Genomic DNA, 57,671 nt, shown 5'->3' with positions numbered 1-57,671 from the left:
CCAGTTATAGGGTTACATCGTTATAGTTTTGCACCACTAAAAGAGTGTAAAAAAGGTAATTAAAATCAGTGACTTATTACAAGAGTAAGGGGTTTTATAATCATTGATTCTATTATGTTTTTTGAGTGTCTATCCCTAACCTTTTTGAAGCTTTTTTATCACTTATTCCTATCTATTTTTTCCAGATATAGAATCAGATATTTCTAACATGGGCTTAACTCTTATTTGTTATTAACCGTATAGCGATAATATACGACAAGGGGCGGTAATGGCAATTGTGAGTTTTAAACATAAGGGCTTAAAATTATTTTGTACAACAGGTTCCACAAAAGCTATTTGACCAGATCATGTAAAAAAATTCGCGTTATCTTAACGGTTTTAACAAGTGCTACTACGCTTGAAATATTGAGAGAGCCTGCCTTTAAAATGCACCATCTTAAAGGTGAACTTATAGAGTACTGTTCTATATGGGTGAATGGAAATTGGCGTGCTACTTTTCGCTTTATAGGAACAGATGTGGAGCTTGTTGATTATCAAGATTACCATTGAAGAAAGGAATGAAAAAAAATGATGCACAACCCCGCACATCCGGGTAAAGTTCTGAAAGTAGCTTTCTTAGAAGAAATGGGGATAACAATACAAAAATTAGCTGATCATGTCCATATGACAAGAGCTTCTTTATCAAGAGTGATTAACGGACATGCTTCTATAAGTACCGAGCTTGCTGTTAAATTAGAATTAGCTGGTTTTAGTAAAGCAAAATTTTGGTTGGATATGCAAACAAACTATAATTTATGGCAAACAATGCAACAGGCACAACCACCTATTTCTCCTCTGGTTTCTGATACATCTCAAACGCCGCTTTGATTTCGTTAATAATTTTGATAGCAATTTAGTTTGTTAAGCGGTGCTTTGTGAGGCTAACTTTTTTGGAGCTTTTTGATTGCTTCAAGGGAAAGTTTTTACGGTCTGCACTCTTTATATCAAGGGATGCCATTTTATCTTCGGTACAACCAAAAAGCGCTTTCATTTGTGAAACCGTAGCACCAGCATTGGCAGTATGTTTTGCTGCTAACTTTTGCAATCCGTGCGCTGATTTTTTAATACCCGCCGCATTACATGCTTCACGAAAGAGGTTGCCAAAACTTTCTTTGATAAGCTTATTTCCACCTTTACCACAAAAGAATGTTTCATCACCTATGGGAGCAATTTTAAGGGTTGCCTCTAGTTCTGGTAAAACAAGCCCGTATAAAGAAGAACGTTAATCCAGACGCGTTCATGTGTACCATGTGACCAACGGTGATAATATTTGTCTATGTCCTATTCTAGCCAAGGCAGTAATCCCTCGTTGTTAAGAGATTTTGGTGCTTTTATATTAAAGGCAGGATTTTTATTTAAAAGGGCATTATCAACCGCCCAATTAAAGAGACCGTTTAAAGAGGTCAAAAAATGTTTTGCTGCTGCGAGAGTATGTCGCCTTCTGTCTACGGCGTCAAGGATATGGTGTCTTTCTATACTTTTATATGCACGATCAGCAATATGTTTAGAAACATTATTCAGAATTCGATATTTAACTTTTTTAGTAGATTCTGATTGATTATGCCATTGCATGCTTTGTAAATACTGATGCAATAACCAATTGAAAGAGCCTTTTGTAAGTCTGGTTATTTTCTTGGAGATGCCATTTTGCACTTATTTAATAGCCAGTGTATATTTGCTCTGATGGAAATCAAAGGACTGTCATAAATTTTAGCATTTCTATAAATTTTAGCTTTTCCACTAATAAATGTAGCACCGGAAACTTGTGCATTGGCAAAAACACATGCGTTTTCATAAATATCAGAAATGTTATCAATATAAGCATCACCAAAAACCTTGGCATAACCATAGACTTTTGCATCATCACCTACCCAGCAATTACCATCATGACTTAGGTTGTCTTTTTTTGTATAAAGCCCGCCAAGATCACCTGCTTTAACAGCATCAAAATCCCTTAAAGCACGAATTCGGTGAAGAGTTTTTCCATCAACCTCAGTTATTTCATCAGTCAGTTCATATTTATTTTCCATGGTTTATTTCCTTGATTTGCGTACAATCCACCCGTAGCGTGAATCATGCATTATTTAAAAGTTGTTAGGAATGGGGAGAGGGCTAGAGGTTGTAAATGCCCCCCATATGTAAAAAGTTTGTAAGTTTATTTTTTAAAATGTGCTTAATTTCATATTTCCAATCAGACAATTGAGTGAGAGCTAATGCGAGTTGTCCTCTATGACACATGTATACATTGGCTTCAAAACAGGTGATTGCAACGCGCTTTTTTAAAAAAATTTGATATAATTTGTTTATTGCACAAGAATTATTCTTGAGAGTTGTATTTTGATAATCTTCAAAAAGGCGGTCATAATCTTTTTGTGTTTTCAAATTTCTTCGTTTTTCAGAAGCAATTCCAAGTTCAGGCATATGCATATATTCAATATCAATGTTGCTTACAGCTTTCTCTAATTGTCTTTTCGAAAATCCGAGGTTTCTACTTATTGAATTTTTACGAACATCACACAAAAGTTTAATATTATTTTTGATCAGTTGATTGAGATAGTCCTCAGAGGATTTTCTTTCATAGCCAATGGTAAAAAAATAAAGCTCTCATCTTTAGCAGGCTGTATGATGATATTTTTGATGTTACACACATTTAATTTCCTTAGTAAATGGGTGGGGGCTCTATGAGCGCCTCTTTCCAAAAGGATAAATCCTCTAGTGATTATCATAGTGTTGTGGAACAATCAGGCATCAAAGCGGGTGATGGCGGCTTTAAGATCAACGTTAAAGATAAAACAACGCTGACCGGAGGCATCATTGCCAGCACCGCGCCGGCAGATAAAAACAGCCTGACCACAGGAAGCATTAGTACCAGTGATATCAGCAACAGTGCGCATGCTCAAGCTAGCAGCCAAGGGTTTAGCATTTCTGGGAATGACACGATAAAAAACATTGCCAAAAATGCTTTAAGTCACGGCAAAGCCCATAATGGAGCGGAAGGATATACAAATCCGCTATCAGCGGTGCACCATCATCCTCACTGATACAACTGGACAGAGGGCGATGGGGCAAGATGCTGGACAAATCATTGGCTCTCTCTCTCAACCACAACACCGCAGCAGTCCACCAGGGCTGTCGCACCGATAGATGCCATATTGCTTGAGGGCATCGTTCATAATCGCTTAGACATGATCAATGATTTATCGGATGAAGGTCTTGGATACTGGGACAAAGTGCGCGAAATGACAAATGTCAAAGAGCATCCAGTAGGTGAGGTTGAGCATGATGAAAATGGCAATGTCCTCTATTTAACTGATGAAAATGGAGAACCTATATAAAGACAGTGATGGAGAATATATTACTCTGTATCACTTTTTAAAAGCTGAAGATGAGCAGCCAGCATTTACAAGTTGGTTCTGATGGCAACAGGCGTATGTTCTAAAATGGCATTTTTAACACATCCGATGATGCTGCGTGTTATGCTGTCCAATTTGCTGACAATGATCATGGTCCCCTTTATTTTACATACTTCCCACAAGCTAAAGACTGGGAAGTGGAAATAGGGATAGCGATTTTTCAGAAGCTTCTGGAAAGTAAACTTTTTTTGATTGACCAATTCAACCAAGAAATTTCAGGATACAATGTATCTTTATGGCAATACAGGATTGCATATTGATGCCCATAGTTGTGGCAGTTTGACAGGCTTTAATATGCTGAATTCTTTCAAACAAGAAGGTATGCACGGGATAGCCGACAACACGAATATCAATTTCTATAGACCAGCCTTTAATGTTTTAGTTGCATCTGGTCTGTTAGGTTATGTGAGTGATGGCAAACAAACTACTATTGGCTTTGATGGGAATAGATATGACTTTGTAAGCAGAATTATTGGTGTATACCTACGAGACAATACCTGCTGGTAGTAACGTTTGGAAAGAATGATTGAGAGTGGCTACAAATCCCATAAGTTCCCATACCTGTCTTGGAGATGCGGGCCAAGCATGTCGGTATATTTACGGCTCATCCAATCGAGTACAAGTCCTTTTAAGGAGGAACAAATGAAACAAACTCTAAAATTATTAAGCGCTGTAACTTTGTTCAGTATAGCCGGATGTCAATTTAACAAACCTCCTCTAGGAGAGGTGACAGCGTGGAAGAAACTAGGAGCAGATTTTACAGAGGTAGGAAAAGCCTTGTTAGAATGTGGAATGCCAACACCTTATTATACCGATCCAGAAAGCAGAAAGCTAAGTAACAATGCATGGGCAACAATTCATGCGTGTATGGTTCAATCAAGTTTCCATTATGAAAATGAACATGAGGGAGGATGGTGTTATACTTTTAGAGACGAAAACCTTCCCATTTGTCGTCCAGGCACTGTCATACCACAGCGAAGTGTCAAGAAGCGCTTAAATAGCCCTTATTGTAAAAAGCATTCAGAACAACTTGAATGCAAACCTTAGGTCTTGCTTCAGCAGAGAAAGCCTTGAATTTACACCAAATAAAGCTCTAGGTTGATGAGCTTGAGAAAGCCTTGTCCGTCCTTACGTGACAAGGTTTTTTTTATGCCGCGTCGTTATAACGTTGCTGCTTTGCTTGCTCGATGACATTGATAAGATCTGATTGCAACCAACGCGATAAAAAACCAAATTTTAAAGGTTTTGGGAGAGAGCCATTGGTTACATGACGGCGGAATGTTGAAACACTCATATGAAGCAATTTTGCACTTTCACGGTCTGTTAAAAGAATATCATTTTCTGTCATAATAATTTCCTTTCACTATAAAAAAATGGTAACAAATCATAAGCATTTATTAACCATATTTTTGTTCATTTTTGAAGGTATTTTATTTATAGAAAACAATATTTTATCATATTTTTTCTGATGTGATAATTGATGTGATAAATTATGACTCTTATTGAGAAAGAATGAGAGACAAGAGAGTTAAAGTTATCCACAGATAATGGGGTTATTCACCCCATATCTTAAGATTGACCGGTGACATAAGCCGCCCATTTATCCATATAAACACGGCGCTGTTCTAGATAATCAGTACGACGATAGGCACGCTCTACTTGCCCTCCTACTGTATGACTTAGAATGGTTTCAGCGACCTCATAAGGGGCATTGGTTGTTTCTGCTAGCCAATCGCGTAAACTAGAGCGAAAACCATGGGGACAAGTTTCAATTTTATTTTTTCTCATATACGCTGCCATCATCGTATGTGAAAGAGGACCACGACCGGTAAGTGAAAAGATGAAATCACTTTTAGAGATACAGCGGGCTTGTTCAATTACTTTTATTGCTTCAGATGATAGGGGCACGCGAAACTCTGTTGTGGCATCATGCTTGCCTTTCATATTTTCAGCAGGGATTGTCCAGATATCATCTTCAATCTGATCTTCACGAATATGACGCAAAGGATTGCTACGAACCCCTGTAAGGATAAGCAGACGCAAAGCTAAATGTTTTATAGTTGTTGTTTTGCAGAGAAATTGGTAAAAAGCCGGCACATCTCTCCAATCCATTGCAGGTAAGTTTTTGATTTTATGGCGTTGTTTACCTAAGAGCGCGCGTGCTTTTTCTGTTACTTATAAATCAACATTCAATCCTAATGCAGCCGCATGTTTGAGACAAAGGTTGAGACGAATAAGAGCTCTATTAGCTGTTCCAGCTTTTGTATGCCAAATAGGGGCAAGAACATTGCGTATCTCTGTTTGTGTAATCTCAGAAACGGGAAGACAGCCTAGTTTAGGGAGAATATGAAGGCGTAATGGTAAAAACCAATCCTCATCTTTACCATCATTTTTTAATTCAGCTTTACGACTTTCAAAAGCATCCAACGCGATATCTTTTAAATAATGGAGATTACTTATTGCCTCACGCTTTTGTTTTTCACGTTCTTTAATAGGGGCACGCCCTTCACGAAGAACAGAACGCCACCCAGTTGCCAATTCACGAGCTTGTTTTAAAGAAACATCTCGCAACGCTCCCAAGCCCATTTCACGACGCCGACCATGAATGGTACAACGGTAAATCCATTGAGCACCTCCATCTTTACGCTTATGAAGTAACAAGCCGGCACCATCATTATATTTACCAGCTCGTGGGTGTTGCGACAGTCCTTGCATTAAGACGGTTCATAAGAGCCATTTTTAGTCCTTTCTTCTATAGTTTTTACCCATACGCCAGCCCCGCTTGTGATGTGCAAGCAAGCGGTTTTGATTGATTCAAGATAAACAGATTTAAAATGAGAGAATCCTACAGTATTAGTTTTTTCATTCAATATGAAAACAAAAAGTTATCCTTATAAATCAATGTGATGTAGCAGGATGAAGATGTTTATGCAAAGAATCTAAAAGTTTTTTTGCGAGTGTTTGAATAAGTCCTTTGTTTTTCTGAATTTTAGATACAAAATACTATTGCTAAAGTACTAAAAGTAGATCATGCTGGTAAATAGATGAGACTTTGATGATGGCGCTTGGTTTTAAAAAAGGCAATATTTGATTTCACTGTTTGCGCTGGCATTGATTTTGCAATAACAGATAATAGTTTATTGTATGCAGAATACTGTTATTTAGATTTTGATAAAAAGAAATTTATAAAGAATATTATCATTAACAGTTATGCGAAACTTTAATGAAAATGAATCCAACTTTAATACACATAATTTTAGTGTGATTTAGTTTACAAATGCTCATTGAATGCAAAATTAAAAGTTTAAGAAGCCTTATTTTCAAAAATTCTTTATTTTTTTGTGAGTGTGTCATTTTTGCTACAGATCTTTCAAAAAAGATGCTCTATATACATTTCATTTTGGATATTTGGAGAGATTTTATGAATACGAAACGTTTAATAACAGCGTCTATTTTTTCTTTAATTTCAGCGTCTACAGCACTAGCTGCTGATGTTATAATTCCTCATCAGCCAGCATCATCGACTTCTTCTACCATTATCGCGCCTACTTTTTCATGGACAGGTCTTTATTTAGGTGTTCAAGCGGGTGGTTTTTCGAGCAAAGCTGATATGGCTCTTGTTGGTCAAGAAAATAGTTTACCACTGGATAAAGAGTTCTCTCCTAAACTTTCAGGTTTTGCAGGTGGTTTTTATGCAGGTTCTAATATTGATCTCGGTGACAACTTTATTTTTGGCATCGATACGGATTTAATGATATCTGGAAAAAAACACACAAAGACCATTACCATAGGTGCAGCTGATAACACTACAGTAGAAAATGCAGTCGTAAGATCTCGCAGATCCGCAGAAGGTGTAACCACAACAGGAGTGTCACCAGTAGCAGGGCCCCTAACGTCAAATACACCAATACAATCAACTGTCCAAGCGCAATCTACGCGGGAAAATTTAAGTCAACAACCAAATCCAGGCGTAAGCCAATCAGGGAAAACAGCAACAACTGGCAATCCTAATTCTACAACAGTACAAGAAACAGTGAAAGTGGAAGGAAAAACATTAGGAGTTTCAAACCCAACATCAGCATCGTTAGCTGGACAACGAGGGCCCTCTAAGCCAGTGACAAAACCACAAACAGGCGCAGAAACAGCAACAATTTCTACATCTAGACAACCCTCCTCCAGCACAGAGACAGGAACACTGGTCCAGTCAGGGCTTTCGTTAGGAAGATCAGATACAGGAGAACAATTATTAAGAGTTGAGACAAAAAGAGCAGATGCGCCTGCAAAATCTGCAGAAACAACATCTATATTAGCCGGATCTTCACAAGTACAATCCATCTCAGCTACACCAGCAGTACAGTCAGCGGTGGCGGTACCTGCAAAATCAGTTGTAACAAAACTAACATTCTCTACCCCATCAACGGGAACAGAAGCAAGTCAGCCAGCGGTAAAAGCACTTGCATCGGAACAAGCATCATTAAAAGAAAGAACAGTACCGAGTTCATCACTTGTCCTCGCGAGATCAGGGTCATCCTCTGAATCAGCAAAAGCTTCTAATGGAACAAGCGGAGCCCAACAGGGAGGTCATCATAGTACTCATCATGGTAGCGGAAATGCTAATCCGCATGGTGCACCTCATGCAGCTGGGCATGGCTCTGGCGCTCATGCGCATGGTGCTAATCCACATGCTTCTAGTTCTCATGGTGGACGGAATATGGCTGGACACGGTGCACAAAGTACACAAGTGGTGGATAAGAACGATTCCAGTGTGTATGGTATAGAACAAATAAAAAAGATGGCTTCTGAACTTGGTCTTGATCAAGAGTATGAAGTTGAAACGTTAAGTCATACTTTCAAACAAAATTGGGGTGGTGCTACACGGGTACGTATTGGTTTTGCTGCTGATCGCTTTATGCCTTATCTTGCTGGTGGTATTGCTTATGGGCAATTCCAAGACACTGTATCAATATCCGTTAAGGATGAGGATGGAAGAGTCGTTTCTTCTAAGAACTTAGCTGATGAAACAAAAACCATGATTGGTTACACACTTGGTGGTGGCGTTGATTTCTCGCTTCTGGATAATGTGATTGTACGTGCAGAATATCGTTACTCTGATTTTGGTAAAAAGAAATTTGCAAAGGAAAAACTTGAAGTTAACTACAAAACCAATGATTTCCGTGTTGGTGTAGCTTATAAATTCTAATTTTTTAAAGAGTAAATTTCTAAGAGGCTCCACTGTCAGTGGAGCCTTTATTTTTTAAAAGATCACTTTTTGGTTTCTTTTCTTGTGAATTTCATGATAAAGCCCATAGAGTGTGATGATATATTTTCCTGATCGCTGCTTAATACGAATGATAAGCTCGGCTTTCCCTATAGATAAAAACCAGAGTTGCAGGGTTCAGGGAAGTTATGCAAAAATGAAATCGTAAAAGTGGACAGGGATATTTCACAATGGCTGTGAAAAATGAAACAATAGATTATTCAAAAACTCTTTATCTCCCACAGACAAATTTTCCTATGCGTGCAGGGCTTCCGCAAAAAGAGCTTGAATTGATGGCGCGTTGGGAAGATATGGGGCTTTATGCGCAATTGCGCCAACAAGCAAAAGATCGTCCATTTTATATTCTTCATGATGGTCCACCTTATGCAAATGGTCATATTCATATCGGGCATGCTTTAAACAAAGTTCTAAAGGATGTGGTTGTCCGGTCATTCCAAATGCGCGGTTTTAATGCAAATTATGTACCTGGTTGGGATTGCCATGGGCTTCCAATTGAATGGAAAATTGAAGAAAAATATCGAGCACAAGGAAAAAATAAGGATGAGGTACCTCTTAACGAGTTTCGTCAAGAATGCCGTGAATTTGCACAGCATTGGGTAACCGTTCAAAGTGAAGAATTTAAACGCCTTGGTGTTGTGGGAGATTTTAACACGCCTTATACTACAATGGCTTTTCATGCAGAAGCGCGCATTGCCAGTGAATTGATAAAATTTGCTATGTCAGATCAGATTTATCGTGGTTCCAAGCCAGTGATGTGGTCTGTTGTGGAGCGTACGGCTTTGGCAGAGGCTGAGATTGAATATCATGATCATGAATCAGAGGTGCTTTGGGTTAAGTTTCCTGTTTTTGAAGCAAATTCTGATGATTTATATGGTGCTCATGTCGTCATTTGGACAACAACACCGTGGACAATTCCAAGCAATCGTGCAGTGAGTTATTCTTCGCAGATTTCTTATAGTATTTACGAAGTTGAAAGTGCTGAAAATGATTTTGGTCCTCAAGTGGGAGAAAAGCTTCTTTTTGCAGACGCTTTAGCGATGAGTTGTGGAGAAAAAGCCAAACTTGTTTTGAAGCGTTTGCGTGTTATTTCTTCTGAAGAGTTGAAAGCTCTTGTTCTTTCTCATCCACTCAAAGGTTTAGCTGGAGGGTATAATTATAAAATTCCATTGCTTGATGGTTCGCACGTAACAGAGAGTGCTGGTACAGGTTTTGTCCATACAGCACCAAGCCATGGGCGTGAGGACTTTGAAATTTGGAATGATTATAAGTCCTTACTGGAGCAAGCGGGGATTGATTCATCTATACCGTTTCCTGTTGATGATGCAGGGTTCTATACGAAAGATGTTCCAGGTTTAGGACCAGATCGTGAAGGAGGACCTGCACGTGTTATTGATGATAATGGAAAAATGGGTGACGCCAATAAAGAGGTCATTAACGCTTTAATTAAAGCAGATCGATTGTTTGCACGGGGGCGTTTAAAGCATTCCTATCCCCATAGTTGGCGTTCAAAAAAACCCGTTATTTTTCGCAATACACCACAATGGTTTATTTCAATGGATAAAGATTTTGGGGATGGTTCAACTTTACGTAGTCGGGCTTTGGAAGCTGTTTCAAAAACGCGTTTTGTGCCATCTTCTGGACAAAACCGCCTAGCTTCTATGATAGAGGATCGTCCTGATTGGGTTCTTTCTCGTCAGCGTTCTTGGGGGGTTCCTATTTGTATTTTTGCGAATGAGGATGGTGTTATTCTAAAAGATGAAGGTGTGAACGAGCGTATTTTACGGGCTTTTGAAGCAGAAGGGGCAGATGCATGGTTTGCTGAAGGAGCACGTGAACGTTTTTTAGGTGAGCGTGCACATGAGCCTTGGGTACAGGTTTATGATATTTTGGATGTTTGGTTTGATTCTGGAGCAAGCCATAGCTTTGTGTTAGAAGATCGGGCTGATTTGAAATGGCCTGCTGATGTTTATTTTGAAGGTTCAGATCAACATCGCGGATGGTTCCAATCTTCTCTTTTGGAAAGCTGTGGTACGCGTGCTTGTTCTCCCTATAAAGCCGTGATCACACACGGTTTTACTTTGGATGAGAATGGTAAGAAAATGTCTAAATCTTTAGGCAATACGGTTGTTCCGCAAGAGATCATTAAAACATCTGGAGCTGATATTTTTCGTCTCTGGGTTATGACAACCGATTATTGGGAAGATCAGCGTTTAGGCAAAAAAATTCTTCAAACAAATGTGGATTCATATCGTAAACTACGCAATGCAATTCGTTGGATGCTAGGAACTCTAGCACATGATGATGGGGAAGAAATATCTTATGGTGCACTGCCGGATCTTGAAAAATTTATATTGCATAGGCTTTTTGAACTTGATCAGTTGATTAATCGCGCTTACGATGAATTTGATTTTAAAAAGATTATGCGTGCATTATTGGATTTTTCAATCATTGAGTTATCGGCATTTTATTTTGATATCCGCAAGGATTCTCTTTATTGTGATGCGCCTTCATCAAAAAAACGCAAGGCCTCCTTGCAGGTTGTCCGTGAGATTTTTGAGCGTATGGTAACATGGCTTTCTCCAATGTTGCCTTTTACTATGGAGGAAGCTTGGTTAGAGCGTTATCCAGAAAGCCAATCGGTGCATTTGGAACAATTTCGCTCTGTACCAGAAGAATGGCAAAACCAATCTTTGGCTGAGCGTTGGAAAAAAATTCGGCAGGTCCGTAAAGTTGTGACAGGTGCTTTAGAGCTTGAACGTGCTAATAAGCGTATTGGATCCTCTTTGGAAGCTGCGCCTATTGTTTTTATTTCCAATCTGGTTTTACGAGAAGCATTAGAAAATGTGGATATGGCGGAGATCTGTATTACCAGTGCACTCACAATTAGGCAGGACACGATACCTTCCGATGCTTTTACTTTGAATGATGTTGAAGGTGTTGGTGTATATCCAGAGAAGGCATTAGGAAAAAAATGTGCTCGATCATGGCGTTATACACAAGATGTTGGGAGTGATCCAGCTTATCCGGATGTATCTGCTCGTGATGCAGCTGCTTTGCGGGAACTACAGATTCTTGGTAAGATTTAAAATTTTAAATCAAGGGAAAGGAGTACAAGTATATTTCTCATATTGATGAATATAGTTTTTTGTGGTACAAAGTAAATTCCGTTGTTTTTTCTGCAGGGGGGAAATTTGTGTATGGACCGTTCTCTCATAAATAACGGGAATATTAATCAGCCATATACTTAGGAAATGGAATAGGCAGTGAGAAAACGTGAAGTAAAAATATTTCCAATAGGAATTTTAGGGATGTGCTTTGTTCTAACGGGATGCAATTTATCCGCTCCTACCTATGGTACCAATAAACCGGTTTCGATACAGTTTTTTGAAGATGTTGCTAATATTACTTCATTAACACCAACAAATAATAGCAGCCAGATTGTTATGAAACCTCATCCAAAACTTGTAATACCAAGCCCTAGTTCACGCAGATTTTTGCCGGTACCACAACAAGATAGATCTGTCAATGAAATGGCAGCATCGAAGAAGAATCAAGGAAATACTCCTTTTCCTCATAAAGGATCGTCAGTTAATGGCGCTGGTTCAGAAAACCCTTCACAGTTGAATGCGAAGCAACGACAGGAATATTTACGTCGTCAGAGAGCACAAGTTGGAAGTTCAAAATACCGTCGCTATCTCACTGAACCACCTTTAAGTTATCGCCAACCGGCAAAAACCGCACCTATTGGTCGATAAGGGAAAGACAAAATATTTAAAGTAAAGTATTTTTCCAATTACTTATGATACTAAGCTCTCATTCACGCACAGTTATAATGCTGTTGGAGGAGGGATGTTATTCTCATGAAATAGCAATATGACAACAGCATCGAGAGAGTCCTTATGCATTTCCTAACAAGAAATATTTCTCAAGTTCATTTTGCAACATCGTTCATGTGGATAGTATAACGTAAAATCTATTGTGCTCCACTATCTTGATGCTTAGGAAGGAGAAAGCTGATACCATCATTTTATTTTCCAGACTCCAGTTGCGACAATTCTTGCATTTGAGGGCCTTCATAAGAGACATTTTTAGTCTTTTGTAAAACGTTCTTTATACAGACGATAATCTCGCTTATGATGTGCAAGAAAGTGATTTTTATTGCTTCAATGTAATTTGAAAGAGAGTATATCTACGATATGTTGGAATTTATATTTTATTATACAAAATAATGAATTATTCTTATGAATGAATGTATCATCTAATAGAAGCAATATGCATGATTAAAAGAGAGAAAAATGCTTCGAAATAGCTTTTACTACATATGTCAGAAGAATTAATAGTTTTTTAAGAGTGAAAGTTATGGAAGAAGAATTGTTTTTAGTATCGCTTTTGTACAAAAAAATCTTTAAGTAATTGAGCAGCTTCTTTTTCTTTAAAACCAGAATAAATCTCAGGTTTGTGATGACAGGTTGGTTGCTGATAAAAACGTGGACCATTTTCTATAGCACCCCCTTTGGGATCATTTGTTGCGTAATAGAGACGACGTATGCGTGCAAATGAAATGGCAGCAGCACACATAGCACAAGGCTCAAGTGTTACATAAAGATCGCAATCAGGAAGCCTTTCGTTTTGCAATGTTTCGCAAGCCATACGGATTGCGCGTATTTCTGCGTGTCCTGTAGGGTCATATGCAGATTTTATAAAGTTACCAGCGCGTGCAATGATAGCTTTTCCACGTGTAATGACAGCACCTACGGGAACTTCATCTTTTTTTGCAGCCTCTTGTGCTTCTAAAAGGGCTATTTCCATGGGCGTCAAAGTCATAATATTCTTTCTACTGAAGGTATAGAAAATCTAAAGGTTATCTCGATAAGGAATGCTATAGAATGAATAATTTATTACGCTTTTATAATGAAAAGAATACCTCTATTTTTTTTAAGAGTTTAAAACAAACTTGCAAGTCGGCAGATACATTATTGTCGTTAAAGGATAGAAAATGATAAATGATTATGCTACTTCATTTTTCAGGATAAGCGGTATGGTGCATGTGAATAATTTTCTGAACATACTTGCAAAGATTGGTTTGAAACGCAAATGAATGAAAATAATGAGAGTGAACGAATTGCTAAAAGGTTAGCGCGTGCTGGTATTGCTTCGCGTCGAGATGCAGAAATGATGATTGTTGCAGGTCGTATTTCTGTGAATGGTAAAGTCGTGACAACGCCTGCTTGTAATGTTAGCCGCTCTGATGTTATTAAAGTTGATGGCAAACCTTTACCTCCTATAGAACGAACGCGTTTATGGCTTTACCATAAGCCAGCAGGTCTTGTCACCACGAACCGTGATCCTGAAGGCAGACCTACAGTATTTAGTAACTTACCAAAAGGAATGCCGCGTGTTCTTTCTGTTGGAAGGCTTGACATTAACACGGAAGGTCTTTTGCTTTTAACCAATGATGGTGGCTTAGCGCGTGTATTAGAGCTTCCTGTAACAGGATGGGTCCGCAAATATCGCGTCCGTGCTCATGGAAGAGTAAAACAGAGTGCGCTGGATAACCTTAAAAATGGTATTGCGATTAATGGTATTTTTTATGGTTCGATTGAAGCATCAATTGAACGTGAACAAGGGTCGAATATATGGCTTTCTGTTGCGTTGCGTGAAGGAAAAAATCGTGAAATAAAGAATGTTTTAGGGGCATTGGGATTATCAGTTAATCGATTAATCCGTGTATCCTATGGTCCATTTCATCTCTCTGATTTAGAAGAAGGAGCCGTGCAAGAGTTAAAAGGGCGGATGTTACGAGATCAGTTGGGGGAGCGTTTGATTATGCAAGCCAATGCAGATTTTGATGCTCCTATTCTGAAACCCTTTTCAAATTCTGCAGTTGTTGCAGAAAAGCAAAGCCAGAAAGATCTTTCTGTTGCAAATGATGGTTGGGTTTTCTCAAGTGAAAGGGCGATACGACGCCGACCAAGAGATGGTTCTGTTGAACATAGTCGCGCGCAATTAAGTACAAAGTCTCATGAGAATGTAAAGAAGGAGAAAAGTGAAGAAGGAAAAGCAGAGCGTTTTTTACCGCGTTCTCGCCGTGCTAATGTTTGGATGGCTCCTGGTGCGCGTCCCCAGAGTGCACGTAGAAAGCCTTCCTATAGTGAGGAGAAATCGCATGATCATAAGAGCGATTTGGATGGTAAAAAATCCTTTCATCGAGGCAAGGAAAAACTAAAAGAAAGTCCGTCACACAAAGAGAAGAGGGGAAGTTTTGTTCAAAAACGTGGCAAAACATCTTATGATGAGACGCACCCCTTTGGTAAGAAAGATCGCTTTTTAAAGGATAAAGAGAACATGATAAAAGGTGGTCATGATGAACATTCTTTTGAGAGAAAGAAAAAATCGTTTGGTGGTGCTATGAAAAAATCTAAACCACATAGGGACGGTGCAAAAACTTCGAAGCGATTTGGAGGTCCACGTGCGGATCATAGGCGGTAAATTTGCTGGGCGTGTTTTGTTTTCGCCTGTTAATCAGTCGATTCGCCCAACGAGTGATCGTACACGTGAAAGCCTTTTTAATATTCTTTCTAGCCGTGAAGAAGAATTTTGGATCAATAAACGCATTCTTGATCTTTTTGCTGGTACTGGTGCTTTAGGCATCGAAGCACTTTCGCGTGGAGCAAAGGCGGCTGTTTTTGTTGAAAACTCGGTTGAGGGGCGTGGGTTGCTTCAAAAAAATATAGAAGCCTTTGAATTACAGTCGATAGGACGGATTTTGCGTCGTGATGCGACCAAACTTGGCAATATTGGCACAATGCTTCCATTTGATGTTATCTGCGCTGATCCTCCCTATAGCCGTTGTTTAGGTGAACGTGCTTTCGTAGAAGCTTTGCGAGGGGGGTGGGCAAAAGCTGATACACTCTTCATACTTGAAGAAAAGAAAGATACAATGATTCATTTACCTGATGTCTTTTATTTAGATGATGAGCGGTTTTATGGTGAGACAGCAATACGTCTCTATAAATTACGATCGCTTACATCTTGAGAAAGTTCTTGTTTTTATCCGATAGGATGAAAAAATGCTTCTTCACAGTTTTCTTCATTTTATATGGTTTTTAAAAGGTTAAGCAGAAAATCAATAAAAGATTCTAATGTTAAAGGAATTGATGAATTTTTATTAGCTTTAATACAGAAGGATGTTTTTTCTCCAATAGGATATATATTCCTCGATAATAGTTATGATCTTTTTTATCTAATTTCTTTCTGCCATACCTTAATCATCACATTTCATCAGCAGTTGAAAGCTTTAAGCTATGCAGTCTGCATTGATATCTTATATGATGCGTAACTTCTATTTTTGCTATTGTCTAAACTTAAAAAAGATATTTTGTTTAGTATTGAAAATATTGTTCATTTATCCTGAATATTTGTGTGTTTAGTTTAGTAATATCGCTTGTTGAGTTAATCATTACATATTAAGTAAATCTGAGAGTATTAAGTATCTTATCGTTGTGCAGCTTTAAGGATACTTTTTTATATTATTCTTTATCACTAAAGATAAGTAATTTGTAAAAAAGGGGAGATTATCGTGTTTAATTGGATATATAGTGAAGAGATTAATACAGAAGCAAGTGCTGAGCAAATTTGGGCTATATGGGAAGATGTGGCATCATGGCCTTGCTGGGATAGTGAACTTGAGTGGGTAGAACTTTCTGGTCCTTTCAAAGAAGGCGCTATAGGACGCATGAAACCTAAAAAGGGACCTACAGTAACTTTTACACTTGATAAAGTTATAAAAAATGTTTGTTTTTCTGATTATGCTAAACTTCCTTTTACACGTATGAGTTTTAATCATGAATATATTTGTTCAACAAAATCGGGTTCTTCAAATAACAAAATTCGTCATACTGTAACCATGTCTGGTTTATTTTCTCCTTTCTTTGGAATGATTATTGGGTCAAAAATTAAGTTACATCTTCGCGATGCAATGATTGAAATGAGCAGACGTGCTCTTACTGAAAACAAAAGCATCTCGTAAGGGGGGCATTTATAAAGAAGTTAATACCTTAAAAAAGGTGCAGAAATCTTAGCCTTGTTAGAATGAAATCAGTTATGAGTATATAGCAAATCGATGAGCTATGATCTGTTTTTTAGTTAGTCGTTGAAATCGTGTCAAATCATCTGAGAAAATTAATTTTGCACCAAAGATCTTATAAAAGCCATTGAATTTTATTCAATATATAAAAGCTTATAAGGCGCGCATTTTTACTGAAAATAAAGAAAGTTGTAGAAGCTTATTTCTGCTCTTGTGAATCTGTAGGTTGATATTGTCATGATATTTGCCAGTTTCTAATGTTGCGATAGTTTTTGATTTGAGAGCATTCATAAAAGACATTTTGACTCCTTCTTAAATAGTTTTTATTCATACGCCCCTTACTGATGATATGCTCGCAAATAGTTGTGATTGATTCAACATGAATAGGTTCGAAACGGAGAAAATTTAATGATATTTGATTCTTTTATGCAAATTACAAAATGATCAATTATGATTATAAATCAAAGTGTTTTTTTGATTAAAAGATTATAAGAACAGATAATTTCTTTGATTACTTTTCTAGAGAGTGCAGTTCTAAAAGGCTCTAGATGATAAAATAAAACCTCCCTTAATTTTCGTAAAAATTAATCTCGTATCGTTGTATGTATTTGGTTTAAATGTTTAAAAAGCGATTTTTTAAAATGCGCACAGATATCCCAGTTTCTGCAAATATTTTTGTATCTATTAAAACAATTATGAGCGATAAACTTGCCCAAATTAATTGGAAGAATATGCTTATTGTAGATTGAATTGAACAATAGATACAACATTGAGTTTTATATAAAAGTTTTATTGATTATCGTTTTATAACAATATTACGCTTCTTTATTTTTTAATGAAAGGAAAAGAGGAAGGAGTGTAGTTCTTAAATCAAAATCTATCCAGTATTTTGGGATTTTTGTTTCAGGAAAAAGAGTCTATTAAGTTATATCTGTTTAGTAACAAAATAACCAGTTAAGGATGAGGCATGAAAAATGAGATGCTCTTGATTAGACGCATTAGAAACGAGAGAGAATGTTATGATTATAACTTATTTCTGATAAATATAAAAAATGAGTTCTTTGTGATATCACGCTTATGAGAATAAAGAAGCTAATGACTGCTCATTTTGTTGAAGCAATAACGCAAGAAAAATTTTTTTATTCCGTTTATATTTTTTTGTTTACAAGATTGCCATCTTATTATGAGAGAGTTTATAGAAGCAAAGAAGTATACACAAATATAAGGCATTTTCTTGATTCTTGCTTGGAAATTAAAGAATGCTATAGGAATGAAGGAAGTTATTTGACTATCCAGAGGACATAAGGCTTGTGACTTAAGTCATTTTATACTTTTCGAATTTTTGAGGATTTTGGCTTAAATTCAAATGTTATTGTTAGGCCTTTTGTTAATTGCCAAATTTTCGGTTGATTTGATTGTCAGTACAGATTGGATTATCTAAAATGATAAGGGCCCATGAGAAATCTTGAAACTAAAGAGATTTTACGGCATATACAGCATATTACGTCTTTTCATAAAGAAGCTAAAAGGGAAATGATTTAATGCATTAAAAAAAAGAATGCATGAAATATGCATAATCTTATGAATAAACACACAAGAGTTATATTCTGATTTGTATAAATTTGTCAGAATGCTTATCAATGTAAATAATAAAATATTTTAGGGAGTCTATGATGACTGACAAAAACCAGATTGAGAAAGCAGTTTCGCTGGTTGAAGCAGCAAGGCGTTCTGGGGCAGATGCTGCTGATGCTGTTATTGTTCATGCTCATTCTACCAGTGTATCAGTTCGTTTTGGGAAAGTTGAATCGACAGAAGCAGCAGAGAGCAATGATTTTACTCTAAGGGTTTTTGTTGGAAAAAAAGTAGCAAGTGTTTCTGCTAATTTAGGATCTTATCCGCAAGAACTTGCGGAACGTGCTGTTGCGATGGCTAAAGCTTCTCCCGATAGTTTATTTGAAGGTTTGGCAGATAAAGAGTGTTTGGTTAAGCATCCTAAAGATCTTGATCTTTTTGATGATTTTGTACCTAGCAGTCATTTTTTAACAGAAGATGCTTTAAAAACGGAGGCAGCAGCTCTTGATATTAAAGGTGTAAGCAATTCTGGTGGCGCTGCAACAGCTTATGGCCGTAGTGGGTTTATTCTTGTGACCAGCGATGGTTTTTGTGGAGCCTATCGCTCAAGTTGTTTTTCACGTTCTTGTAGTGCTCTTGCAGGTGAAGGAACACAGATGGAGCGGGATTATGATTATACAACAGCCTTACATTTTTCTGATTTAGAGGCAGCAGAAACTGTGGGAAAGAATGCAGGGCTTGGTGCAGTTCGACGTTTGGGTGCAGTTCGTGCGGCAACTGGGGGCGTTGATGTTATTTTTAATCCGCGTACGGCTCGTGGAATTGCAGGGCATATCGCATCTATGGTCAATGGAGCCTCTGTGGCTCGAAAAACGAGTCTTTTACAGAATTTCCTAGGTAAGGAAGTGATGAAGCCTAATGTTAATGTAACCGATCAACCTTTGCGATTACGTGGAAATGCTTCTCATCCTTTTGATGGAGAAGGGGTAGAGGGACAAACACTCAATATTATTGAAAATGGTATTTTAAAAAATTGGCTTCTTTCATCATCTACAGCACGTGAACTGGGACTTAAAACAAATGGACATGGTGTGCGTTCAGCATCATTAGTGCAGCCGACCAGTACAAATTTTGCTATTGAACCGGGTTTAGTATCGCCTTGCGATATGATAAAAGATTTGCGAAATGGATTTTATGTGACCGAATTATTCGGTCATGGCATTGATTTTATTACTGGTCAGTATAGTCGTGGGGCTTCCGGTTTTTGGATTGAAAATGGTGAAATTGCTTATCCGGTGAGTGAAGTAACGCTAGGCTCTGATTTGCTTCATATGTTAGCACATTTAACACCTGCCAATGATATTGATCGGCGTTATGGTACAGCAGCTCCAACATTATTAATTGAAGGGATGACACTTGCAGGAAAATAATACGCATCATTCTTCTGATTTAAATCTTTTGCGTGACGTTTGTCGAGAGGCAGGAGATTTAGCAATGCGGTATTTTGGATGCACGTTGGATGTCTGGATTAAAGAAGGTAATTCCCCGGTCAGTGAAGCAGATTTTGCTGTTGATCATTTCTTGAAAGAGAAGCTTCTTGGAGCTCGTCCAAATTATGGATGGATTTCAGAAGAAACAAAAGATAATCGAGAAAAACAAGATTATTATGAGCGCTCTTTTGTTGTTGATCCTATTGATGGAACGCGTGGTTTTCTTTCTGGCAGTCCTTATTGGTGTATTTCGGTTGCCATTATTGAGAATGGGCGTCCTATTGTGGGCGTACTACAATGTCCGGCTCAAGGAGATGTTTATACAGCTGTAACGGGTGGAGGGGCAACATTAAATGGGATAAAACTTCCTCGTTTAGCCTTTCAGGTTCATCGAAAATATAAAATTTCACTTGATAAATCGCTCGCACAAAAATTACCAGATGATTTCCTCAATCAAGTTAGTCTTTACCATTATCTTCCTTCTCTTGCTTATCGTATTGTTCTTGTTGCTCAAGATGAAATTGATATCGTATTAGTTCGTCCAAATTGTCATGAATGGGATATTGCCGCTGCTGATCTTATTTTGCAGGAGTGTGGAGGGTGTTTTTTATCGCTTGATGCCTCTTTACTATCTTATGGAATTGAACCTTACCAATATGGACTTTTAATTGCTGGTAAAAATAATTGCTGTCAAGATATGATAGATGTTGTTCGTCAAACAAAGTTAGTTTAATCACGTAAAAGCATGCTAAAATAATCTAAATAATATAGAGGCACATATGACTGAAACCAACGAAAAAAAACAATATTTACATCTTGTATTTGGTGGGGAATTAAAAAATCTTAACAGTAATCAATTCAAGAATCCCGATGATTTAGATGTGGTTGGTATTTTCTCAGATTATAAATCCGCTCAAGAAGCATGGCAGGCAAAAGCGCAAAGCAGTGTAGATAATGCATTACAACGTTATTACATTGTAGATTTGCATCAGTTTCTTGATGCTGAGTTAGGCGATGCAGAATAAAGCTTGAATATTTGGTTATTATAGCCTGTAGATTGCTGCACGCTTTTGTTTAGTCGTCCTTTTCATAGGTACTTTCTTCGAGTAAAATAGAACGTCGTAAAAAAGAATATGCTTGTTGTTTAAAATTCATATGTTTTCTTAAAAAAACATCTCTCAAGGCACCCAAACCCATTTCATAATAGTGTTCGTGCAAGGTATAAAATCCATTGTTGCACCACCATCTTTGCGCTTAATAAAAATGCAAGACAGTTCTATCAACCTATTTGCAACAGCAATATTATCATGACAGCGATCACTCGAAGTTTATGATTATATTGTGAATAGTTGCTCTGCTCTTGAATGGGTATGAGACATTAATGCGTTAAGATTAATACAAAGAGTAGCATTATTAATGATACGAATTACTACTCTATTGAGATTATTAGCACTCCCTACTTATCCATTGGAATTTTTTCAACGAGTTATTACTATAAGCTTAGAAACCATGAAAGTTGTTAGAAACTTACCAAAATTAGAAACTTAGAGAAACTGAATAGATTTATAAAGTTAACTTACCTCATAAGGGCTTCTTGAGTACTCGTTTAAAACTACAATCTATAAGTTAGTCATTTTGTGTTGATTATATACAATCTTAAAAGGAATAAGATATCATGCAACCTCCTGAAAAGAGAGGATTTAAAATTTTGAAAACTCTTATTTAAATTGCTGTAAGACTTTTAAGAAATTCTCTATTAAACAAGATTAGATTTTTCTGGATTACCTTTAAGAGATGATATCACGATTTAAAATGAGAACTCTATACCATTCAAAAGTTTTTTTAAAAGATTTGTTTGACATATTCATTTTATTGAAATGAAATAATAGAGATTGAGCTTCCTTTTAAACATATTTTATTTATATTAGGTTGTAATGTCTATATGGATTATTTTTTGAAAAACTGACAATACCTAACATATGTAAAAATAAGTTTTTTCTCTAAAATACCAACGTGTACAATTCAAAGCCTCACTAAAATTATAAGAAGTATTTATTCAGTGAGCTGAAAAAATATGTCATAGGTTGTATGGTATTTATCATTTATATTTTCAAAATTATAATTGATTGAAAAATAGTTTTGTTATTTTTGAGTAAGATTTTTATAGGGGGCAGAATGAAGTGATAAAATTTCATTAAAAGAGATTTAAATAATGTGTATATGTTATTTTTATCGGAAAGTTTTAAAAAAAATATGGTGATAAAATTGCATTTTTTGTCCTTTATGTATTGAATTTTCTCATGGATTAAGCGTTTTTTATTTAAGATATGGATGATATTAAAAAAATACGGAAGCAACCACTAGTGTTGATGAATTTTTTAACAAAATAAGCATATAGATATCTTAAAATAGCTGGATGAGGTGATTTTAAATGGTAGAATTAAAGGCACATACGGCTCTTTTAAGCTATCGGATAATTGGTTTTTGCTTATGTCCTGTTATTCCTTTTTATTTGTTCTTTCGTGCTATTCGTGGAAAAGAAGAGTGGTGTCGCAAAAAAGAGCGTTTAGGTAAAAGTTCTCATGTACGCCCCCAAGGTTCATTAGTTTGGTTGCATGCAGCAAGTGTTGGAGAAACACTTGCACTTTTTCCACTTGTAAATTATATTTTATCATTGAAAATCAATGTATTAATGACAACAGGGACTGTGACCTCTTCTACTCTTGTGAAAAAACATTTTGGTAATAGGTTGATTCATCAATATGCTCCTTTGGATTTAGATTTTGCAGTGCGCCGTTTTATTAGTCATTGGAAGCCTGATCTCGTCTTGATTTGTGAATCAGAAATTTGGCCCCTTCGTATTAAAGAACTTGCAAAAATGCGTATTCCGCAGATTTTGGTTAATGCCCATATGTCTGAACGTTCTTTTAAAGCTTGGCAAAAACGACGCGTTCTTGCCAAACATATTTTTAAGGATATTGATTTGGCGATTGGTCAAAACGAAAGAGATGTAGCTTATTACCATAAACTTGGCGTAAAATCTGTTACGTTTTCTGGTAATCTCAAGGCTGATGTTTTTCTGGTTGAAAATCAAGCATTGCTTGCACGTTATCGTAATGCTATCGGCAATCGCCCAGTTTGGGCAGCTGTTTCAACGCATGAAGGGGAAGAGGAGATTGCTTTTGAGGTCCATAAGATTGTTAAAAATTATTTGCCAGATTTATTGACAATTATTGTGCCTCGTCATCCTGAACGTTCAGAAGATCTTATCAGAAAATGCGATAATAAGGGGTTAAGTTTTATTCGTAGGAGTAGAGATGCTGTTCCAAACATGAATACCGATATTTTATGGGGAGATACCATTGGAGAAATGGGGCTTTTTCTTCGCTTATCGAAAGTTTCTTTCGTTGGTAAATCGTTATGTGGAAATGGTGGACACAATCCATTGGAATTGGCTTTACTTGGTTCCGCTATTTTGACAGGGCCCCATGTTTCAAATTTTCAAGAGATGTTCAAACAATTTCTAACGCATGATGCAGCATATATGGTTCAAGATACAAAGCAGCTTGCTATTCAGGTGTATAAGCTTTTAACAAATGAAACATTGCGACAAGAAATGGTTGATAAGGCTCATGAAGTGGCGACAGGTATGGCAGGTGCACTTGAGCGCACATTAAAGATTTTAGATCCATTTTTACAACCCCTTGTAATACAAACAGGTTTACGTCAGCGTCAGGGTAGATATGCATATTAGCGCCCCCCATTTTTGGTGGAAAAATAAAAGCTTTTTGCGTTTTGTATTAGCCCCAGTTTCATGGGGGTATGGTTATTTTTCAAGTCGTTTTATGGCAAGACAGCCTCCCGTGATTAATCTGCCTGTTTTGTGTATTGGAAATTTTACATGTGGTGGTGCGGGTAAAACGCCGGTTGTTATTGCTTTTACCAAGGTGGCTAAAGAACTTGGTTTTGTACCTGGTATTGTATCTCGTGGTTATGGTGGATCAGTTAAAGGGGTACATCTTGTAAATGAGAAATATGATACTCCACACAATGTTGGAGATGAGGCACTTTTACTTGCACGGCATGCTTTTGTAGCTGTATCACCTAATCGTTATGCAGCGGCGCAACGGCTTAAGCAAGAGGGATGTAATCTTATTTTAATGGATGATGGATTTCAAAGTCGCCGTCTTTATATGGATTATGCGTTACTCGTTGTTGATGCGATGCGCGGTTTTGGTAATGGAGCTGTCTTTCCAGCAGGACCTTTGCGCGTACCATTAAAAACGCAGTTTTCTTTTATGGATAGTGTTTTATTGATTGGTCACTCCGATGTGCCTGATAATGTTGCTTTTCTTGTTTCGCGTACTGGAAAGCCTTTATATCGTGCTCATCTTAAAGCCAGTGCTTCTGATGAGGTTTCAGGAAAATCATTTTTGGCATTTGCCGGTATTGGCAATCCAGATAAATTTTTTAAATCTATTAAAGAATTGTCTGGTCATGTGGTGCAAACTTACATATATCCAGACCACTATTTTTTCACAGATGAAAATTTAAAAAGCCTTATACAAAAGGCTAAAATGCACAATTTATGGCTCGCAACAACAGCTAAAGATTATACCCGTATACAGACAATTCACACGCAAAAAGATTTGAAAAATCTTATTGTCTTTGATGTGAATGTCGATTTTGTTCAAAAAGACTTCTGTCGCATGGTTCTTGAGGAGGTCATGACCCGCTTTAGAAAACGTTCCCTTGAGTTTTCTTGTCTAAAAGGCAAAGGCTAAATTTATAGCTTTCAAAGGGTTATTTTTCTTTTGTTTTTAACAATTGCTTGAGATATGGGTTGCACTCAAGTTCACGTTGATAGGAGATTTCACAACTAGCATATGCTTCTTGGCGGTGATGATTCCAATATTTTAAATCATCTATAGGGATTTTTTGCCCGCTAACAGCACAAATAGTATAGGTACCATATTCTATAATGTCATATCCGTTATTAGAATAATGAATTTTTGCTTCGCGTTCACTATCGGAAAACATTATAACTCCTTTTTGCTTGATACAAGAGATTCAAGAAAAGTGCCATAAAATATATTATAAAGTCGAGAGTTAATTTAAAAATATTTTTCTTGTCAAAATGATGAAGAGTTTATTTTCTGCCAAAAAGCCGTTCTATATCTGCCAATTTGAGTTCAATATAAGTAGGGCGTCCATGATTACATGTACTTGTATTAGGTATTGCCTCCATTTGCCGTAATAGTGTGTTCATTTCTTCGGGGCGTAAAAGGCGCCCTGACCGTATTGAGCCGTGACAGGCCATCGTTGCTGCAACATAATCAAGCATTTCTTTTAAATTATTTGTTGTATCATACTCAGCGGCCTCATCTGCGAGATCTTTAATAAGGGCTTGGACGTTGATCTCTCCTAACATGGAAGGTGTTTCACGCACAACAATTGCTCCTGGTCCAAATGATTCTATTCCTAATCCAAATTTTTGCAAAGCATCTTTATGCGTTAAAAGACATGTTGCATCCTCTTCAGAGAGTTCTACAATTTCAGGAATAAGTAATAACTGTGAAGGAAGTGGTTTGGAATAAAGTGCATTTTTGAGTGCTTCATAAACCAATCGTTCGTGAGCTGCATGCTGATCGACAATGATCAAACTATCTTGTGTTTGGGCGATAATATAGTTTTTATGGATTTGTGCTCTGGCCGCTCCTAATGGATAAGATAACTCTTCTGATGAAGATGTAGTGCTTGGAATGTATGCATCCCCACTTGGTATATTTAAGCCCTCCATAATAGGAGCGGCATCTTCTTTTAAATCAAAAGAGCTAGTACTATCCAATGGTTTTTGGACCATTGAAGCGCTGGTAAAATGATGAGGCTGTGAACTGTAAGAAGAGGACAGGTGCGTGTTCTTAAAATTGCCTAATGGTTGTTGTGCCAATGATTGTTGTGCCAATGATTGTTGTGTTTGAAATGCAGCAAGCATTGCTTCAGAACGGGTTGAGGTAGGACGAATACCAGATTGCTGCAATGCTTCACGAATAGCTCCAACAATCAAACCACGAATTAATCCCGGATCACGGAATCGTACATCAGCTTTGGCTGGGTGAACATTAACATCTACCTCAGCAGGTGGGAGATCAATAAAAAGAATAGCGACAGGATAACGATCTCGTGTCATGACATCAGCATAAGCACCTCGGATAGCGCCCCATAGAAACTTGTCACGCACGGGACGCCCATTAACATAAGCAAATTGATGAAGGCTGTTATTTCGGTTGAAAGATGGTAAACAGGCAAAACCTGTTAAGCGCACCCCTTCGCGTTCAGCATTCAGCGCAATGCTATTAGGGGCAAATTCTTTTCCCATAATTTGCGTAATACGTTGTAATTGTCCTTGAATATTATTTTCTGTAGCAGACAGTTCCATAGATGTTCTGTCTAATCCTGAAAGAGAAAAGCGGATATGTGGAAATGCAATAGCAATTCGCTTAATCATATCGCTAATAGCATTTGTTTCAGCCCGATCAGTTTTCATAAATTTTAATCGTGCCGGCGTGACAAAGAAAAGATCACGAACTTCAACAATTGTTCCAAGATTTGCAGCAGCTGGTTTGGGTCCTACAATTTTTCCTGCAGTAACGGAAATTTCAGCAGCGCTCTCAGCATCTTTTGTTCGTGAAATGAGTTTAAGTTTAGCAACAGAACCAATAGAAGGGAGGGCTTCTCCTCTAAATCCAAGGAAGCAGATATTGTGTACGTCATCGGTAATCTTTGAGGTACAATGGCGAGAAACTGCTAAAGTTAACTGATCTGCAGGAATTCCATAACCATTATCACTCACCTTTATAAAATTTTTTCCACCATTTGCTGTAATAATTTCAATGCGTGTTGCACCAGCATCAATAGCGTTTTCAACAAGTTCTTTGACAACATTTGCTGGTCGTTCAATAACTTCACCGGCGGCGATTTGATTAATAATATTTTCGCTAAGATGGCGTATAATCATAATAAATTCTAACAGGAATCTTAAGGGTTCTATAGAAAATTATGATAACATCATTTGCGCGACATTCAAGAACAAGAGAGCTGAGAGGTATTATTTTTACAATACCTCCTATTTTATTTTATGTTAACAAATCAGTTGGAAAAAACATAGAAATAGTTTTTATCACTTTAAAATAGCTTGCACCGATTTATCATCTAGGTCAAAAAAGAAACAATGTAAAAAGGGAAGGCAATATATATGGCGCGTATAAGCGGTATTTTAGCAGATAGTGATATACAAGCTTTGATTGAGAATAACGTTCTCAAGGCTCAGTATCCATTTGATAGATCTCAAATACAACCAGCAAGCCTTGATCTTCGTTTAGGGGAGAAGGCTTATCGTATACGTGCTTCTTTTATGCCGGGCCCTAATACAAAAGTTTTGGATAAGCTTGAACGGTTAAAGTTGCATGAGTTTGACTTACGAGACGGAGCCGTTTTGGAAACGGGGTGTGTTTATATTGCTCCTCTTTTGGAAAGTTTAGCGTTACCAGAATTTTTATCTGCTGTTGCCAATCCCAAAAGTTCTACAGGCCGATTAGATATTTTTACACGTGTCATTACGGATAATGCTCAGGAGTTTGATAAAGTTTGTGCTGGTTATCATGGTCCACTTTATTTGGAAATTAGTCCACGCACATTTCCAATTTTGGTGCATACAGGCTCACATTTATCACAGCTTCGGTTTAGAAAAGGGCAAAGTTATTTAAATGAAATAGAGTTGCACACTTTGCAAAGGCAAGAAACACTGATATCGGATGATTTTCCTAATATTAGTGTTGGTGGTATTGGTCTTTCCATTAATTTAAAGGGAGACGAAAACGGGCTTATAGGTTATCGTGGTAAACATCATACAAGTGTTATTGATATTGATAAACGTGCTGTTGCCCACGTTTTAGATTTTTGGGAACCTCTTTTTGATCGTGGTCAGAGAGAGTTGGTTCTTGATCCTGATGAATTTTACATTTTAGTTTCACGAGAGTCTGTTCATGTGCCTCCGCTTTATGCCGCAGAAATGACTCCTTTTGATCCTTTAGTTGGTGAGTTTAGGGTGCATTATGCAGGCTTTTTTGATCCAGGATTTGGGCATAAGGAGGCGGGTGGAAAAGGAGCAAGAGCGGTTTTAGAAGTGCGGAGCCATGAAGTTCCTTTTATCTTAGAGCATGGTCAAATTATTGGCCGTTTGGTCTATGAGCATATGCTTAATCGGCCATCAACCCTTTATGGACATGATGTTGGATCACATTATCAAGCACAGGGTTTAAAGTTGTCCAAGCATTTTAAATGAGTTGGGAACCACGAATTTTGATAACATGTATGCAGAAAGCGTATTTTAGATAAAAGAAAAATTTATCCTTCATAAAACCGGCACTATGCATTTTATTTTCAGTTTTCAAAGTTATGGTTTTGTATTTGAGAGGGTATGAGAGGCATTTTTACTTCTTTTTTAAAGAGGTTTTATCTATACAAACTCCATTTATGATGTGCAAAAGAATAGTTTTGGTTATTTCATCATGACAAAATCTACAATGAAAGAATTTTACTATATTCAATATGTTATTCATATTTATTATTATAATAAATCAATAGGTTAATAAAATTCAATATAACAGTAGCGTATTCACTTTTCAAAGTAAATATGCGAGATTGGATGCTACACTTGGCGCCATTTTTCTAGAGCTTAAATGACCAGTATATTTTATTTCGTATAAAAATTATCCTTAAGAGCCAATAAATAAGTTTTTCACTACAGTTTAGTAACAATTTTTTTAAACATTGTTCTAATTTTAGTAACTCATTTATAGCCTCAAGATATAATATTGCTAGAAAATTATTCAATTAAATATGAAGAGCTTCTATTAGTATGAACATTAAAAGTTTTTTTATGCTTTATGTGAATTAGACACTGTATATTTTTATAAACTTTCATGAACAAGTAACAGGTCTCAGTTTTGAATATTGATATAAGAAGATTTATGGATGTATGCGACAGCTTTATTTACAGTATTAATAAAGGATTTTTTCATCTTTTGGGGGAGATTATGGTTTATACTTAATGACACTCTATATTCTTAATAACTGATAATGTAAGGACCTTTGGAGGGAGAAACGACTTTAAATTATAACTAATTAAGCTACGGAGCAATCGCTTTCGAAGAGGTATTGGTTTAACGAGAGTATAACATTTCAATTGCACATGAACGATATATGAGTAGATACGTTATTAATGATACTACATACTGTGAGATTTTAAATTTGGATAAGAGAAATAAAGACGTTGTTTTTATCAATTAGTTTTTTTAGAAAGTTGCAATCTCTGTTGCTTTTATCTATTCAATAGAGCGTTTTGGGAGGATGTCGAATAGGTAGGTATACGGATTCGCTTTTATGCGTTTTAGGATGTTTTCTTTTTTCATTTAGGAACAATGGTGCCATCAATGATTATTTCTTCAACACTTGATTATCGTAAAGCAGCAAAGCGTCGTCTTCCTCCCTTTCTTTTTCACTATATTGATGGTGGGGCTTATGCTGAAGAAACGATGCGACGTAATTGTACAGAACTTCAAGCACTTGCATTGCGTCAAAGGATTCTAAGGCAAGTTGGTGAAGTTGATCTTTCAATCAAGCTTTTTGATCAGACACTTGATTTACCGATTGTACTTGCACCTGTTGGGCTAACGGGCATGTATGCACGTCGTGGAGAAGTAAAAGCAGCGCGTGCCGCAGCGGCAAAAGGGATTCCTTTTACTCTATCCTCTGTTTCAGTTTGTCCCATTGCGGAAGTACAAGAGGCGGTTGGAGATGCATTTTGGTTTCAACTTTATGTTCTCAAAGATCGCGGTTTCATGCGTGATGCACTAGAACGGGCTTGGTTGGCTGGTGTACGCACGTTGGTTTTTACAGTTGATATGCCAATTCCTGGTGCACGTTATCGTGATGCGCATTCGGGAATGTCTGGTCCTTATGCTGGTTTACGCCGTTTTTTACAAGCTTTGACTCATCCATATTGGGCTTGGAACGTTGGTGTTATGGGGCGCCCTCATGATCTTGGAAATGTCTCCACTTATCTCAAAAAGAAAATTGCATTGGATGATTACGTTGGTTGGCTTGGTGCAAATTTTGATCCATCAATTGGTTGGCATGATCTACAATGGATTCGCGATTTTTGGAAAGGAAAAATGATTTTGAAAGGTATTCTTGATCCAGAAGATGCGCGAGAAGCAGTAAAATTTGGTGCGGATGGTATTGTTGTTTCTAATCACGGCGGACGTCAGCTTGATGGTGTATTATCAACAACACGAGCGTTGCCTGCAATTGCGGATGCTGTAAAGGATCATTTGACTATTTTAGTGGACTCAGGTGTTCGTTCTGGTCTTGATGTTGTACGCATGATAGCACAAGGTGCGGATGCTGTTATGATTGGTCGTGCTTTTGTTTATGCGCTTGCAGCAGCAGGTAAGAAAGGTGTTATGCATCTCCTTGATCTTTTTGCTAATGAAATGCGGGTAGCTATGACACTGACCGGTACTCAGACAATCAAAGATATTACACGCAAGAGTTTAGTAAATATAGATGTTTTTAAGTAACGAAATCAATATGTTATACTTATTTTAGAAAAAGAAAGTCTTTTTATAGAGGAGCATAATTATATACTTTACAAATATGTTGATAGTTAAATTTAAATAGAAAAGATCAAGAAGCTCCTCTATAAAATCACAGAAAATACTAAGTAACTACAATAATACTAAGTAACTACAATAATATTAACGCAAAAATCTTAATAATAATAAACACAAAAAAAATACTAATAACATTGCATACATCTTTTATTTACGTTATTAACAGCTCATTCTATGGATAAAAAGGAACAAGCGCTGATATTAAAGGCAAAACAACTGTTGATATAGAAAAAATAGATATAAATAATGCTGTGAGCATTTTTCCCTCCTATATATAAAAACATAATATATTAATCACTCTTTTTCCACATTAGCATAAAATATAAACCTCATTTAGTTTTATTTTAATATAGAATAATATTAATTATGATATATAAATAAAATTATTAAAAATGTCAATATGTATTTATTGTAACATTTAATTATAATAAAATTGGATCAATATAAATAATTTTTCTATAATATATATATTATTTATATTAATTTTATTGAATAATATATTATAAGGATATGATATTGTTTTTATGGAGTACGTTTTTAAGCAATGAAAAAAATACCTGTACTATCTTTAAAAAAAGCTGGTTTACTGAGAGCAAGACTGCGTGAATTAATGTGCTTTTCTTGCATACTCAATGATTTATGATGTTTTTGAACTGGCGAACATATTAGGAAGCAGTTGAATATTTTTTTGTATAGTATGTCATTTCTAACACTATTTATGTGTTCTAGATTTATTTCATAATTTGTTAAAAATATCCAGTTTATTTTTATTACAGATGGGGTCGTTGTGTATTCATAATGATACAAATTGGCATAGAATGTTCCATAATCGATTTAACAATTACATCTCCAAGCTTCTCCATGGATACTATGCTCTTCACAGACAACAACAGATTGGTGAGATTGGCATAACTCTAGCACAGATATATTATCTCAAAGTTGAATTGTTGGCACACTTGTAATTATTGGGATAACTTCATGTTTTTTGAAGCTCTTCAGTAATATAAAGACAAATCTGAACAGTTTTTTCAGTAGCAAGTAAGAGAACATCTTTTCCTTTTTTTAACAGAAGTTTTGCTGATATCAATTTTTAAAGCATTTTTATGAATATTCATAACAGCACGCTTTCCTAAACCTATATAAACGGGTACAAGATTACTCAGATTAGCAGTTTCCATTTGATCTAATTACTACTCATAAGTAATTGAATAGTATTTACTTTATCGCTGAATAAAAAAGAAAAGTTTTTCTCTCTTTAAATAGATGATGGGTTGTCATCTAGCCAATAGGGATAGTTTGCGAGCAATTTGTTTGATGCAAGATAATTTAAATTGCAGTTACTTTTTATCACTTGAAGCTGTGAAAAGAAGGCGAAGATAGATGAAAGAATGTAAAAAATGATGGATATATTTTAGGATAAAAAATTATAATCCTGTTAATTCCACACCTGTTGCAGCTGATATTGGTGGCAAAAGAAATTTTACCAAAAAATTATCAAAATTATTGAGGACATTCCTCATGGCATGTAGACTAAACCTTTTTGTTGGTATGGGTGGGATTTTCTTTGAGCTGAAATTGATTCTATCCCCTGAAATCAGCAATAATCTCTCAGGTTATGGCGTAAACTTTTTGGGGATATTTCAACACCACTATCGTCCTTTTATGAAAAATGTTAGCATTTCAGATGAGCAGTTGTGGGGAATTTCAACGTTTAATACAGCAAGCTCCAGAAACTCTCACGGATTTAGACGGGCTTCAAGATTTTTATATTTACAGCGATTAAGTTTTTGAGAGAAAGTAAATCGTACGATGAGAGGTGAAACCCATCGTAGCGCGCGGGGGCTTAAGCCCTTACAATTTGAAGGCGTGCTAAAACTTATTTTCCTCTGTTTAGCAGGTGTTAGCATTGAACATTTAAACTGGTCTATTTTTATTGTGCGTTATGATCGTCTAAAAATCTTGTTCTATCTTTTACCACTTTAATTGTGGTTCTGAAGGTTATAAAGAAAGGATTTTTTATAAGCGAGAGGATTATCAGCCGATGTCTAAGCTGTTTGCATAAATAAAGGGGAGTTTTTTGTCTTTAAGCAATATGCTAGAAATTCAAAAAACTTTAGTTAACTTCATAAAAGAGGTTACACCATCTTATACAGATTGCTCTGCAAATAACACAATTGCTGGTAAGGAATGGGCATCACCAATTTTGATTTCTAAAAAAGAAACAATACGTATTAAATAGTCTTTAACTTTACAGACTTTTTAAGAATCCTTTCAGAACCTTTTAAAAAAAGTGAATTGATAGAAGATTTTCTATCAAAATATAGCAACTTTTCTAACAAGTTACGAATAAATCTAAAAATATATATTAAATATAAAAAACAGTGCGATATGCGGGCTGTCTGGGCTTTAGAAATAAGAATCAAAGCGTATAAAGATGCATAGAGGTGAGATTGAGACATATCATTTTTATGATTCAATAAAAAAATTAAAGAAAAAATTCTATATCAAAAATTGAAGGTAGTTTAAAAGGTGGACGAGCAATGCATGGAAGGATGAGCGAGAAGGTGAATTAGGTGAGGGCGATTTATAGATTATCAGTATCTTTGTAAAAGTACCTTCTCAAGATAAATATTGTGATAAAGTAAGATTGTGGTTGAGTGTCGAAAAGATAATACGCGCTCTTAATTTTTCCGTTATACACATCAAAATAAACGCCATGAAAGGCACGGTCCTATTACAAACTTTCTCTAAGAGCAGTACATGAGTTTGCAAGATATTACAGTGATATTTTAAAAGAAGGATTTTATTTCAGGAAGAAATTGTCTTAAAATAGCAAAGCAATATTTTCCAAGAAATTGCCAGGCGAATTTTGAAAGTAAAAAAGCTAAGTTAAAAAATAAAAGCAAAAATGGTTGTTGGTTTTCTCTACTGGAGTTACATGTTATTTCCCACATAGGAAATTTACCTATAGAAAAATTAACAGCCCAGATCATTCACAATGTGTTCCCGCCACTTTAGCATGAAAAAGCAGATATAGTGCGAAAGTATTTGCCTTATCTTCAACATCATTATTACAATTAGAAAGCTGAAGCAACGTCATTTACAAATCACATAAAAGCTGTCCATTGTTCATTATACAATCCCGTGGATTGTTTTTCTTAAGCATGCCAAATCCTATTTTGTTGAAGACAGAACGTTGAGTATCATTAGTTCTTTGAACGACGACAGCAGTGCAATCCGTAAAATCTTTTCTCATCTTCTTTTAGTAGGATAACAAAGATGCTCTTGGAATACACCAATAGACTCAATCACTTTATACAAATATAACCTTGTTGAATCCTTTCGCTTCAACTCAGACATCTCCGTCACTCTAATTAAATCCAATCGACCACCAGAGCGTTTTTATCCTTTAAGTTCTTTTGAATATATCGACCTCTTTCAAATCTTTTCATTGATTAATCTTTCAGAGGAATTGTATCCTTAGCACTTTATTTTCCGTTTATGCCTCCAACCACATAGACCAGCACCTTGTTCATTATGTTTTAAATATCTCTCGCCAAATTTGGACTAATCACATTGATATCTTGTTGATTCAAATAAATTGGCAGCCATCCAATACAAGAAGTTCATTCATTCGTCGCGCAGCCAGTTAGAAAGCTTAGTACGCATAGCAGCATCAGTTTTCTTATTAATCTTCATTTTCTACCTTAAGCCGTGTTGTCCTATTTTGAAAGCTTCCTTTGTTTGCTTTTGCTTCTCAACTTGTTTCCCAAGAAAAAAGGCTTTGACTAAAGCTATAAGAAAAGCTGCTATGATCGCTGACCTCACCGTCAGATATTTTTTTCCATATGAATAACGCTTTTGTCTTTTTCATATGAAGCATTTTGTGGGGTGTTCGGGTCCAATGGTATCACCTTTGTCTGGTGTTGTATTGGCTACGTTTCCAGCAGCGTCTTAAGCAAATCAATCAAGCTATTGAAATCTTTTTAGAGGCAATAGCACAAGAGACAAAAAAGATTTTGATAAAAAGCCGCTTGAAGATATAGGAAGTTCTCTCCTCCTAGCCCCCCAGCCCATTTACATAACATAAAAAAGAGAAAGGCAATGAAATGATATTTGATGATGGCGATAGATATGTAACAATCCGTGAATGTGCACAGCTTTTTAGTGTATCCACAACAACGATTCGCCATTAGATGCCTCAGGTGTATTTCCAAAGCCATGCAAGCTAGGGAGAGCAGTAAGGTGAAGGAAAAAAGAGATTTTAGCATTCACTGCAACGAAAAATAAGGAGAAAATAAGAACAAATTAGGTAAAATTATATAAACTGTAGAAGGTGGTCTAAAAGGTGGTCTAAAAATGGCTATTTAAAGAAAAAATCTATATATTTCAATATGTTTAAGAAGTAAAATGGTGCCGCATGCCGGATTCGAACCAGCGACCCCATCATTACGAATGATGTGCTCTACCAACTGAGCTAATGCGGCACAGGTTTGTAAGTCAATGAAACAAAACTAATTTGAGGGTAATAGCTAAAAGTACGTATAAAAGCAAGAATGCATTTTTTCAATAATTTATAAATATGATAATAATTTGAAGGAGAAGTATGTAAAAGTCAGAGGAAAGTATTCTTTGACCTTAATGCTATAAAATGCTTTCCAATTTAGATAACACTTAAATTAAGAAGCTGGGAATGTAGATCTTTAGGATGAAAAATGGTGTCAAGATATCTTAGTAAAGATAAAAACATTTTCTGGTTCTTGAGAAAGAAATTTGTTGCATAAGTGATTGGGAAAATAAAGATCATCATAAACCCTTTATAATGTGCAAATAAGATGAGTAGAATTAGTTTAAAAGTTACTTCTCATTTTTATGGGAAGAAAAAGGGAGGAGGATTAATAAAATTAATCACGTTTTTTTATTTAAGAGGGAGTAAAAATCATGTCGGATGAAGATCGGCTGATAGAACTAGAAATGAAGCTAGCTTACCAAGAAAAATTCATTGAAGAACTTTCTCGAGAGGTAATTAATCAATGGAAAAGTTTGGATGAGATATCTAAAAAGTTGATATTTTAGCGAGACGATTTTCAGATTTAAAAGAACAGAGTGTTACTGAAGCTGTTATCTTACCATTTTCTCAATAGGGAGAAGGTGCGAAATATTTTTTATCATAATTGCAATTATTTACAGATGAGTTTTTATTTCACGCATTTTGTTAGACTTGTAGAATAATTTTTATAAGCTTCTTCATTAATTCTAATAAGTTCTAATCTTATAAGGAGAGCTGATATTAGAAGACGTTTTTTTATATGGGGTTTCTAGTACGAAAATTAAGAAAAGTTTTTGTAGAGTATAAAGAAGCAGCCATAGAAAAATATATGAACTGCAATATTTTAAGTTTTTTCTGTACAGAGTTTTCTTATAGGTGGGAGGTAGATTTATTCGCTAATTTTTTTAAATTGATACAGATGAAGTGATGTTATCGTTATCTATAGAAATCATAAGTGAGCGTCTATATTTATAATAAAGCGTTTTAATTTGTTCTGATGATCAAGTGATTTTCAGTTGTTTTATAGAGTGAGGGGTTTTAAGCGACATCGATTATGTTATAGGACAGAGAGCTCTAGAAGTTTTTTTCAAGATCAAATGTACTCTTCGTTATATGTATATGATATTTTGTGAAAAGGCTTTTGTTTTTCGTAATTTAAGATACAAAATACTATTGCTAAAGCACCAAAGATAGACCATGCGGGTAAATAAGTGAGAGTAATGCAAATTGAGGACAGAAAATCAGGCATTACCTTGCATAGAGATTGATTAAGGTGATAGATATCTGTTTGCAGAAGGTTTATTAAAATTTTATTAAAGGGGGTTGTTGTCCAATGTGATGTGATTACAGAGTGTGCGTTATCAATGACCAATGCTATAATGGTTAGTGTAACGAAAATGAAGGACATTAATTTAAATAAAGGGTGGAGCATATTTTTTCTTAAAACTTCAACGGGACATACGTATAATGCACAAAAAAATGAGGAGTTGCATTATGATGAGAAAATAAGTTTACGTTTGTTTTGTGTTTTTTGAAAGAGGTGCCTAATTTTTCAATAAAAGTTGAGGTTAAGTTCAACAAAAGTAGTGAGGCATGATGTCTGAAAAAAAGCACGAGGAATTGAAGCGTAGCCTTCAAAATCGCCATGTTCAAATGATTGCTTTGGGTGGCGTTATTGGGACGGGACTTTTTTATGGGTCAACCGAGGCAATTCAATTAGCTGGTCCCTCAGTTATTTTATCTTATCTTGTCGGCGGGCTTATTATGTATTTCATTATGCGAATGCTTGGTGAAATGTCAGTAGAAGAACCGTCTTCAGGAGCATTTAGTTTTTTTGCTTATAAATATTGGGGGAGATTAGCTGGTTTCATAACAGGTTGGAATTATTGGTTTCTTTATATTCTTGTGAGCATGGCTGAACTTACAGTGATAGGGTTTTACCTTGATCATTGGATTTTGATTGATCATTGGAAGACATCTTTCATTGTTCTTTTATTTGTTACATTTGTTAATTTGTTTAATGTTCGTTTTTATGGAGAATTTGAATTTGTTTGCGCTTTGATCAAAGTGGCTGCTGTTATTGGTATGATTATTTTGGGAATTTTTCTCATTGTTACTGGACTAGGGGAAAATCAAGCGAATATTCATTATCTTTGGGACCATGGCGGTTTTTTCCCTTATGGAGCAGTAGGGGTTGTTTTAGCAACTTCTGTAGTAATGTTTTCTTTTGGAGGAACGGAGCTTATTGGTATTGCTGCTGGAGAAGCATCTAATCCACAAAAAACAATTCCAGCGGCTGTTCGTCAAGTTATGTGGAGGATTATAATTTTTTATATTGGTTCTATCAGCGTTATTATGATAATCAGCCCTTGGAATATGATTGGAAAAAATGGTAGTCCTTTTGTCACAATTTTCGAGACTATAGGAATTCCTGCTGCTGGTCATATTTTGAATTTTGTGGTGATTATGGCTGCTATTTCTGTTTACAATAGTGGCATTTATTCTAATGGCCGTATGCTTTATAGTTTAGCTGTACAAAAAAATGCACCACATATTTTTAGTAAACTGAGTGCTGCTCGTGTTCCTTATATTGCTATCCTTTTTTCATCATTATGTACGGCGTTGATTGTCGTTGTTAATGCTCTTGTTCCTGATAATAGTTTCATGCGGATCATGGCTCTTGCAACTGCAGCAGCAGTGATTACTTGGGCTATTATTGTTATTGTTCATTTGAAATTTCGCAATGCATATAAGAACAGAAAGGGCGATTTTATTTATGCATTTGGTTTATATCCTTACGCTAACTATCTTTGCCTCAGCTTTCTTGCTTTATTGTTTTGCATTATGTTTGTCAGTGGTTTTGGGCAAAATGGATTGATGACTCGACTTTTTGATATGATAGGAATAAGCGTGCCTTTTCTTGAAACATATATTCCTGTACAGATGCCTGATATGAGTTTGGCAGTCATTATTATTCCTCTATGGTGCTTGTTATTACTTTTAGGTTATAAACTGAAACGATAGAGAAAGAAGAGCTAATAAAAGGGATTGATTGGAATAAACTTTGGGGATTATAAAATTTGATGAGGTAACACAAGTTTTTGGTGATTTGTGTGTTTTAAGAAATATTACTGTACAGCTTACCGAAAGACGAATTGCTATTATAGGTGCGAATGGTTCTGGAAAAAGTACATTTGTTCGTCTTATTAATGGGCTCCAATTACCATCTCATGGTTTTGTAAGCGTTGATGGGCTTGATACAAAACGCGATGCAAAAGCAGTAAAGCGTAAAGTTGGATTTGTTTTTCAAAATCCAGATAATCAGATTGTTTTACCATTAGTTGAAGAGGACTTATCCTTTGGTCTCAAAAATTTAAAGCTTAATAAAGATGAAATTAAGGAGCGTGTAGATGAAATTTTACAGCGCTATGAACTTCAAGATTTCAGAAATCACGCTGTCCATTTATTAAGTGGTGGGCAAAAACAACTCGTTGCTATTTCCGGTGTAGTTGCAATGAAACCAGACTATATTATTTTTGATGAGCCGACGACATTACTTGATTTGCGAAATAAGCATCGCGTTACGCAAGTGATAGAAGAATTACCACAAACTGCAATAGTTGTATCGCATGATTTAGAGTTTTTGAAAAAGTTTGATAGAGTGCTGGTTTTTGATAAGGGGGAGATAGCAATTGATGATGTACCTTTTGTTGCTATAAAGGAGTATATAAGAAGAATGTCATGATCGGTTTATATATTCCGAGGGATACATTTATTCATAGGTTAAGGCCTGGAGTTAAGTTATTATTTCTTACGGCGTGTGGAACTTTTATAATAATGGTTTCTTCCATAGCGCTTCTTGGTTTATTTTTGTTGTTTGTCATCTTATTCTATAGAGTCGCCAAGATCCCTTTCAAAACTGTGATAAAGCAATTTAAATCGATGGGATTGCTTTTAGTTCTTCTATTTGTATTTCAAACTATTTTTAGCGGTTGGCTTACGGGGGTTGAGGTCATATTACGTCTTGTTATCCTCTTTTCTTTATCATCAGTTATTTCATTCACAACAAAAGTGTCAGATATGGTGGATGCAATTGAAGCAGGCCTCCAGCCCTTTCGTTGTTTTGGTATAAATCCATCAAAAGTGAGTATGGTTATCTCTATGGCGATCAGGTTTATTCCTCTTTTGAGTGAAAAGTTTAATGAGGTACATGAAGCACAGCAAGCACGGGGACTTAATACTAACATTGTTGCTCTTGCGATACCTTTAATTATACGGACCATAAGAATGGCGTCAGAAGTGGCTGAAGCATTGGAAGCGCGTTCTTATGATGCTGATACTATTGATACAGCATCTCGTAATAATCAGAGTTTTTATAGTAAAAGAAGAATTAAATGAATACAAAAGATTTAGTTTATATTGCTTTATTTGCCGCTATTTATGCTATTTTGGGCCTTTTCCCTTCTATTTATCTTCCTTTTCTTCTAGGGGTACCTGTTACAGCTCAATCGATGGGACCGATGCTAGCAGGGTCTATACTTGGGGCAAAAAGGGGTGCTTTAGCGTCACTCCTTTTTCTTGTTCTTGTTGCGATTGGATTACCTCTGTTGTCTGGTGGTCGTGGTGGAATCAGTGTCTTTTCAGGGATTGCAAGTGGTTATTTAATAGGTTTTCCATTTGCCGCATTTTTTATTGGTTTAATGGTAGAGTTGTTTTGGCAGCGGTTAAATTTTATAACATTATTTATGATAAATACTTTTGGTGGCATTGGGATAGTTTATTCTTTTGGGGTTCCATGGACAGCGTATATGACCAAAGTTTCTTTACTGAATGTTTTAATGGCTTCATCAGTTTTTTTGATAGGCGATTGTTTAAAAGCGTTGATTGCATCCTTTATTGCACTCGCGATTAAAAGATCTGTTCCTCTCATGCATTCAAAGCATAATAACTAAAATAAATGTATTATTTTGTTATGCTGTTGTTATATAATATTCGTATATCACTATTATTGAATTTAACTATAGTAATTTATGATATAATTAAACATTGTAGAATCTAATATGATTCATATAAGTAATATTATTAAAATAAATTATTATAGTATTTTTCTCTATATCTAAGGCATTTAAAGTGTACTTTTATAAATCTGATACTTTTTATTAATTGTACAACAATAACGAAAGCTTTTCCCTAGTGAAGGAATAATTCAGTGAATACAAAGGATTTGGTTTATATTGCTTTATTTGCCTCTATTTACGCTGTTTTGAGTCTTTTTCCTCCTCTTTATCTTCCTTTTTTGCTGGGTGTCCCTATTACAGCTCAGTCTATGGCTCCGATGTTAGCAGGCTCTATACTTGGAGCAAAAAGGGGAGCGTTAGCATCACTTCTTTTCCTTGTTCTTATTGCGATTGGGTTACCTCTATTGCCTAGTGGTCGTGGTGGAGTTAGTGTTTTTTCAGGAGTTACGAGTGGTTATCTGATTAGTTTTCCATTTGCTGCATTTTTTATTGGCTTTATGGTAGAATTATTTTGGCAGCGGTTAAATTTTATAATATTATTTGTGATAAATACTGTGGGTGGCATTGGGATAGTCTATTCTTTTGGAATACCATGGGTAGCGTATATGACACAGGTTCCTTTGCTGACAGTTTTAATAAGTTCATTAGGTTTTTTGGTTAGTGGTTTCTTGAAAGTGCTGATTGCATCCTTTGTAGCGTTGACCATAAAAAAAACCGTTCCTCTCATTCATTCGGAAAAAGGGGCAATTTTGTACTGAAGAACAAGTTTTGCCAAATGTATGTAGATTAAAAAGCATCACGGAATACCATTCTGTTTTGTCTACTTTTTATTGGTATTTTTATCTGTATAGCTCTCAAAGGTAGCCATACGAAAGTTGAATATTTCGGCACCAAAATTCATTTTTTTGCTTTCAGGAGCAGCCCCTACATAGCCAATTAATATCATTTTATTCAACAGGCTTGTAAGTTTTATTCGATTTGCATACTATATGCATAAAGCCTTAGAATAATTTATTATTTTTTTAATATTTTTAGTTAATTAATCACTAATTTTAAAAGTGTTAAATTATATTAATTGTATAAAAACATGGATAATTTAGTGTTCATCTAAAAACTCTTGATGTATATAGTGCCCTTATAAATGTATTAATATAAGGTATAAAAATGAGATTTGAATGGAATGAAGCTAAAACAAAAAGTAATCTTAGAAAGCACCGTGTAAAGTTTTGAAATAGCTGCATATGTTTTTTCTGATCCATTCTCCATGGCTAAACAAGACCGTATTGAAAATGGAGAGTATGGTTAGCAAGCTTTATGGCTCATGGATGTTTTTTTATTACTATTCGTAGCGCATATTGTCCATGACGATAAAAATGGCATAGAGGTAATCCGTATTATTTCAGCACGGCGAGCCAATTTGAAAGAGAGTAAACTTTATAAAGAAGAAAGTTCGTTATAAAATTGAGGTAGGTAACTTATCACCTTTGACAGATGAACAGAGAGTTGAAGTTGATAAACTGGCTGTAATGCCGGACAATGCAATTGATTATAGAGATATTCCGTCACTCAATGATGCGTTCTGGAAAAATGCCGTTCGCAATCCATTCTATAAACTACCCAAAACTGTTACAACAGTGCGTGTGGATTCAGACGTTCTAGCGTGACTTTAAAAGTCAAGGGAAAGGATATCAAATGCGTATTAACGCCATTTTACGTGATACTATGCTTCGTTCAATGCACTGATTTCTCCTCCACTTAAAAGTCGGAAAGGGGGGCCCATATTCTAAAAATCTAAGCAGCTTTCACTGCAGAGTTCTCTAAAACTCGTATTGCTTTTGCAATTAAAATTTTATAGCTTTAATTTTCAGCTAAACGATTCTAAACGACGGAATATATTTTGGATACACTATCTTCCCATAATCACTAAGATAACTTGGGCAACATCTACCACCCGATAAGACTATAGACATTGTAATTATGTTAACTTTATGAATACCCTTAACTTCCTTTCTTATAAATATAAAATAGATCCAGCCTCAGAATTAGTCAATATAAATGGTGTTGATAAATTTTTAGAGGAAGGAACATACCGTTTTAACCGTGATAATCAATGTGTTACCTTAATAATTGAAAAGTTTTCTGTGAACTCGAAGATCTGCTATTGGATTTATGTTTTAACGGGAGAAAATAGTCCTTATAACCCAGAAGTGATTGATTCTGAAAACGACTTTCAGAATATTCCTAACCCACGTCCTAGAAAATATGTTGAACAGAATAAGCAATATTTTGGAATTTTGATTCCTATAGAGTTTACTCTTTTTTCTTCAAATAAAGAGTTAAACAAATTCTTGCAGCTACACTACAAAAAATCTTTTCCCCCGAAAACGATTGATATCTCACCTGATATTGTTGGTAAGGAAGAGTTCGAAAAAAAATTGCTTTTAATTAAAGAAATAAAACTGAAATATACACAACCAAAACAATTAGATTTTTTTGCAATGCAATCAGAAGACAACTTGCTAAAGATGGCTAAACTTTTGTTAGGTGAATTTCCCACGGATGATTATTCTGAAATGGAACTTGACTTGGGTATCAAATTTAAAGAAAAAAATAATTTAAAGAATTATTTTTTGAATCTTTTTAAAAAATATAAATTAAATCCAGCATTTAAAAACATAAGTTTTGTTGGAAAGACACATAATAATTTTGATATAATCTTTAATACTGAAACTTTTCAACATAAATTTGCTATTAAAACAAGTAAAAATGATAATGGTATGTATAATGAAGGTCATATAAAAGAAAAATTAAAGCATGAAATCGTAAGTTTTACTGTATCTCTTTAATAGAGCACTGTAGCGTGTAAATAGATATATTTATTAAACTGCGTGTACGCAACATAAGGAAGAATACACAGACTAAAAAAAAGTACCAAATTATAATATTTGAATATCCAAGAGCAATATCTAAGTACCAAAGTACGGTATCCAATGAAAAAGAAAACTTGTGCTCCACGTACTTAGAAATGACAGGCAAAGAAACAGTTTCTTTATAACTACTTGGGAAAATTAAAACGACAAGCGCTAAAATTATTAACTTTAGGAGACTGTGCATATACTGATGTAACTCACATGTTAATGTCTTCCAACCTGTTGTATTGCCGCATTTATATTGTGGGTTGTTTTGCAACTCAGAAGGGATATTAGAATTGCATAAAATTGCAAAAACAGTTGTTACGATCACCAAAGAAATAGACGCGAATGTCAAAATACCCTGAATAAAGTCAAGATTTTTTCTTATTCCTAAAAAACATACAAATATAAAAATTATAACGCCAAACAAGGCTTTTCTCTTCTTATCTGTAAACATATTTATTTCCTGTGAAAAAATTATGATCTCAATTTCTTAAATTATTTTCTGATATAAAAACACAAACTACCTTTTAGTCTTTTTAGCATTTGCTTTTCTTTTAATAGCAATGTCTTCTATTGCATCCAGTTGCTTTTAATATTTTAGTTAACCTCGTCTATGATTTATCTATAGTTGATGATAGCTTTAAACACAGAGCTCCATAATCCCAAACTCTTGCTTGCATTTTGATACCCAAATCCACCTTTCAACAAAGCCCATCGCACTGGCAACCCTTTCATACAGATTAAAGAAAAGCTCTGTTATTTCAAAAGTACACGAAAGGGAATCATAATTGCCGCAACATTTTTTGCGCTGATGCTGGCTACTCATGTTTTAAAAAACAAATATTTTGAAATTCGCGTATCCTAAAATCCTTAATTTGTATTAATGGATTTATTTACTTTATAAATTTGATACTATAGAGCTATTTTAGCTTCTAGAAATATATTGTACATTAAAAAAACTTTTTAATCACTCTTTAAATGCATATCCAATCCAAAAATGATCAGCACTTTTCACTATTTTGCTACTTTTTAGAAATCTATTTTAAACTCTCCTATCATTAGTTCATGAAGAGTTTTGGTGCGTGAAAGAAGGTCTTTTTCAATCTCTTCACAATACTTAGAAAAATCTGTTGCTCTTGGAATGATTTTTTTAGACATGCTTTCTACGTTGCTCTGCAAAATGCGTTTTAAGGACTCTTTCAAAATCAATAAGGAAATATCTTTGAGTTCAGTTTGATAAGCTTGAGAAGAGGTATTATAGTCCATATATTTTCGCATGTGGAAGCTACCACAAGAGAACAAGCGAAAAGTATTAGAGATATCATCATTTGAAGCTTTTACAGCAATAAACCTGTGAAGCCATATGCAAGTCTCAAGTACATTTTCTTCATTCGGTTTTTGTTTTTAATTTTCCATACGACACACGGCTATTTCAGGCTATTACTTTGGGTTGATTAAGATTTGTAAGGAAAGTTGATTGGCTAGCAGTTAAGGCTGAGTTTAAAGACTGGGATTATAAAGCCCAAGGGCTGAAAGAAGCCGGTGCGGCTATCGTGGCATTGGCTGTCACGGGGGCGCGGTTACGGGCGGAGCAGCCTTGGGTGCTGCCAGTGCCATTACCGGTGCATTGGGGCTTGGCTCGAGCACCGCCATGAATGCGGTGATACAGGCAGGTGTCCAAGCATTGATTGACAAAAGCGCTGTGGCTTTTGTCAATAATCGCGGCAATATTGCCGGCGCCTTGCATGAGCTTGGCTCTTCAAAGAATGTTCCCAGCATTGTCTCATCGATGTTAATGGCGGGCTTAACCAGTCAAATAACGGAAATGGCAGGTGTTGGACAATCTTTGCCAAAAACCGCTCCTTTTGTCGATCGTATCGCCCGTGAAGCGGAAAAGAACCTGATCAAAGCCGCCATTGGCACAGGCGTGCAAACGGCTCTTGAGGGCGGCTCTCTTGACAAGAACTTTTTTAACAATCTGCGCATTGCCCTGTCTGATACAGTTGGCAAATCGTTGGCAGAAGAAATCGGTACCGCCAAGGCAGAAGGCAAAATAGACACGGTCACACAGATCGTTGCCCACGCTGGTCTTGGCTGTTTAAAAGGCGCGGTTGCGAGTGGCGCTTGCTCTGCCGGTGCTATCGGCGGGGCCTGTGGGCGAAGCCACTGCTATGCTCCAGTTTAAACTGTGGTCCCCCAATTTTATACAAAAAGAAATAGCAGCATTGGATGGTCGTATTCCAACGGCAGAAGAACAAGCGCGTATAAATGCAAAGATTGAAGCACAGTTTGCTGACTTTAGCGATCGTGCCATTGATGTCGCACGGATTACAGGGGGCTTTGCTGCTGCCCTTGCTGGTGGTGATGTCAATACTGGCGCGGATGCCGCTGGAAATGCCGCGGAGAATAATTTTCTTCCTGCGGTAGCAGCATTAGCAGCATTCATTGTGTCGCTTACACCAGAAGAGTTGGCAGCTCTGTCTCTTTTTATGGCTGGCGGAGCAACTGTTGTTGGATCCTCTAGCAATAAGACGGCTATAACGGATTTCTTTGGCTATTTGTTTGCATTGAAAAATGCAGAAGAAGACAGCGAAAAAACAAACCAAAACTCAAAAGAAGAAAAAAATAAAAATTCTCAAACGGGCAATGAAAATCCACAAAACAATAATGATGATAATGATGGAAAGGGTAAAAGGCTTGGACAAGTCAGGAAGCATCATGAAAAAAAACGCGATGAGAAAAAACAAGAATTAAATGATGAAGGATGTAGAACATGCAAAACAGAAATAGTATTCAAAACTAAGACGGATAAGGGGGTAGTAAGATCTCGTGCGGATATCGTTTATATAGAGAATAGTAAAATAAAAATTGGCGAGGTAAAAACGGGGAAGAATGCTAAATTAAGTGAACAACAAAAGATTTTGAAAGAGGCATATAAAGAAGGAAATGCTGAGTCCACAAAAGGAAAATTTATAAAATTTTTTAAAGAGAACAAAGAGTTCTTAGAGGCATATCAAGAATCTTTCAAAGATTTTAAAGGAAGTGGCAAAGAATTAAACCAAGCTAGTAAAAAATGGGTTAAAGAACAATTGAGTAATAAGTTAGACAAAACAGACATTAACGTTTTTCATTGTCTAGGACTTTTTGAATGAAAGTGAATAGCGATGCGAACTAAAGACGTGACAGAGATTTTAAAAACGCTTGGCTGGGAACCTTATCGTGCTGAAGATGGTAGTATGTTTGCGCATTATCATCTTCCCGATCGCATTGTAGGCATTAGTTATGATGTTGTAGATTATGGAGAGGATGGGGGAAAGTTTCGGCTATCGGCTAATCTTACCACTGCTGCTTATTGCCTTGCTTGGGAATATGCTAGTGGTGAAGTATCACAGGATAAGTATGAAGATACGCTGTTTTCTGCGAAAGAGGATTTCGATGTTACAGCTTCAGATCTCTCAGAAAGCCATGTTAAGGAATCTTTAAATAGGGTTATCGCTTGGGCGAAAGCACAAGATATTGAACAAAAATTACGTGAAAAAGCAGCCAATCATTCTGCTGTTGCAGAAGCATTACTTGGTGATATTGAGGCTTTAAAAAGTTCTAAGTTTACACCCCAATTACATGTACCAGAATTTTCAGATTACAAAACAATAGGGTGGATTGAGCGCCTCATTCTTTTTGTGCAAGCTTATAAAAACGGGGAGTTAGATGACACTTTAGCGCGTAAAAAACCTAAATAGAGGTCGATGAGTCTTACAGCAGCAACTCGCATTTTTAAAATTCAAGGGTGGTTTTCCACAGAGCTTGGGAAAATGTGGTTGGTTTTGCCGGATCGTTTTATTAAGTTAGATTTTGGCTTTGTACATCTCTATGATCAGTATAATGTTCATCTCGAAGCTGAAATATCTAATGAAAAGATTTCTGTAGCTTGCGAATATATTCACTATAGGAGAGAATATAATTGGATACGACCTACGGATATTTATAAGTCTTTTAACACGATAGGAGGAGGGATTTTTAGTGGTTTTGATAAAGGAATTGATATTTGTGTAGAGACATTGAATGAGCAAGAGCTTATCAAAGTCTCTGAGCGGGTGATACAGTGGGCACGTGCCCAAGATTTACAAGCATCAATAGAAAGCAAAACACGTGTTCAAAAGTATAGCTATTATCCAGCTGTGATTTGGCATTTGGCTTGTTTAGCATTGACAGGTCAAATTGATGTCCTAAAATCCTATCAAGATTCTATCGCAGAGGGTAAGCTACCTGACCATTTGCAAAATCTTGATAAAGAACTGGAGGGGTATGTTAACCATGCCGTTAAATTTTCTGAAAAACATCTGAAAATCCTTAATGAGCGAGAGTCAGCAGAAGCACATCTCAGTCCACAAGTTTTGATTACTTTCAATAAAGTTACAGAGCAATTAAAAGAAATGGGTTGGACAGTTTATCGTGATAAAAACTACAATCGCAATGCTTATTTTGTAAGTAAAGACCGTATCATCAATATAATGTATAACCTTCAAAGTGATGAAGAAGAGCCGATTGTTGCATTTAAGGCTTCCCTTTCAACACTTAGTTTTTCTACGGCTCATAGAGAGATTTTCTATAATATGCCTCAATATATAGCCCTCAAAGAAGCAGAAGAATTTTATACAGTTTCTAGTACTGAATTGGCTGAAGGCAAGCTAAAACAGATCAGTGCGGATGTTCTTGAATGGGCTGATCGGCAAAATATTAATCAAATCATTTATGATTATGCGGCTTTGCCAACAAACAGTGAACTTGATCTTGTAGCGCGTCACCTTATTGCGCTTGTTTTGATTGGGGATGTTGAAAAGCTCAAATCTTATAAGGAGAATTTTAGAAAGGGAAATCCTTTAGGTTTTGTGGAAGAAATCTCAAAATATAGAATTGATAATCTCCTCACTCTTGCACGGGGTTATCGAGCAGGTTTTCCTAAAAATGCTCCGATTTTAAGCTTGGATCCGCAAACAGCATCTGTTGCTTCCAAAACTATTGCTGTTGAGGCGACAGAGGAAGCGGATGAAGTGGATGACACTGATGATCATCTCACCATGGAAAGTGCTCATGCACTTTTAAAAAGCTTAGGCTGGTCAACCGAGAAAATCAATGAGAATGACCATATGGCAAGCTATCAATTGGCTGATCGTGAAGTAGATATTCTTTATAACGACGAAATTGCCAAAGACTACCCGCAATTTGATAGCGCCTTTATGATTAGCACGGGCATTCTTTCCACCGCTTGTAAATTCATTGATCCTACCCACACGGAAGATATTCCAGATATACAGCTTAATTTTGAAGCAAAGGGGTTAGAAATCTTTGAACCAGAAGTCACTGCGGATCGCTTAAAGAAAGCACTTGATGATGCGCTAGAATGGTCAGTCAAAGACATTGACCTTTCTAAAAGACTTCGCTCTGATTATGGCACTGCTCCTTGGCAACAAGATGCAACATCTAAAGCAGATAATACGGATTATGCTTTACTTCATCTTGGCGCTCTTGCTTTATTGGGTGATGTTGAGACCTTACAATCTTATCAGAAAAGCTTTACGGCAGGTGATCACCTAGGCTTTGACGAGAGCATCAACAAAACCCACCTTGAACGTGCATTAGCTTTAGCCAAAGAAGTAGCAAAGGTGAAGCAAGTGAGCTACGCTTTGATTGAACGGGTAGCAAAAGATTTTGATGATCACTCAGAGCTTTCTAGCGAGGAATAACCTCGCTCTTGGAAGGAGAGTTTATTTAAGTCTATTTAGAACAAAGAATAAATTGATTATTTTGAAAAAATCGAGGGGATTATGAATCATGAAATGGATAAAGAAAAAAAGTATGGGGGCAGCTGAGCCGGTGGAATTTAAAAGTCAAAAAGTTTATCAGGAAGATGAACTGTTTGAGCCCGAAACAGTTTCTTCTTGGAAAGAAGAAGGACAGATAGTAACGGGTACAAATGTGGAAAGAATGGTATCAGGAAGAGCACCTATTGGAGTCGATTTTAGACCTATTATGTTACATCCTGTGACACAAGAACAAGATAGTCCTCTCGTTGAGGTTCTCTACTCATTTTATCAAGGCAGGAGTTTGCTTGCTCCTACGAATCCAAAGACAAATTTTATCAGAAAAGTTATTTGTTGGATTTCAAAAAAAAATTCCTAAGTAGGAAAAAAAGAAAAAGTAATTATTGCAAATATTGGAGTAATGTCCCTAAAAGGCGCTCTCTAAACTTTAATGATCACCTCCTTTAATTCCATCATATATTGTAAATGCGAGATGATTGTACAGAGGCAGATGAGAAAAGAGCTCCGTCAAGAACATATCTCTTATGATTTTATCAATCTCATCTCAATTCCATTGGCTATAGTAGAAAAAGATTGATCATTAGGAACACTCATTATGAGTAAAAACACGCTGTGACTTATGGAGAAAAATTTATGAAAAGTTATACTTTATCAGATGTTGCACAATATGTTGATATGCATAGTCATGTTATTAATTTTGGTACTCAAGATAATGCCCCTGATGATGTACGGATTAAAACAGCTGAGAACACTCTTGGTTTACAATTTACCTCTTCCTATAAGAATTTTTTAAAAAATTATGGAGGAGGAGAAATTGGAGGTGAAGAAATATTCAGTATTTATGAAATCTGTGCAGGTATTCCTGCTGGTGATATTGTTTACCGAAATTTGCTCGATAGAAGAGATGGCTTTACGGACCCCAAACAACTTGTTATCTGCACAACTGATTTTGGTGAAACCTTTTATTTTGATTATACGCAGTTTAGGGATGGTGAATGCCCTCTCTATCTCAAGTATACATCTGAAGATTCCGAATATTACGCAAGTAATTTTTATGAATTTCTCTGCAAAAGAATTAAAGAGTATGCAGGGGAAGATTCATGAAAACTTATACCTTAGATGATGTTATACAACTAGTTGATAAATAGGATAATTGTAATTTATAGACTGTTATGAAAACATCTCAATAGAAACTGATCATTATAGAGATGAGAAAAATCCCTTTTAATAGACCGTGTCAGTTTTGTCAGTTCTTTTTAGAGCCTATATTATTTTTTTTAAATGAGAGAAAATTAAAAACATAATATTTCAATAGGTTAATGTTTTTAAGACATAATTCATATCAAGAGTACAATCTTTAAAGATAACCAATGATGTGAATTGATTAAAACTTGTCAGGTTGTGTCAGTAAATTGAACTGATAAACTAGATTATTTTAGTAAGTAATTACAACACGTCTTATAAAAAGCGTATGAAAGTAAAAACTGATTACGTTATTAAAATCCCTTGTATGAATTTTATCAGTTCATTTGAATAGATAAACTTATGATTTTAGTGAGAGATTAAAATGTGCTTTATGAAAAGCATATGCTCCTTTAAAGCCTTTCAAAAGATAGTTTGTAACTCATAAGAAGTGCTATCAAGACCATTATGATTATGAGTTTTGAAGATTTTGAGTATTTTGAGGGTTCCTTTTACGCCCCTTTATATATTTTTTTCAATCAAAAAATAAAAGTTATTATATTTCAATATGTTAATGCTTTAAATAAACAGCCTATATTACACACAATACGTAAATACAATCTGTAATATATATATAAAGGGGTTTTGAAGGTATTTTGAGGGTTTGAGAAACCTTCAAAACCTATAAGTAATATAAGAAAATGAATATATATATATATATATAACTCTCTTTAAACAAAGCTTTTGAAAACAATAAAGCTATCATTTTAGATTACGGTATAATCTTTTAAAGGCAATTCAAATAAGAGTATTTAAAAGTGCAAATGATTTCTTTTTAGAATAACGCATATAAACACTCCTTTTAAAGATTGTATGTAAACAATTTATAAAAGGGATATAGAACCTATAGGTATAAGACCTTATACCCCTTGTGAGTTTATCATACCCATTATGTGAGCATGCTTTTAAGTTATTCAGTTTCTCTAATTTCTAATTTTGGTAAGCTTTTAACGATTTTCATTGTCTCTAAACTTACAGTAATAACCCTTTGAAACAACTCTAGAGGGTAGGCAGGGTTGCCAACGGTTTCAACAGCATAGCGATTGGCATCATTAACAATGCCGCTCTTTTTATCTGTCTTTACACATTGACGCCCCATAACCCATTCAAGAGCGGGTCTACCATTAACGATATACTCATAAGCTTCAAGAGGGATATCTGTCATTGTGATATTGCTGTTATAAATAACAGTTGATTTATCTTTCTCTTTACCTGCTTTTGCGAATTTCATTTCAGTCACATAATAAAACTTTTCTGGATTAGAGATATCAGTCTGTTTTGGATTGCCTTTTTTAAAGGTCACGGGATAAGGTTCTACAGTTTCATAGTTTACGTGCAAATGACCCAGTTCACGTCCTGCTGTTACAAACTTCCAAAAATCTTCAGCACTCTTTACGCAAGGAATGCGAGGCAATTCTTTAGAGAGGTTATCAGCATAACGAGCACGGTAATCTTCCGAATGGAGTAAACCGTAAACGTAATAGAATAGATCATCCTTAGTAATTTTTTCATTTGGATAAGCCTCTTTAAAATGTGCTAATCCTTCATCCGTAATGGCATCATGCTTCTGTAAACCAGCTGTTGTGCTTTTTTCTGTAAATAAATGGGATTGTTTCTCTTTATTGTTTTTCAAGGATTCAGCATCTTCATAAATATAGCGTGGAAAGCATTGACCTTTATCCACTACATCAAGATTAGGTAAATTTTTAGACATAAGTACAGAAAAACCCGATTGAGTTCCCGTACCTGTAATTTGTATTACCATATTTTCAACCACCTTCCCCATAGGGAATATCCGCGGCATTTGATAGACTCTCTCATTAAAAGTACGGTTGCAGTATAGCCATTGTTTCGTAAAAGGACGATAAAGACTTTGCGTGATGCATCTATTTTCAAATTCAAAGATTTTTCCTCTTACTAACTCTTGTTTAACATTATAGCTCCAACTTATCTTCCTCTCATCTGTATCAACGAAATTATTTACAGCCTTTGTACGTATCTTGCGACTAGCATGCGGATAGATATCATTAAAACGTTCCACTTCACTGTTATAGAAGGCAATCATATTACTCATGTTTTTCTTTAAAGTTTCATGGCTTGAGTTATACGTCCAAGCATCACGATTAGTTACAACCCCAAGAGAAAATGTTTCAAATAGTCTGAAATTACATCCCTTCTTATCGCCTATAGCTAAAAATGTTTTGAAATTGTTATCACGTTGATGAATCCAGTCACCATGTTCATCCGGTGTAATTATTTTCCAACTCGATTTATTTGTGATGCCATCAACACTACCAAAGTATTGAAGCATCTCAAGTTTTTTTGCGGTGGAAAGATTATCTCCAATATCATGATAGTAAATCTTACACGGTTGTTTTTTATTTGGATTGCGCACAAAAATCGTTACAGCTATTCCGTTTTGACTTCCAGAACCAAAAACATTGCCTCCTTCCTTTGATAGCTCTTTTGATTTTATATTTTTTCGAATATCACCACGAAGATTAATGATATAAATAGAAGAATATTCATTTCGTAAGCATTTTCGCATGCCATCAGCAAATGCTTTATCTATCCATCCATTTCCAGAAATATAAGCTACAATACCACCTTGAGAACTTAAGCGATTACTTGCCCACCTAATCGCTCGAATATAGCTATCATAGAGATTTCTTTTTAATGTTGCTTGAGATTTAAGTGCATACGTATTTTGGATACTTCTATCAAGTATTTCATACTCTACATTTGCATTATTATCATTCTCACTTCTTTGACCAGAAGAATAAGGAGGGTTACCAAAGATAACTTTGATGTTTAGATTTTTCTGATGTTCTAAATATTCACTGTTTTCTTTGAATAATTCCTGTAGAAGATTTTTCTCTTCAAGCATCTGAAACGTATCAGTCAAACCAATATGCTTAAAAGGAATATACTCACCTTTCATGATACTATGATAAGTCGATTCAATGTTAATCGCTGCTATGTAATAAGCTAAGATAACAATCTCATTGGCATGGATATCATGACGGAATTTATATTCCATATCCTCTGGTTTGATGAGATTAGATTGTAAAAGTCGTGTGATAAAAGTACCCGTTCCAGTGAAAGGGTCAAGAATAGAGACACCACGTGACCCTAAGCTTTTGCCAAATTCATTACGCAACACATCATCAACAGAATGAATGATAAAATCAACAACCTCAACGGGCGTATAAACAATCCCAAGCCTATCCGTGGTTTTCTTAAATGCCTTGGCAAAAAAACTTTCATAAAGTTTGATAATAAGATTCTGTTTTGCATGAGTTTCCGTAATGCTTGCTGTACAGAACATGACACTTTTGTAAAATTGATCAAGATCTTTCGTTTTCTCTTCGATATTTGTTTTATCCAGTTCCGTTAAGATCTTGTCCATTGCTTGCGAAATGGCATTGTTCTGTACAAATTCATTACCGTCAAATAAAGCTTCAAACACGGGACGCGTGACAAGATGTTGCGCTAACATCTCAATCGCTTCCTCTTGCTTGATTTCACTGTTGACGTTGTTCTTTAATTCCTTATGGAATGCATCAAAGGCGTGAAAGGCTTCACTCTTTTCATCGGAAATCATATCTTTAAGATGATTGATATGGTTTTGAGCAATCTCAGCAACATTGTTCGCCCAAATGCCCCAATAATCCGTGATTTTAAAACTATCCAGAAAAATGGCTTTGACAAAATCAAAAAATTCAGAACGGCGGAATAGGTCTCCTTGTCCTCCAGATACCGATTGAGATTTGCTTTCTGCTGTTCCAATGACACGTCCAGAACTTTCTGTTTTGGATGGTATCGAGATCTCATCAACCGTTGTGGTAAGCTCTTTTAATTCATTGGCACGCTTAATCTCTATAATCTCAATCGTATGGCTGCTATCTTGTCCTAAAGACATCTGATTAATTGTCCGAGCAAGCCTTTCATCATGAGAATGTAAAGCATGCAAAACTTGCCAAACAACACGGTATCTCTTATTGTTTTTTAAAGCCTTTTTGGCTTCTAAGTGTGAAGGAATGATAATAGGTAAAATGATATAGCCCGTTTTTTTATTTGGAGCACGGCGCATCACACGTCCCACCGCCTGTATCACATCCACTTGGCTATTACGCGGGTGTAAAAACATGATGGCATCAAGAGCAGGGACATCAATCCCTTCTGAAAGACACCGAACATTGCTTAAGATCCGACAAACATTTTGACCCGCATCTTCTTTAAGCCAATCCAATTCCTCATTGCGTTTTTTGACGCTTTGCGTTCCGTCAATATGTCTTACTTCACAGTTTAGAAAGGGAACGGTTTGAAGGAAATCATCAATATGAGATTTGATAATTTTATTGAAGAGCTTTGTAATATGTTCAGAGGTGTTGATATCTTTGCAAAAAGCTAAAGCACATTGCATGGGCTCTGTATCATCATCATCAACAGCAGCTTGCTTATCTATTTTGGTAAGGGCTCTATAACAGCCAATAATTTTTGCCGCATCATCTAAATCAATTTCATGGTTTTCATTGGCAATAATCTCTTGTATGGCTGGTGTGATATAGGTTTCATTAATACCCAAGACCACAATCTTGTAAGGAGTTAACAGTTCATTATCGACAGCTTCCGCGAAGGTATAATGATGGAGTTGTTTTCCAAAAAGTGCTTCATCATCCATAGAGGCGAGAACGGCATTAATCTCATCCGCCCGCCTTTTGGCAGTATCACTAAAGATACGCGGCGTTGCTGTCATGTAGAGACGTTTTTTACCACGAATAATGCTGTTATCATGAACCTTGATAAATTCAGATTCATTGTCTTCAGTTCCCAATGAAGCACCAGTGGTACGGTGTGCTTCATCACAGATGATTAAATCAAATTCGGGTAAACCATGCTCTTTTTGTGCATCCGAAATCACTTGGATAGAATGGTAAGTTGAAAAGACCACGGTCATTGCATCTGCTAGGGATTCACAAGCTTCTTTAGCAAGGGCTTGAGCATCCGTGGTAGCAGGGAGAACAAGATCTGATGTTTCCATGCCAACAATATCATCTTGGTTTTTACGACGCTTGCCTACTTTCGTATCAGAACAAACCGCAAAGGAACGCAAGGGCACTTGTGCATCGGCTGTCCATTCACGGATTGTTTGCGAGACTAAAGCCAGAGAAGGTACCAGAAACAAAACACGCTTGCCTTTCCCAGCAAGGGTTTCTGCTATCTTCAAACTGGTGAAAGTCTTCCCCGTACCACATGCCATAATCAGCTTGCCACGGTCTGCTTCTTTTAAACCTTCACAGACTTTCTTGATGGCTTCTTCTTGATGGGGACGAGGCTCTTTTGTTGATTTCAGAACAACTTCTTTTTTCGTTGCAAATATTTGCCAATCTATCCGACTGTTTTCCATATGACGAAGGTCAATGCGATAAACGGGTATCGCTTGTCCTTTGATCATGGCATTCACATTGTCACTTAATTCCACTTCCGTGCTATCAACAAGAAGACGATATTTAAAGATGTCTTTCCCAGAGGCTGCGATAAAGCTATCAATATCCTTTTTACTAATCTGATGATCTGCTTTATAAAACTTACACTGAATAGCCACATAGCCTTCTTGATGACGAAGCTTAGCAACCAGATCAATGCCGATATCATTTTTATTCCAACCTTCACGCTCTTCAGCCCATTCATAATAGGTTTCTACCTTTTCATATCGTCCATAATGGAGAGGGTCATGCATAAGATAAGCCATGACAAGATTTTCGAACAGTGTTCCTAATTCACGGGGTGATTTAGCTCGTTGACGATAATATTCTAAGAGAGAGCGTAAAGTGACATGTTCATTATCATACTTATTAAAGTGATGCATATTACAACAGGGCTCCGTTTTCACATAAGGGTTTAATTCTCTTCAAAAGAATCAAAACGAAGCTTATTAAATCCATTTTGAACGAATTGAGAAAAAATGCAGAAAAATGCCAAAAAAGCCGATAATTTTTTCAAAAAGTTTTTTTAAAGCTTGTTTATCCACAGCCCATGACACGGGGTCAGATCAGCAAAATAGTGAAATTTGCTGTTTATTTTATGGAAAAAAGACAAATGAAGCATGTGCTTTTAAATTATCATAATGATTATTTTGATAGGTTTTATGAGTCAGTAAAATAATCTATTTTGTCAGTTTAATTTACTGACACAAACTGACAAATATATATTATGGATTGTATTTAAGGTTGTATTGTCGATATAGGTTGTATCGTTAAAATACTAACATATTGAAATATAATGTTTTTAATTTTTTCTCATTTAAAAAAAATAATATAGGAGCTAGAATGAACTGACAAGACTGACAAAACTCTTCTGATAAGGTCACTCAGATCATTATCTTTGGAGAACGGGTGCTTAATGCGCTGTACAGAGAGTTTTGCCTATTTGAGTAGAAAGTTTTAAAAGACGTTTCTTTATTGTTTTCTATGATGGTTTTTGACGACAGGATGTGCTTGATCGCATGATGTCTCGTTTATATGCGTGTTGAGTGGCTTAGAGGAGCTGGAGAGTGAGTTTATCTCTAATTATTGATAAATATATTGTAGCATTAAACTGGGGATATTGATGTATTAACCATTGACGGGCTAAACAGTTTTGTTTAGAGGTCTTTTTACATAAATGTGGGGGAGAGATCTTCAGCAGTTAAAATAAAGCAGTTTTTTTAGTGTCACTTTTTGGGTCACAGAGGCATGTGCTTTTGTTAAAAGCGTCATAGGGCAGTGGCTGTTTTGAGTGGACTTGTTAGAGGTTTCATGAAGTTCTTTTAAAGAGTGCTTCATGAATAGTGCAAAGCGGGGGCAATCTGTATTGTTTTCTGTATTTTTACGCCAAAGTTCTCTTTTGAGAATTTTTCGTGCCATTTTTGTTTTCTTTGGCTTGTTTACAGGTGTAAATGTTTATGCGCGCTCCTCAGCTATTTTTCATTCCCCAACAGATAATTTTTCTCGCCAACAATCTGAGAAGCAGCAATTAGAAAGAATTGAGAATTTACGGTCTTTAACGCCTAAAAGGATAAAGACGCCTTCAGAGCAAAATCCAGAAACGCTTTTGGGTGGGAAGCAATGTTTTCCCATTCATGCTCTTGTTGTTGAGGGAGTGCATCATGTCAAAAAGCGCTTTATATCAGCCGTAACAGAGCCTTATGTTGGAAGATGTATTGGGCTTTCTGATATCCAAATATTGATCAAGAAGTTAACCAAAGTTTATTTGGATCAAGGCTATGTGACGGCGCGTTTTTACATTCCTGATCAAGATATCAAAAACAGCAAGACGCTCAAATTTGTTGTCGTTGAGGGCAAGCTTTCAGAGATTTACTATAATGGTTCACCGGCATCTCGTTATAACAATGTTGTGTGGAGTGCTTTTCCTGGGCTTCAAGATCATGTTCTGAACATGCGCGATATTGAACAGGGGCTTGATCAGATCAACCGTTTGAGTTCAGCGCACGCTCAAAGCGAACT

44 protein-coding genes, 1 tRNA gene and 8 pseudogenes (1 of these 53 running past the window's edge) are annotated in these 57,671 nt (G+C 36.0%); 39 read left to right on the top strand and 14 right to left on the bottom strand.

Going from position 1 to position 57,671, the window contains the following annotated elements; translation table 11 throughout:
• The 3 genes and pseudogenes from ACFILD_RS09120 to ACFILD_RS09110 form a co-directional block, all read left to right on the top strand.
• Positions 1–63, top strand: partial view of a ribonuclease HII gene (locus ACFILD_RS09120; RefSeq protein ID WP_375663697.1) — the 3' portion only. Its footprint begins 606 nt before the window's first position; 63 of the gene's 669 nt are visible here — the last part of the coding sequence; its start codon lies beyond the left edge, outside the window; it ends in the stop codon at positions 61–63.
• 205 nt (positions 64–268) lie between these two features.
• A pseudogene (locus ACFILD_RS09115) lies at positions 269–549 on the top strand (type II toxin-antitoxin system RelE/ParE family toxin).
• 18 nt (positions 550–567) lie between these two features.
• On the top strand, positions 568–867 hold the full coding sequence (locus tag ACFILD_RS09110; RefSeq protein WP_273790446.1) for a HigA family addiction module antitoxin: 300 nt from the start codon (positions 568–570) through the stop codon (positions 865–867).
• 53 nt (positions 868–920) lie between these two features.
• On the opposite strand, the pseudogene ACFILD_RS09105 reads toward ACFILD_RS09110, so the two are convergent.
• The 3 genes and pseudogenes from ACFILD_RS09105 to ACFILD_RS09095 all read right to left on the bottom strand — a co-directional run.
• Positions 921–1,713, bottom strand: a pseudogene (locus ACFILD_RS09105) (phage integrase central domain-containing protein); the annotation flags it as partial.
• Entirely contained in the window at positions 1,665–2,069 is a 405-nt protein-coding gene (locus ACFILD_RS09100; protein ID WP_375631051.1) for a hypothetical protein, read from the bottom strand. The gene ACFILD_RS09100 and the pseudogene ACFILD_RS09105, both read right to left, overlap by 49 nt.
• A gap of 82 nt (positions 2,070–2,151) precedes the next feature.
• On the bottom strand, positions 2,152–2,559 hold the full coding sequence (locus ACFILD_RS09095) for a DUF488 family protein (protein WP_375631023.1): 408 nt from the start codon (positions 2,557–2,559) through the stop codon (positions 2,152–2,154).
• A gap of 146 nt (positions 2,560–2,705) precedes the next feature.
• On the opposite strand from ACFILD_RS09095, the gene ACFILD_RS09090 reads away from it, so the two are divergent.
• The 4 genes from ACFILD_RS09090 to ACFILD_RS09075 all read left to right on the top strand — a co-directional run bounded on the left by ACFILD_RS09090 (position 2,706) and on the right by ACFILD_RS09075 (position 4,499).
• A complete protein-coding gene (locus ACFILD_RS09090) occupies positions 2,706–3,080 on the top strand; it encodes a hypothetical protein (protein WP_375665159.1) in 375 nt (124 codons plus the stop codon).
• 111 nt (positions 3,081–3,191) lie between these two features.
• Positions 3,192–3,374 carry a hypothetical protein gene (locus ACFILD_RS09085; protein ID WP_273790410.1) on the top strand — a complete coding sequence of 61 codons (183 nt, stop codon included), beginning with the start codon at positions 3,192–3,194 and terminating at the stop codon, positions 3,372–3,374.
• 270 nt (positions 3,375–3,644) lie between these two features.
• On the top strand, positions 3,645–3,959 hold the full coding sequence (locus tag ACFILD_RS09080; RefSeq protein WP_375631025.1) for a hypothetical protein: 315 nt from the start codon (positions 3,645–3,647) through the stop codon (positions 3,957–3,959).
• Positions 3,960–4,094: 135 nt separating this feature from the next.
• Positions 4,095–4,499, top strand: a complete 405-nt coding sequence (locus ACFILD_RS09075) for a hypothetical protein (RefSeq protein WP_375631026.1) — start codon at positions 4,095–4,097, stop codon at positions 4,497–4,499.
• A 100-nt stretch (positions 4,500–4,599) separates the two neighbouring features.
• Here the strand turns inward: ACFILD_RS09075 and ACFILD_RS09070 are convergent, their stop codons facing one another.
• Positions 4,600–4,800, bottom strand: a complete 201-nt coding sequence (locus ACFILD_RS09070; RefSeq protein WP_004860538.1) for an AlpA family transcriptional regulator — start codon at positions 4,798–4,800, stop codon at positions 4,600–4,602.
• A gap of 221 nt (positions 4,801–5,021) precedes the next feature.
• Positions 5,022–6,189, bottom strand: a pseudogene (locus ACFILD_RS09065) (tyrosine-type recombinase/integrase).
• 684 nt (positions 6,190–6,873) lie between these two features.
• Between ACFILD_RS09065 and ACFILD_RS09060 the strand changes: the two are divergent.
• The 3 genes from ACFILD_RS09060 to ACFILD_RS09050 all read left to right on the top strand — a co-directional run bounded on the left by ACFILD_RS09060 (position 6,874) and on the right by ACFILD_RS09050 (position 12,485).
• On the top strand, positions 6,874–8,652 hold the full coding sequence (locus ACFILD_RS09060; RefSeq protein WP_375665157.1) for an outer membrane beta-barrel protein: 1,779 nt from the start codon (positions 6,874–6,876) through the stop codon (positions 8,650–8,652).
• 248 nt (positions 8,653–8,900) lie between these two features.
• Positions 8,901–11,816 carry an isoleucine--tRNA ligase gene (ileS, locus tag ACFILD_RS09055; RefSeq protein WP_375665155.1) on the top strand — a complete coding sequence of 972 codons (2,916 nt, stop codon included), beginning with the start codon at positions 8,901–8,903 and terminating at the stop codon, positions 11,814–11,816.
• Between the two features lie 177 nt (positions 11,817–11,993).
• Positions 11,994–12,485: a hypothetical protein gene (locus tag ACFILD_RS09050; RefSeq protein WP_375631029.1), complete on the top strand. Its 492-nt coding sequence runs from the start codon at positions 11,994–11,996 to the stop codon at positions 12,483–12,485.
• 622 nt (positions 12,486–13,107) lie between these two features.
• Here the strand turns inward: ACFILD_RS09050 and ACFILD_RS09045 are convergent.
• Positions 13,108–13,554 carry a nucleoside deaminase gene (locus ACFILD_RS09045; RefSeq protein ID WP_273790416.1) on the bottom strand — a complete coding sequence of 149 codons (447 nt, stop codon included), beginning with the start codon at positions 13,552–13,554 and terminating at the stop codon, positions 13,108–13,110.
• 270 nt (positions 13,555–13,824) lie between these two features.
• Here ACFILD_RS09045 and ACFILD_RS09040 point away from each other — a divergent pair, with 270 nt between their 5' ends.
• From ACFILD_RS09040 to ACFILD_RS09030, 3 genes are all read left to right on the top strand, one after another.
• Positions 13,825–15,219: a pseudouridine synthase gene (locus ACFILD_RS09040; RefSeq protein WP_375665153.1), complete on the top strand. Its 1,395-nt coding sequence runs from the start codon at positions 13,825–13,827 to the stop codon at positions 15,217–15,219.
• Positions 15,200–15,766 (top strand): 16S rRNA (guanine(966)-N(2))-methyltransferase RsmD, encoded by a 567-nt coding sequence (rsmD, locus tag ACFILD_RS09035; protein ID WP_375631031.1) that lies wholly within the window; start codon positions 15,200–15,202, stop codon positions 15,764–15,766. Before ACFILD_RS09040 ends, rsmD begins: the two co-directional genes overlap by 20 nt.
• A 543-nt stretch (positions 15,767–16,309) precedes the next feature.
• Complete coding sequence (locus ACFILD_RS09030; RefSeq protein ID WP_375631032.1) at positions 16,310–16,759, top strand: hypothetical protein; 450 nt, start codon at positions 16,310–16,312, stop codon at positions 16,757–16,759.
• A gap of 210 nt (positions 16,760–16,969) precedes the next feature.
• Here the strand turns inward: ACFILD_RS09030 and ACFILD_RS09025 are convergent, their stop codons facing one another.
• The gene (locus ACFILD_RS09025) at positions 16,970–17,116 is read right to left on the bottom strand and encodes a hypothetical protein (RefSeq protein ID WP_273790420.1); all 147 of its coding nucleotides are present in this window, start codon (positions 17,114–17,116) and stop codon (positions 16,970–16,972) included.
• A gap of 1,373 nt (positions 17,117–18,489) precedes the next feature.
• Between ACFILD_RS09025 and ACFILD_RS09020 the strand changes: the two genes are divergently transcribed.
• The 5 genes from ACFILD_RS09020 to lpxK all read left to right on the top strand — a co-directional run bounded on the left by ACFILD_RS09020 (position 18,490) and on the right by lpxK (position 24,665).
• Entirely contained in the window at positions 18,490–19,821 is a 1,332-nt protein-coding gene (locus tag ACFILD_RS09020) for a TldD/PmbA family protein (protein ID WP_273790421.1), read from the top strand.
• Complete coding sequence (locus tag ACFILD_RS09015) at positions 19,808–20,614, top strand: 3'(2'),5'-bisphosphate nucleotidase CysQ (RefSeq protein ID WP_273790422.1); 807 nt, start codon at positions 19,808–19,810, stop codon at positions 20,612–20,614. Before ACFILD_RS09020 ends, ACFILD_RS09015 begins: the two co-directional genes overlap by 14 nt.
• Before the next feature lie 46 nt (positions 20,615–20,660).
• The gene (locus ACFILD_RS09010) at positions 20,661–20,906 is read left to right on the top strand and encodes a DUF4170 domain-containing protein (protein ID WP_273790423.1); all 246 of its coding nucleotides are present in this window, start codon (positions 20,661–20,663) and stop codon (positions 20,904–20,906) included.
• 1,406 nt (positions 20,907–22,312) lie between these two features.
• Entirely contained in the window at positions 22,313–23,635 is a 1,323-nt protein-coding gene (gene waaA / locus ACFILD_RS09005) for a lipid IV(A) 3-deoxy-D-manno-octulosonic acid transferase (RefSeq protein ID WP_375637504.1), read from the top strand.
• Positions 23,625–24,665: a tetraacyldisaccharide 4'-kinase gene (gene lpxK / locus ACFILD_RS09000; protein ID WP_273790425.1), complete on the top strand. Its 1,041-nt coding sequence runs from the start codon at positions 23,625–23,627 to the stop codon at positions 24,663–24,665. Before waaA ends, lpxK begins: the two co-directional genes overlap by 11 nt.
• Positions 24,666–24,684: 19 nt before the next feature.
• On the opposite strand, the gene ACFILD_RS08995 is transcribed toward lpxK, so the two are convergent.
• Both ACFILD_RS08995 and mutL read right to left on the bottom strand, forming a co-directional pair.
• Entirely contained in the window at positions 24,685–24,921 is a 237-nt protein-coding gene (locus tag ACFILD_RS08995; protein WP_273787833.1) for a DUF2093 domain-containing protein, read from the bottom strand.
• A gap of 109 nt (positions 24,922–25,030) precedes the next feature.
• A complete protein-coding gene (gene mutL, locus ACFILD_RS08990) occupies positions 25,031–26,899 on the bottom strand; it encodes a DNA mismatch repair endonuclease MutL (protein ID WP_375637503.1) in 1,869 nt (622 codons plus the stop codon).
• 237 nt (positions 26,900–27,136) lie between these two features.
• Between mutL and ACFILD_RS08985 the strand changes: the two genes are divergently transcribed.
• From ACFILD_RS08985 to ACFILD_RS08960, 6 genes and pseudogenes are all read left to right on the top strand, one after another.
• Positions 27,137–28,225 (top strand): 2'-deoxycytidine 5'-triphosphate deaminase, encoded by a 1,089-nt coding sequence (locus ACFILD_RS08985; RefSeq protein WP_375637502.1) that lies wholly within the window; start codon positions 27,137–27,139, stop codon positions 28,223–28,225.
• Between the two features lie 1,150 nt (positions 28,226–29,375).
• On the top strand, positions 29,376–30,524 hold the full coding sequence (gene lldD / locus ACFILD_RS08980) for an FMN-dependent L-lactate dehydrogenase LldD (RefSeq protein WP_273790428.1): 1,149 nt from the start codon (positions 29,376–29,378) through the stop codon (positions 30,522–30,524).
• 1,902 nt (positions 30,525–32,426) lie between these two features.
• On the top strand, positions 32,427–32,600 hold the full coding sequence (locus ACFILD_RS08975) for a hypothetical protein (protein WP_375631037.1): 174 nt from the start codon (positions 32,427–32,429) through the stop codon (positions 32,598–32,600).
• 94 nt (positions 32,601–32,694) lie between these two features.
• Positions 32,695–32,856, top strand: coding sequence for a hypothetical protein (locus ACFILD_RS08970; RefSeq protein WP_375637501.1), 162 nt, complete (start codon positions 32,695–32,697; stop codon positions 32,854–32,856).
• 334 nt (positions 32,857–33,190) lie between these two features.
• A pseudogene (locus tag ACFILD_RS08965) lies at positions 33,191–33,632 on the top strand (integrase); the annotation flags it as partial.
• A 1,094-nt stretch (positions 33,633–34,726) separates the two neighbouring features.
• Positions 34,727–34,929: pseudogene (locus ACFILD_RS08960) on the top strand (helix-turn-helix transcriptional regulator).
• A gap of 99 nt (positions 34,930–35,028) precedes the next feature.
• Here ACFILD_RS08960 and ACFILD_RS08955 read toward each other — a convergent pair.
• Positions 35,029–35,104 (bottom strand) — tRNA-Thr (locus ACFILD_RS08955).
• A gap of 454 nt (positions 35,105–35,558) precedes the next feature.
• Here ACFILD_RS08955 and ACFILD_RS08950 point away from each other — a divergent pair.
• From ACFILD_RS08950 to ACFILD_RS08925, 6 genes are all read left to right on the top strand, one after another.
• On the top strand, positions 35,559–35,693 hold the full coding sequence (locus tag ACFILD_RS08950) for a SlyX family protein (RefSeq protein ID WP_273790429.1): 135 nt from the start codon (positions 35,559–35,561) through the stop codon (positions 35,691–35,693).
• Between the two features lie 1,069 nt (positions 35,694–36,762).
• The gene (locus ACFILD_RS08945) at positions 36,763–38,190 is read left to right on the top strand and encodes an amino acid permease (RefSeq protein WP_375665192.1); all 1,428 of its coding nucleotides are present in this window, start codon (positions 36,763–36,765) and stop codon (positions 38,188–38,190) included.
• Between the two features lie 40 nt (positions 38,191–38,230).
• Positions 38,231–38,911: an energy-coupling factor ABC transporter ATP-binding protein gene (locus tag ACFILD_RS08940; RefSeq protein ID WP_273790432.1), complete on the top strand. Its 681-nt coding sequence runs from the start codon at positions 38,231–38,233 to the stop codon at positions 38,909–38,911.
• Positions 38,908–39,564 (top strand): energy-coupling factor transporter transmembrane protein EcfT, encoded by a 657-nt coding sequence (locus ACFILD_RS08935; protein WP_273790433.1) that lies wholly within the window; start codon positions 38,908–38,910, stop codon positions 39,562–39,564. Before ACFILD_RS08940 ends, ACFILD_RS08935 begins: the two co-directional genes overlap by 4 nt.
• A complete protein-coding gene (locus ACFILD_RS08930; protein WP_273790434.1) occupies positions 39,561–40,118 on the top strand; it encodes a biotin transporter BioY in 558 nt (185 codons plus the stop codon). The genes ACFILD_RS08935 and ACFILD_RS08930 overlap by 4 nt, the downstream gene beginning before the upstream one ends.
• Before the next feature lie 257 nt (positions 40,119–40,375).
• Entirely contained in the window at positions 40,376–40,942 is a 567-nt protein-coding gene (locus ACFILD_RS08925; RefSeq protein WP_375665151.1) for a biotin transporter BioY, read from the top strand.
• A gap of 21 nt (positions 40,943–40,963) precedes the next feature.
• Here ACFILD_RS08925 and ACFILD_RS08920 read toward each other — a convergent pair.
• Positions 40,964–41,142, bottom strand: a pseudogene (locus tag ACFILD_RS08920) (single-stranded DNA-binding protein); the annotation flags it as partial.
• Positions 41,143–41,505: 363 nt separating this feature from the next.
• Here ACFILD_RS08920 and ACFILD_RS08915 point away from each other — a divergent pair.
• The 4 genes from ACFILD_RS08915 (at position 41,506) to ACFILD_RS08900 (ending at position 43,030) form a co-directional block, all read left to right on the top strand.
• Positions 41,506–41,643 (top strand): hypothetical protein, encoded by a 138-nt coding sequence (locus tag ACFILD_RS08915; protein ID WP_375631040.1) that lies wholly within the window; start codon positions 41,506–41,508, stop codon positions 41,641–41,643.
• 67 nt (positions 41,644–41,710) lie between these two features.
• Positions 41,711–41,848 (top strand): hypothetical protein, encoded by a 138-nt coding sequence (locus ACFILD_RS08910; RefSeq protein WP_375631041.1) that lies wholly within the window; start codon positions 41,711–41,713, stop codon positions 41,846–41,848.
• A gap of 28 nt (positions 41,849–41,876) precedes the next feature.
• On the top strand, positions 41,877–41,927 hold the full coding sequence (locus ACFILD_RS08905; RefSeq protein ID WP_375631050.1) for a hypothetical protein: 51 nt from the start codon (positions 41,877–41,879) through the stop codon (positions 41,925–41,927).
• 245 nt (positions 41,928–42,172) lie between these two features.
• A complete protein-coding gene (locus ACFILD_RS08900; protein ID WP_375665149.1) occupies positions 42,173–43,030 on the top strand; it encodes a hypothetical protein in 858 nt (285 codons plus the stop codon).
• On the opposite strand, the gene ACFILD_RS08895 is transcribed toward ACFILD_RS08900, so the two are convergent.
• Both ACFILD_RS08895 and ACFILD_RS08890 read right to left on the bottom strand, forming a co-directional pair.
• Positions 43,014–43,553, bottom strand: a complete 540-nt coding sequence (locus tag ACFILD_RS08895) for a hypothetical protein (protein WP_375637497.1) — start codon at positions 43,551–43,553, stop codon at positions 43,014–43,016. The two genes, ACFILD_RS08900 and ACFILD_RS08895, sit on opposite strands and share 17 nt — an antisense overlap.
• A 575-nt stretch (positions 43,554–44,128) precedes the next feature.
• The gene (locus ACFILD_RS08890; RefSeq protein WP_375631044.1) at positions 44,129–44,377 is read right to left on the bottom strand and encodes a hypothetical protein; all 249 of its coding nucleotides are present in this window, start codon (positions 44,375–44,377) and stop codon (positions 44,129–44,131) included.
• 188 nt (positions 44,378–44,565) lie between these two features.
• Here ACFILD_RS08890 and ACFILD_RS08885 point away from each other — a divergent pair.
• The 4 genes and pseudogenes from ACFILD_RS08885 to ACFILD_RS08870 form a co-directional block, all read left to right on the top strand.
• Positions 44,566–46,251: pseudogene (locus ACFILD_RS08885) on the top strand (DUF637 domain-containing protein); the annotation flags it as partial.
• 12 nt (positions 46,252–46,263) lie between these two features.
• Positions 46,264–48,843 (top strand): annotated as a pseudogene (locus ACFILD_RS08880) (DUF6990 domain-containing protein).
• Positions 48,844–48,931: 88 nt separating this feature from the next.
• Positions 48,932–49,279: an HNH/ENDO VII family nuclease gene (locus ACFILD_RS08875; RefSeq protein ID WP_375660688.1), complete on the top strand. Its 348-nt coding sequence runs from the start codon at positions 48,932–48,934 to the stop codon at positions 49,277–49,279.
• 275 nt (positions 49,280–49,554) lie between these two features.
• Positions 49,555–50,025, top strand: coding sequence for an SMI1/KNR4 family protein (locus ACFILD_RS08870; RefSeq protein WP_375621053.1), 471 nt, complete (start codon positions 49,555–49,557; stop codon positions 50,023–50,025).
• A 1,048-nt stretch (positions 50,026–51,073) separates the two neighbouring features.
• Here ACFILD_RS08870 and ACFILD_RS08865 read toward each other — a convergent pair.
• Positions 51,074–56,035, bottom strand: a complete 4,962-nt coding sequence (locus ACFILD_RS08865) for a DEAD/DEAH box helicase (protein ID WP_375665147.1) — start codon at positions 56,033–56,035, stop codon at positions 51,074–51,076.
• A 953-nt stretch (positions 56,036–56,988) separates the two neighbouring features.
• Between ACFILD_RS08865 and ACFILD_RS08860 the strand changes: the two genes are divergently transcribed.
• Positions 56,989–57,671: POTRA domain-containing protein (locus ACFILD_RS08860; RefSeq protein ID WP_375665146.1), on the top strand; the 683-nt coding region annotated here is incomplete at its 3' end.

The sequence above is a fragment of the Bartonella sp. CL162QHHD genome, assembly GCF_042195435.1.
GTDB lineage: Bacteria > Pseudomonadota > Alphaproteobacteria > Rhizobiales > Rhizobiaceae > Bartonella.
The sequence above is the reverse complement of the archived record's forward strand: the minus strand, read 5'-3'. Positions and strand labels throughout refer to the sequence as shown.

What these genes read in the sequence shown, in the direction of transcription:
- ACFILD_RS08930 (WP_273790434.1), top strand. Translation starts at nt 39,561, where the DNA reads ATGAATACAAAAGATTTAGTTTATATTGCTTTATTTGCCGCTATTTAT.
- ACFILD_RS08915 (WP_375631040.1), top strand. Translation starts at nt 41,506, where the DNA reads ATGGATGTTTTTTTATTACTATTCGTAGCGCATATTGTCCATGACGAT.
- lpxK (WP_273790425.1), top strand. Translation starts at nt 23,625, where the DNA reads ATGCATATTAGCGCCCCCCATTTTTGGTGGAAAAATAAAAGCTTTTTG.
- ACFILD_RS08890 (WP_375631044.1), bottom strand. Translation starts at nt 44,377, where the DNA reads ATGCGAAAATATATGGACTATAATACCTCTTCTCAAGCTTATCAAACT.
- ACFILD_RS08935 (WP_273790433.1), top strand. Translation starts at nt 38,908, where the DNA reads ATGATCGGTTTATATATTCCGAGGGATACATTTATTCATAGGTTAAGG.
- ACFILD_RS09045 (WP_273790416.1), bottom strand. Translation starts at nt 13,554, where the DNA reads ATGACTTTGACGCCCATGGAAATAGCCCTTTTAGAAGCACAAGAGGCT.
- ACFILD_RS08895 (WP_375637497.1), bottom strand. Translation starts at nt 43,553, where the DNA reads ATGTTTACAGATAAGAAGAGAAAAGCCTTGTTTGGCGTTATAATTTTT.
- ACFILD_RS09020 (WP_273790421.1), top strand. Translation starts at nt 18,490, where the DNA reads ATGACTGACAAAAACCAGATTGAGAAAGCAGTTTCGCTGGTTGAAGCA.
- ACFILD_RS09110 (WP_273790446.1), top strand. Translation starts at nt 568, where the DNA reads ATGATGCACAACCCCGCACATCCGGGTAAAGTTCTGAAAGTAGCTTTC.
- ACFILD_RS09060 (WP_375665157.1), top strand. Translation starts at nt 6,874, where the DNA reads ATGAATACGAAACGTTTAATAACAGCGTCTATTTTTTCTTTAATTTCA.
- ACFILD_RS09010 (WP_273790423.1), top strand. Translation starts at nt 20,661, where the DNA reads ATGACTGAAACCAACGAAAAAAAACAATATTTACATCTTGTATTTGGT.
- ACFILD_RS08945 (WP_375665192.1), top strand. Translation starts at nt 36,763, where the DNA reads ATGTCTGAAAAAAAGCACGAGGAATTGAAGCGTAGCCTTCAAAATCGC.
- mutL (WP_375637503.1), bottom strand. Translation starts at nt 26,899, where the DNA reads ATGATTATACGCCATCTTAGCGAAAATATTATTAATCAAATCGCCGCC.
- ACFILD_RS08910 (WP_375631041.1), top strand. Translation starts at nt 41,711, where the DNA reads ATGCCGGACAATGCAATTGATTATAGAGATATTCCGTCACTCAATGAT.
- lldD (WP_273790428.1), top strand. Translation starts at nt 29,376, where the DNA reads ATGATTATTTCTTCAACACTTGATTATCGTAAAGCAGCAAAGCGTCGT.
- ACFILD_RS08985 (WP_375637502.1), top strand. Translation starts at nt 27,137, where the DNA reads ATGGCGCGTATAAGCGGTATTTTAGCAGATAGTGATATACAAGCTTTG.
- ACFILD_RS08900 (WP_375665149.1), top strand. Translation starts at nt 42,173, where the DNA reads ATGAATACCCTTAACTTCCTTTCTTATAAATATAAAATAGATCCAGCC.
- ACFILD_RS09025 (WP_273790420.1), bottom strand. Translation starts at nt 17,116, where the DNA reads ATGTCTTTTATGAATGCTCTCAAATCAAAAACTATCGCAACATTAGAA.
- ACFILD_RS09090 (WP_375665159.1), top strand. Translation starts at nt 2,706, where the DNA reads ATGGGTGGGGGCTCTATGAGCGCCTCTTTCCAAAAGGATAAATCCTCT.
- ACFILD_RS09100 (WP_375631051.1), bottom strand. Translation starts at nt 2,069, where the DNA reads ATGGAAAATAAATATGAACTGACTGATGAAATAACTGAGGTTGATGGA.
- ACFILD_RS08950 (WP_273790429.1), top strand. Translation starts at nt 35,559, where the DNA reads ATGTCGGATGAAGATCGGCTGATAGAACTAGAAATGAAGCTAGCTTAC.
- ACFILD_RS09040 (WP_375665153.1), top strand. Translation starts at nt 13,825, where the DNA reads ATGAATGAAAATAATGAGAGTGAACGAATTGCTAAAAGGTTAGCGCGT.
- ACFILD_RS08995 (WP_273787833.1), bottom strand. Translation starts at nt 24,921, where the DNA reads ATGTTTTCCGATAGTGAACGCGAAGCAAAAATTCATTATTCTAATAAC.
- ACFILD_RS08975 (WP_375631037.1), top strand. Translation starts at nt 32,427, where the DNA reads ATGAGAGGTGAAACCCATCGTAGCGCGCGGGGGCTTAAGCCCTTACAA.
- ileS (WP_375665155.1), top strand. Translation starts at nt 8,901, where the DNA reads ATGGCTGTGAAAAATGAAACAATAGATTATTCAAAAACTCTTTATCTC.
- ACFILD_RS09070 (WP_004860538.1), bottom strand. Translation starts at nt 4,800, where the DNA reads ATGACAGAAAATGATATTCTTTTAACAGACCGTGAAAGTGCAAAATTG.
- ACFILD_RS08865 (WP_375665147.1), bottom strand. Translation starts at nt 56,035, where the DNA reads ATGCATCACTTTAATAAGTATGATAATGAACATGTCACTTTACGCTCT.
- ACFILD_RS08870 (WP_375621053.1), top strand. Translation starts at nt 49,555, where the DNA reads ATGAAAAGTTATACTTTATCAGATGTTGCACAATATGTTGATATGCAT.
- ACFILD_RS09075 (WP_375631026.1), top strand. Translation starts at nt 4,095, where the DNA reads ATGAAACAAACTCTAAAATTATTAAGCGCTGTAACTTTGTTCAGTATA.
- ACFILD_RS08875 (WP_375660688.1), top strand. Translation starts at nt 48,932, where the DNA reads ATGAAATGGATAAAGAAAAAAAGTATGGGGGCAGCTGAGCCGGTGGAA.
- waaA (WP_375637504.1), top strand. Translation starts at nt 22,313, where the DNA reads ATGGTAGAATTAAAGGCACATACGGCTCTTTTAAGCTATCGGATAATT.